The organism is Micromonospora sp. NPDC005220, assembly GCF_040607895.1.
Classification (GTDB): Bacteria; Actinomycetota; Actinomycetes; order Mycobacteriales; family Micromonosporaceae; genus Micromonospora.
In genome coordinates, this window is the sequence record NZ_JBEXHP010000009.1 from 1 (window position 1) to 57156 (window position 57156).

At 71.0% G+C, this 57156-nt stretch carries 51 protein-coding genes and 1 pseudogene (1 of these 52 only partly in view); 29 read left to right on the forward strand and 23 right to left on the reverse strand.

The features are described 5' to 3' along the window. Positions 1 to 130: 130 nt before the first annotated feature. The 6 genes from ABZU52_RS06125 to ABZU52_RS06150 form a co-directional block, all read right to left on the reverse strand. The gene (locus tag ABZU52_RS06125; protein ID WP_354969982.1) at positions 131 to 1417 is read right to left on the reverse strand and encodes an ABC transporter substrate-binding protein; all 1287 of its coding nucleotides are present in this window, start codon (positions 1415 to 1417) and stop codon (positions 131 to 133) included. 85 nt (positions 1418 to 1502) lie between these two features. Then, on the reverse strand, positions 1503 to 2615 hold the full coding sequence (locus ABZU52_RS06130; protein WP_354969983.1) for a branched-chain amino acid ABC transporter permease: 1113 nt from the start codon (positions 2613 to 2615) through the stop codon (positions 1503 to 1505). Beyond that, positions 2612 to 3490, reverse strand: a complete 879-nt coding sequence (locus ABZU52_RS06135) for a branched-chain amino acid ABC transporter permease (protein ID WP_354969984.1) — start codon at positions 3488 to 3490, stop codon at positions 2612 to 2614. The genes ABZU52_RS06130 and ABZU52_RS06135 overlap by 4 nt, the downstream gene beginning before the upstream one ends. A gap of 30 nt (positions 3491 to 3520) precedes the next feature. Next, positions 3521 to 4243, reverse strand: coding sequence for an ABC transporter ATP-binding protein (locus tag ABZU52_RS06140; RefSeq protein ID WP_354969985.1), 723 nt, complete (start codon positions 4241 to 4243; stop codon positions 3521 to 3523). Between the two features lie 116 nt (positions 4244 to 4359). Next, positions 4360 to 5145, reverse strand: a complete 786-nt coding sequence (locus ABZU52_RS06145) for an ATP-binding cassette domain-containing protein (protein WP_354969986.1) — start codon at positions 5143 to 5145, stop codon at positions 4360 to 4362. A gap of 137 nt (positions 5146 to 5282) precedes the next feature. Next, positions 5283 to 6179: an alpha/beta hydrolase gene (locus ABZU52_RS06150; RefSeq protein WP_354969987.1), complete on the reverse strand. Its 897-nt coding sequence runs from the start codon at positions 6177 to 6179 to the stop codon at positions 5283 to 5285. A 185-nt stretch (positions 6180 to 6364) separates the two neighbouring features. On the opposite strand from ABZU52_RS06150, the gene ABZU52_RS06155 reads away from it, so the two are divergent. Beyond that, positions 6365 to 8626: a catalase gene (locus tag ABZU52_RS06155; protein ID WP_354969988.1), complete on the forward strand. Its 2262-nt coding sequence runs from the start codon at positions 6365 to 6367 to the stop codon at positions 8624 to 8626. A 62-nt stretch (positions 8627 to 8688) separates the two neighbouring features. Here the strand turns inward: ABZU52_RS06155 and ABZU52_RS06160 are convergent, their stop codons facing one another. Then, positions 8689 to 9561, reverse strand: a complete 873-nt coding sequence (locus tag ABZU52_RS06160) for an LLM class F420-dependent oxidoreductase (RefSeq protein ID WP_354969989.1) — start codon at positions 9559 to 9561, stop codon at positions 8689 to 8691. A 344-nt stretch (positions 9562 to 9905) separates the two neighbouring features. Between ABZU52_RS06160 and ABZU52_RS06165 the strand changes: the two genes are divergently transcribed. Continuing rightward, complete coding sequence (locus ABZU52_RS06165; protein ID WP_354969990.1) at positions 9906 to 10412, forward strand: winged helix-turn-helix domain-containing protein; 507 nt, start codon at positions 9906 to 9908, stop codon at positions 10410 to 10412. A 73-nt stretch (positions 10413 to 10485) separates the two neighbouring features. Here the strand turns inward: ABZU52_RS06165 and ABZU52_RS06170 are convergent, their stop codons facing one another. Beyond that, the gene (locus tag ABZU52_RS06170) at positions 10486 to 14895 is read right to left on the reverse strand and encodes a S8 family serine peptidase (RefSeq protein WP_354969991.1); all 4410 of its coding nucleotides are present in this window, start codon (positions 14893 to 14895) and stop codon (positions 10486 to 10488) included. A 193-nt stretch (positions 14896 to 15088) separates the two neighbouring features. Here ABZU52_RS06170 and ABZU52_RS06175 point away from each other — a divergent pair, with 193 nt between their 5' ends. Beyond that, positions 15089 to 15661 (forward strand): winged helix-turn-helix domain-containing protein, encoded by a 573-nt coding sequence (locus tag ABZU52_RS06175; protein WP_354969992.1) that lies wholly within the window; start codon positions 15089 to 15091, stop codon positions 15659 to 15661. A 31-nt stretch (positions 15662 to 15692) separates the two neighbouring features. Here ABZU52_RS06175 and ABZU52_RS06180 read toward each other — a convergent pair whose 3' ends face one another. After that, positions 15693 to 16589, reverse strand: coding sequence for a diiron oxygenase (locus tag ABZU52_RS06180; RefSeq protein WP_354969993.1), 897 nt, complete (start codon positions 16587 to 16589; stop codon positions 15693 to 15695). 48 nt (positions 16590 to 16637) lie between these two features. Here ABZU52_RS06180 and ABZU52_RS06185 point away from each other — a divergent pair, with 48 nt between their 5' ends. From ABZU52_RS06185 to ABZU52_RS06210, 6 genes are all read left to right on the forward strand, one after another. After that, entirely contained in the window at positions 16638 to 17357 is a 720-nt protein-coding gene (locus tag ABZU52_RS06185) for a TetR/AcrR family transcriptional regulator (protein WP_354969994.1), read from the forward strand. Next, positions 17354 to 17653, forward strand: a complete 300-nt coding sequence (locus ABZU52_RS06190; protein WP_354969995.1) for a DUF4873 domain-containing protein — start codon at positions 17354 to 17356, stop codon at positions 17651 to 17653. The genes ABZU52_RS06185 and ABZU52_RS06190 overlap by 4 nt, the downstream gene beginning before the upstream one ends. Next, a complete protein-coding gene (locus ABZU52_RS06195; RefSeq protein ID WP_354969996.1) occupies positions 17654 to 19147 on the forward strand; it encodes an NAD(P)/FAD-dependent oxidoreductase in 1494 nt (497 codons plus the stop codon). Continuing rightward, the gene (locus ABZU52_RS06200) at positions 19137 to 20009 is read left to right on the forward strand and encodes an SDR family oxidoreductase (protein WP_354969997.1); all 873 of its coding nucleotides are present in this window, start codon (positions 19137 to 19139) and stop codon (positions 20007 to 20009) included. Before ABZU52_RS06195 ends, ABZU52_RS06200 begins: the two co-directional genes overlap by 11 nt. After that, complete coding sequence (locus ABZU52_RS06205; RefSeq protein WP_354969998.1) at positions 20006 to 20857, forward strand: alpha/beta fold hydrolase; 852 nt, start codon at positions 20006 to 20008, stop codon at positions 20855 to 20857. The genes ABZU52_RS06200 and ABZU52_RS06205 overlap by 4 nt, the downstream gene beginning before the upstream one ends. Before the next feature lie 195 nt (positions 20858 to 21052). Then, positions 21053 to 22612, forward strand: a complete 1560-nt coding sequence (locus tag ABZU52_RS06210; RefSeq protein ID WP_354970106.1) for an OFA family MFS transporter — start codon at positions 21053 to 21055, stop codon at positions 22610 to 22612. Positions 22613 to 22684: 72 nt separating this feature from the next. Here the strand turns inward: ABZU52_RS06210 and nrfD are convergent, their stop codons facing one another. The 3 genes from nrfD to fdh are packed head-to-tail and all read right to left on the reverse strand — an operon-like array spanning position 22685 to position 28077. Continuing rightward, complete coding sequence (gene nrfD / locus ABZU52_RS06215; protein WP_354969999.1) at positions 22685 to 23758, reverse strand: NrfD/PsrC family molybdoenzyme membrane anchor subunit; 1074 nt, start codon at positions 23756 to 23758, stop codon at positions 22685 to 22687. Further along, entirely contained in the window at positions 23755 to 24798 is a 1044-nt protein-coding gene (locus tag ABZU52_RS06220; RefSeq protein WP_354970000.1) for a 4Fe-4S dicluster domain-containing protein, read from the reverse strand. The genes nrfD and ABZU52_RS06220 overlap by 4 nt, the downstream gene beginning before the upstream one ends. Before the next feature lie 3 nt (positions 24799 to 24801). Continuing rightward, positions 24802 to 28077, reverse strand: a complete 3276-nt coding sequence (gene fdh, locus ABZU52_RS06225) for a formate dehydrogenase (protein WP_354970001.1) — start codon at positions 28075 to 28077, stop codon at positions 24802 to 24804. Positions 28078 to 28108: 31 nt separating this feature from the next. On the opposite strand from fdh, the gene ABZU52_RS06230 reads away from it, so the two are divergent. Beyond that, positions 28109 to 28321, forward strand: a complete 213-nt coding sequence (locus ABZU52_RS06230) for a hypothetical protein (protein ID WP_354970002.1) — start codon at positions 28109 to 28111, stop codon at positions 28319 to 28321. A gap of 98 nt (positions 28322 to 28419) precedes the next feature. Here the strand turns inward: ABZU52_RS06230 and ABZU52_RS06235 are convergent, their stop codons facing one another. Further along, positions 28420 to 29493 carry an XdhC/CoxI family protein gene (locus tag ABZU52_RS06235; protein WP_354970003.1) on the reverse strand — a complete coding sequence of 358 codons (1074 nt, stop codon included), beginning with the start codon at positions 29491 to 29493 and terminating at the stop codon, positions 28420 to 28422. A 118-nt stretch (positions 29494 to 29611) separates the two neighbouring features. Between ABZU52_RS06235 and ABZU52_RS06240 the strand changes: the two genes are divergently transcribed. Genes ABZU52_RS06240 through ABZU52_RS06260 form a run of 5 tightly spaced genes read left to right on the forward strand, consistent with a single transcriptional unit; the run spans position 29612 to position 34878 of the window. Beyond that, the gene (locus ABZU52_RS06240) at positions 29612 to 30484 is read left to right on the forward strand and encodes a xanthine dehydrogenase family protein subunit M (protein WP_354970004.1); all 873 of its coding nucleotides are present in this window, start codon (positions 29612 to 29614) and stop codon (positions 30482 to 30484) included. 2 nt (positions 30485 to 30486) lie between these two features. After that, the gene (locus tag ABZU52_RS06245; protein WP_354970005.1) at positions 30487 to 31035 is read left to right on the forward strand and encodes a (2Fe-2S)-binding protein; all 549 of its coding nucleotides are present in this window, start codon (positions 30487 to 30489) and stop codon (positions 31033 to 31035) included. Next, positions 31032 to 33422, forward strand: coding sequence for an aerobic carbon-monoxide dehydrogenase large subunit (locus ABZU52_RS06250; protein ID WP_354970006.1), 2391 nt, complete (start codon positions 31032 to 31034; stop codon positions 33420 to 33422). The genes ABZU52_RS06245 and ABZU52_RS06250 overlap by 4 nt, the downstream gene beginning before the upstream one ends. A 10-nt stretch (positions 33423 to 33432) precedes the next feature. Further along, positions 33433 to 34299, forward strand: a complete 867-nt coding sequence (locus tag ABZU52_RS06255) for an XdhC family protein (RefSeq protein ID WP_354970007.1) — start codon at positions 33433 to 33435, stop codon at positions 34297 to 34299. A 3-nt stretch (positions 34300 to 34302) separates the two neighbouring features. Next, entirely contained in the window at positions 34303 to 34878 is a 576-nt protein-coding gene (locus tag ABZU52_RS06260) for a nucleotidyltransferase family protein (protein WP_354970008.1), read from the forward strand. A 119-nt stretch (positions 34879 to 34997) separates the two neighbouring features. Here ABZU52_RS06260 and ABZU52_RS06265 read toward each other — a convergent pair whose 3' ends face one another. Continuing rightward, the gene (locus ABZU52_RS06265; protein WP_354970009.1) at positions 34998 to 36110 is read right to left on the reverse strand and encodes an RNA-guided endonuclease TnpB family protein; all 1113 of its coding nucleotides are present in this window, start codon (positions 36108 to 36110) and stop codon (positions 34998 to 35000) included. 119 nt (positions 36111 to 36229) lie between these two features. On the opposite strand from ABZU52_RS06265, the gene ABZU52_RS06270 reads away from it, so the two are divergent. From ABZU52_RS06270 to ABZU52_RS06280, 3 genes are read left to right on the forward strand one after another with little or no spacing between them, the layout of a single operon-like run. Then, positions 36230 to 37081, forward strand: coding sequence for a MoxR family ATPase (locus ABZU52_RS06270; protein ID WP_354970010.1), 852 nt, complete (start codon positions 36230 to 36232; stop codon positions 37079 to 37081). Then, the gene (locus ABZU52_RS06275; RefSeq protein WP_354970011.1) at positions 37078 to 37836 is read left to right on the forward strand and encodes an SRPBCC family protein; all 759 of its coding nucleotides are present in this window, start codon (positions 37078 to 37080) and stop codon (positions 37834 to 37836) included. The genes ABZU52_RS06270 and ABZU52_RS06275 overlap by 4 nt, the downstream gene beginning before the upstream one ends. After that, on the forward strand, positions 37833 to 39068 hold the full coding sequence (locus ABZU52_RS06280) for a VWA domain-containing protein (RefSeq protein ID WP_354970012.1): 1236 nt from the start codon (positions 37833 to 37835) through the stop codon (positions 39066 to 39068). Before ABZU52_RS06275 ends, ABZU52_RS06280 begins: the two co-directional genes overlap by 4 nt. Here the strand turns inward: ABZU52_RS06280 and ABZU52_RS06285 are convergent. From ABZU52_RS06285 to map, 5 genes and pseudogenes are all read right to left on the reverse strand, one after another. Beyond that, a complete protein-coding gene (locus tag ABZU52_RS06285) occupies positions 38993 to 39949 on the reverse strand; it encodes a LysR family transcriptional regulator (protein WP_354970013.1) in 957 nt (318 codons plus the stop codon). The genes ABZU52_RS06280 and ABZU52_RS06285 overlap by 76 nt on opposite strands. Positions 39950 to 40106: 157 nt before the next feature. Then, a complete protein-coding gene (locus ABZU52_RS06290; RefSeq protein WP_354970014.1) occupies positions 40107 to 40907 on the reverse strand; it encodes an FkbM family methyltransferase in 801 nt (266 codons plus the stop codon). A 35-nt stretch (positions 40908 to 40942) separates the two neighbouring features. Continuing rightward, a complete protein-coding gene (locus ABZU52_RS06295; RefSeq protein ID WP_354970015.1) occupies positions 40943 to 42571 on the reverse strand; it encodes a sulfatase-like hydrolase/transferase in 1629 nt (542 codons plus the stop codon). A gap of 294 nt (positions 42572 to 42865) precedes the next feature. Beyond that, positions 42866 to 43540: pseudogene (locus ABZU52_RS06300) on the reverse strand (CDP-alcohol phosphatidyltransferase family protein); the annotation flags it as partial. A gap of 126 nt (positions 43541 to 43666) precedes the next feature. After that, positions 43667 to 44440 (reverse strand): type I methionyl aminopeptidase, encoded by a 774-nt coding sequence (gene map / locus ABZU52_RS06305; RefSeq protein WP_354970016.1) that lies wholly within the window; start codon positions 44438 to 44440, stop codon positions 43667 to 43669. 65 nt (positions 44441 to 44505) lie between these two features. Between map and ABZU52_RS06310 the strand changes: the two genes are divergently transcribed. Continuing rightward, positions 44506 to 44799: a helix-turn-helix transcriptional regulator gene (locus ABZU52_RS06310; RefSeq protein ID WP_354970017.1), complete on the forward strand. Its 294-nt coding sequence runs from the start codon at positions 44506 to 44508 to the stop codon at positions 44797 to 44799. 66 nt (positions 44800 to 44865) lie between these two features. On the opposite strand, the gene ABZU52_RS06315 is transcribed toward ABZU52_RS06310, so the two are convergent. After that, positions 44866 to 45612: a glyoxalase gene (locus ABZU52_RS06315; protein WP_354970018.1), complete on the reverse strand. Its 747-nt coding sequence runs from the start codon at positions 45610 to 45612 to the stop codon at positions 44866 to 44868. Between the two features lie 166 nt (positions 45613 to 45778). On the opposite strand from ABZU52_RS06315, the gene ABZU52_RS06320 reads away from it, so the two are divergent. The 4 genes from ABZU52_RS06320 to ABZU52_RS06335 are packed head-to-tail and all read left to right on the forward strand — an operon-like array spanning position 45779 to position 49018. Then, a complete protein-coding gene (locus tag ABZU52_RS06320; RefSeq protein ID WP_354970019.1) occupies positions 45779 to 46705 on the forward strand; it encodes a hypothetical protein in 927 nt (308 codons plus the stop codon). Then, positions 46702 to 47154, forward strand: a complete 453-nt coding sequence (locus ABZU52_RS06325) for an ABA4-like family protein (RefSeq protein ID WP_354970020.1) — start codon at positions 46702 to 46704, stop codon at positions 47152 to 47154. Before ABZU52_RS06320 ends, ABZU52_RS06325 begins: the two co-directional genes overlap by 4 nt. Before the next feature lie 5 nt (positions 47155 to 47159). Beyond that, positions 47160 to 48395 (forward strand): histidine kinase, encoded by a 1236-nt coding sequence (locus tag ABZU52_RS06330; RefSeq protein ID WP_354970021.1) that lies wholly within the window; start codon positions 47160 to 47162, stop codon positions 48393 to 48395. Then, positions 48392 to 49018, forward strand: a complete 627-nt coding sequence (locus tag ABZU52_RS06335) for a response regulator transcription factor (protein WP_354970022.1) — start codon at positions 48392 to 48394, stop codon at positions 49016 to 49018. The genes ABZU52_RS06330 and ABZU52_RS06335 overlap by 4 nt, the downstream gene beginning before the upstream one ends. A gap of 29 nt (positions 49019 to 49047) precedes the next feature. Here ABZU52_RS06335 and ABZU52_RS06340 read toward each other — a convergent pair whose 3' ends face one another. Beyond that, on the reverse strand, positions 49048 to 50838 hold the full coding sequence (locus ABZU52_RS06340) for a gamma-glutamyltransferase family protein (RefSeq protein ID WP_354970023.1): 1791 nt from the start codon (positions 50836 to 50838) through the stop codon (positions 49048 to 49050). Positions 50839 to 50900: 62 nt separating this feature from the next. On the opposite strand from ABZU52_RS06340, the gene ABZU52_RS06345 reads away from it, so the two are divergent. The 6 genes from ABZU52_RS06345 (at position 50901) to ABZU52_RS06370 (ending at position 56375) form a co-directional block, all read left to right on the forward strand. Continuing rightward, on the forward strand, positions 50901 to 51044 hold the full coding sequence (locus ABZU52_RS06345; protein ID WP_354970024.1) for a hypothetical protein: 144 nt from the start codon (positions 50901 to 50903) through the stop codon (positions 51042 to 51044). A 640-nt stretch (positions 51045 to 51684) separates the two neighbouring features. Beyond that, positions 51685 to 52083 carry a YbaB/EbfC family DNA-binding protein gene (locus tag ABZU52_RS06350; RefSeq protein ID WP_354970025.1) on the forward strand — a complete coding sequence of 133 codons (399 nt, stop codon included), beginning with the start codon at positions 51685 to 51687 and terminating at the stop codon, positions 52081 to 52083. After that, positions 52070 to 52414 carry a type VII secretion target gene (locus tag ABZU52_RS06355; protein ID WP_354970026.1) on the forward strand — a complete coding sequence of 115 codons (345 nt, stop codon included), beginning with the start codon at positions 52070 to 52072 and terminating at the stop codon, positions 52412 to 52414. The genes ABZU52_RS06350 and ABZU52_RS06355 overlap by 14 nt, the downstream gene beginning before the upstream one ends. Beyond that, a complete protein-coding gene (locus tag ABZU52_RS06360; protein ID WP_354970027.1) occupies positions 52411 to 53694 on the forward strand; it encodes a WXG100 family type VII secretion target in 1284 nt (427 codons plus the stop codon). The genes ABZU52_RS06355 and ABZU52_RS06360 overlap by 4 nt, the downstream gene beginning before the upstream one ends. Positions 53695 to 53698: 4 nt before the next feature. Then, the gene (locus ABZU52_RS06365) at positions 53699 to 53929 is read left to right on the forward strand and encodes a hypothetical protein (RefSeq protein ID WP_354970028.1); all 231 of its coding nucleotides are present in this window, start codon (positions 53699 to 53701) and stop codon (positions 53927 to 53929) included. Between the two features lie 316 nt (positions 53930 to 54245). Next, positions 54246 to 56375, forward strand: coding sequence for a UvrD-helicase domain-containing protein (locus tag ABZU52_RS06370; protein WP_354970029.1), 2130 nt, complete (start codon positions 54246 to 54248; stop codon positions 56373 to 56375). Positions 56376 to 56388: 13 nt separating this feature from the next. Here ABZU52_RS06370 and ABZU52_RS06375 read toward each other — a convergent pair whose 3' ends face one another. After that, complete coding sequence (locus tag ABZU52_RS06375; RefSeq protein ID WP_354970030.1) at positions 56389 to 56844, reverse strand: hypothetical protein; 456 nt, start codon at positions 56842 to 56844, stop codon at positions 56389 to 56391. A gap of 8 nt (positions 56845 to 56852) precedes the next feature. Next, positions 56853 to 57156, reverse strand: partial view of a ParA family protein gene (locus ABZU52_RS06380; RefSeq protein WP_354970031.1) — the 3' portion only. Its footprint extends 617 nt past the window's final position; 304 of the gene's 921 nt are visible here — the last part of the coding sequence; its start codon lies beyond the right edge, outside the window; it ends in the stop codon at positions 56853 to 56855.

Sequence of the window (57156 nt, forward strand, 5' to 3'; positions counted from 1 at the left end):
GGCGCACCGATCTTGTACTGAAAACCCCCCCCCCACCCCCCCACCCGCCCCGCCCCCCCCCCCCCCCCCGCGCCCCCCCCGGGATTGGACCCGCCCCCCCCCGCCGGGCCGGACGTCACGGGTACGGGGCTCAGGAGACGGTCGGCACCCCGTTCGCCGGCGGCGCGGCCGGGGCGGCGGCGTACTCGTTGACCGACCCGTCCGCCTCGTCCGTCTCGTACGCCGGCCCGAAGTAGCTCTGCACTCCCCCGGTCACCCGGCTCAACCGCTGGCCGCCGTACCCGGAGTGGTCAGTGTCGGAGAAGCGCAGCGGCACCAGCCCGGGGCCCTGAAAGCCGCCCTTCTGCACGGCGTCGATGACCTTCTCCCGGGTGAGGTCCTTGCCGGCGGCGAGCAGCACCTGCACGAAGAGGTAGCCGACCGACATGCCGTAGACGATGTTGCCGTCGAACGGCGCGTTCCCGTTGTGCTCCTTGTTGACCTTCGTGAAGAGCTGGATCCACGGGTTCGCTGTGTCGTTCTGCATCGGCAGGTAGTTGGTGCCGATCATGCCCTCCAGCAACGGCGCGGCGGCGCCGAGCTGCTTGGCCAGGGTCGGGTGGTCGGCGCCGACGTTGGAGACCAGCCACTGCGGCTTGAAGCCCAGCCGGGCCGCCGTGCCGATGGAGAGCGCGGTGAAGCCGGGCACTGTGGCGAGCACGACGACCTGGCAACCGGCCGCCTTGAACGCGCCGATCTGCGGCGCCACGTTGGTGTTGCTGGTGACGTACGTCTGCTTGACCGCGACCGCTCCGGCGCCGAGCACCTTCTCCACGCCGGCCAGGCTGTCCCGGCCGAAGTCGTCGTCCTGACCGAGGAAGCAGACCTTCTGCCCGGCCAGGTTTGCCTTCGCGTAGTTGGCGAGGATCTTGCCCTCGACCGTGTAGTCCGGGTTGAACCCGAACGTGCCCGGATACTTGTCCGGTTGATCCCAGCTGCGGCTGCCGGAGGCGACGAAGAGATCGGGCACCCGGTTGCTCTTGAGGAAGTCGAGCACCCCGGTGTGCGTCGGCGTACCCAGACCGTTGAGGACGGCGAAGACCTTGTCCTGCAGGACGAGCTGACGGACCACCTGCTGGGTGTTCGCCGGGTTGTAACCGTCGTCCATGATCTTGTAGGTGATCTTCCGGCCGTGCACTCCGCCGTTGGCGTTGACGTAGTCGAAGTACGCCTTCGTCGCCGGGGCGATCTTGGAGTACCCGGCCGAGGCCGGCCCGGTCAGCGGCATGTGGGTGCCGACGGTGATCTCGGTGTCGGTGACGCCCGGCACCGACGCCCCGCCGGAGCCGGGGCCGTCGTCGCCGCTACAGCCGGCGGCGGGGATCAGCAGGGCGATGGTGCTGACGATCGCGATGCCGCGATGCGCTCTACGGTGCATGGGAAACACCGACCTTTCTCGGTCCGGTTGCTGGGGGGAACGGTGTGGTGGTGGGGCGCCCGGCCGTGGCCGGACCGAGGACAGCTCAGGAACGCCGGGTCGGCCGCCTGGCCAGCACCGCCCGGCCGAGGCGCGACAGCAGACCCTGCACACCGCCAGGGGCGGCGATCATGACGACGATCAGGGTGAGTCCGAAGATCGCCAGGGGGAGGTTGCCCTCCAGCCGCTGCGCCACCGCCGGCGAGAGCGTGAGCAGCTCGGTCAGCGAGTGGGTGAGATCGGGCAGGGCGACCAGCAGGACGGCCCCCCACAGCGCGCCGGTCAGTCGACCCAGGCCACCGATCACCACGGCCATCAGCAGAAACAGCGACAGGGTCAGCGAGAACGCTCCGGGAGACACGCTCTGCGCGAGTACCGCCAGCAACGCGCCGCCGAGCCCGGCGGTGGCGGCACTGACCACGAACGCGAGGACCTGGGTGCGGGCCACGTGGATGCCGGCCAGCCGGGCCGCCACCTCGTCGTCGCGGACCGCCCGGAAGGTACGCCCGTAGCGGCTGCGGATCAGGTTCGCCAACAGCAGCAACGCGAGCAGGGTGGCCGCGCCGGTGATCCAGAGCTGCCACCGCTCGTACGGGAAGTACGGGCCGAGCGACAGCGGCGGCGGCTCCACCGGCACCGACAGCCCCTGCTCACCGTTGAACACGCCGTCGAAGGTGACGGCCAGCGCCGGCACCACCACGGCCACCGCGAGGGTGACCCCGGCCAGGTAGGGGCCGCGCAGCCGGGCCGCCGCCACACCGACCACCGCGCCCACCGCGACCGTGCTGACGATCGCCGCCGCCAGCGAGAGCGGCAACAGCCAGCCGCCGGTCATCCCCCGGTCGGCGAACGCGGTCTGGCACAGCGCCACGGTGTACGCCCCGGTCGCCATCAACGCGCCGTGCCCGAGCGACAGTTGACCGTTGAGCCCGGTGAGCACGGTCAGCCCGGCGGTCGCGCAGAGGTAGGCGGCCACCGTGGCGAGCTGGAAGTTGCGGAACGGCTCGACGGCGTAGCTGACCGCCACCAGCAGCACCCCGGCGGCCAGCACCACCGCGAGGTGGCGCAGCAGAGTGGAGCCGCGGCGCCGGTCGACCGGTCGGCCGCCCGGGTCGTCGCGCTGGCGTGTCGGCGGCACTGCCGCCCTGGTGGCGCTCACACCCGCCTCGCCGCGACCGGGGCGAACAGCCCACCGGGCCGGACCAGCAGCACCGCCAGCAGCAGGACCAGCACCGCGAGCGGGGTGAGGTCACTGCCGGCGTAGCCGCTCACATAGGAGAGCAGCAACCCCACCACCAGACCACCGACCACCGCCCCCGGTGGACTGTCCAGCCCGCCGACCACCGCCGCGGTGAACGCCGAGACGAACACCAGGTCCATCGCGTGCGGGTGCAGGCCCAACTCGGTCGGCAGGACCAGCATGGCGGCCAGCGCGCCCACCCCGGAGGCGAGCGCCCAGCCGAGGGTCAGCATGCCACCGACGTTGACCCCGAGCAGCCGGGAGACCTCCGGGGCGAAGGCCGCCGCGCGCATCCGCAACCCCACCGGGGTACGCGCGAACATCCACGCCAGGCCGCTGACCACCACCCCGATCGTGGCGAAGACGAACAGGTCGTACGGGGACAGCACGGCGACCCCGGCCACGGTGAGGGCGGACCGGCTGAACGGCGCCTCGGCGGGGCGGAACTCGCTGCCGTACACCATGCCCAGCACGGCCTGGATCAGCAGCACCAGCCCGAGCGCGACGATCACCGGGTTGAGCGGCGAGGCGTGATCGACGTGCCGCATCACCACGCGGTCCACCAGCGCGCCGAGCAGCAGGCCGGCGACGATCGCGACCACGAAGCCCAACCAGTAGGAGCCGCTCGCGGTGCTGACGGTGTAGGCGACGTACGCGGCGGCGACGGCCATCGCCCCCTGGGCGAAGTTGACGACCCGCGCCGCCCGCCAGATGAGCACCAGGGCAAGCGCGAACGCGGCGTACACCGCGCCCCGGGACAGGCCGTCGACGGTGAGGAAGACGAAGCGGTCCAACAGTCCTCCCTTCGGGGGACGAGGTGGTGGTCAGAAACCGAGGTACGCGTGGCGCAGGTCGACGTCGTCACGCAGCTGCACCGCCGGGGCGGCGATCACCACCCGACCGAGGGACATCACCACGCCCTGGTCGGCGACGGCGAGCGCGCTGCGCACGTTCTGCTCGACCAGCAGGACGGTCAGGCCGGTGCGGTCGCGCAGTTGCCGGAGCAGAGCCATGGTCCGGGCGACCACCCGTGGCGCCAGGCCCAGCGACGGCTCGTCCAGCAGCAGCAGACGCGGTCGGCCGACCAGGGCCCGACCGAGCGCGAGCATCTGCCGCTCACCGCCGGAGAGCTGGTGACCGAGGTGCCGGCGGCGGCGGGCCAGCGGCTCGAAGAGCTGGTAGACCTCGTCGAGGGCCCGCCCCGCGTCGGCCCGGTCGCGTCGCCACAGCCCGCCCAGCCGCAGGTTCTCGTCGACGGTCAGCTCGCTGATCACCCCCCGACCCTCCGGGACGTGCGCCATGCCGCGTCGGACGAGCTGCTCCACCGGCGTACCGCGGAGGTCCTCCCCGGCCAGGAGCACCTGGCCGGCGGCCGGGCGGATCATGCCGGAGAGCGCGCGCAGCAGGGTGGTCTTGCCGGCGCCGTTGGCGCCGACCACCGCGGCGATCGTGCCGGCCGCAACGGTGAGGTCGATGGCCCGCAGCACGGGCGCGGCGCCATAGCCGGCGACCAACCCCCGCACCACGAGCAGATCGGACGCGCTCACGGCGCCACCTTTCGTTCGCGACTGCGGGGCTCGCAAACCCGGCTCACTCCTCGCGCTCACGGGGCCACCTTTCGTTCGCGACTGCGGGGCTCGCAAACCCGGCTCACTCCTCGCGCTCACGGGGAGACCTCCTCGACGGTGGCACCGAGGTAGGCGTCGGTGACCGCCGGGTCGTCGCGGATCTCGTCCGGGGTGCCGGCGGCGATGACCCGGCCGAAGTCGAGCACCACGATCTCGTCGCAGACGGCCATCACCAGGTCCATGTGGTGCTCGACCAGGAGCACCGCACAGGGGTCGGTGTCCCGCCGGGGCAGGTGCCGGACCAGCTCCGCCAGCTCGGCGATGTCGTCGCCGCCGAGGCCACCGGCCGGCTCGTCGAGCAGGAGCAGCCGGGGCCGGGCGGCGAGCGCGCGGGCCAGGGCGACCCGCTGGCGTACGGCGAAGGGAAGTGTGGTCGGCGCGGCCTCGGCGTGCTCGACGATGCCCAGCTCGTCGAGGATGGCCAGGGCGTCCCCGCGCAGCCGGCGCTCGTCGCGGTCGCTGGCCGGCAGCCCGAGCAGCGCCGGGACGAAACCGGCACGGGCGGTGTGCGAAGCGCCGGTCATCACGTTCTCCAGCACGCTGAGCCCGGCGAAGAGCCCGGTGCCCTGCAGGGTCCGGGCGATGCCGAGCCGGGTCAGCCGGTGCGGCCGTGGCCGCAGCGGCCGGCCGTCGAGGGTGAGTGAACCCGTCTCCGGTGCGACGAAGCCGCAGATCACGTTGAACAGCGTGGTCTTGCCGGCGCCGTTGGGCCCGATGACGCCCACCACCTGATGGGGTGGCACCCGCAGGGACACGTCGTCGAGGGCGGTGAGGCCGCCGAAACGGACGCCGATGTGGTGCAGTTCGAGGCCGCGCTCCATCACCCATCCCTCTGTCGTGGCGGGTGTTTATTTACACTCGCAGTGTACGTTTCTCGGGTTTGGCGTCAAGACCTTCAATGCCCCGGCACGCAGGCGGACGGGGCGGCCGCCAGTGGCGACCGCCCCGGTGATGGCCGTCAGACGCTGGGGCAGGTGTTGCGGTACTCCTCGATCTGCGAGCCGCTCGGGCCGGGGCAGAGGAACTGCTCGTAGCGGGTGTCGTCGTCGACGAACCGCTTCAGCCAGGCCACCATCTGCCGTGCGGTCGGCGTGTTCGTCGTCTGCGGGAAGAAGTGGCTGGCCCCGTTCAGCTCCAGGTACGCCTTCTCGGCGGAGGCCGGGATGCTGTTGTAGAAGGGCACGGAGTGCGACGCGACCGGCGCGACGGTGTCGCTCTCGCCGCCGATGATCAGCGTCGGCACCCGCAGCTCGGACCAGCTCTTGTCCAGGTTCCACGGCGCCAGCGGCACCGCGGCCTGCAACGACGGCCGGGACGAGGCCGCCTCCAGGCTGCCCCCGCCACCCATCGAGTGACCGGCCACCGCGAGTCGACTGCTGTCGATCCGGGTGCGCACCGAGCTGCGCTCGGTGAGGTAGTCCAGCGCGGCGAGCAGCTGCCGGCCGCGGCTGTCCGGCTGATCCAGCCGGCTGTTGGTCTCGATGCCGATCACCACGAAGCCGTGCGAGGCGATACGCGGTCCGAGCCAGCTGATGCTGGACCAGGCGGCGGTGTAACCGGGCGAGATGGCGATGGCGCCGAAGGTGCCCTCGCTGGTGCTGGTCGGGTAGTAGATGACGCCGCCGCCGAAGCCGGTGACGCTCAGCGAGGACACGCTCTGCGAGGCGGTCGCGAACGGTCCGCGGCTGGCCTCCAGGATCGCGGTGGTCGGGTTCGGGCCCCGCTCGTACGGGCCGGCGGCCTGGACGGCGCCGGACGATCCGGCCAGGACGCCGCCGGCGGCCAGCACGGCGGCCAGCACGATCCGGGTGGCACGGGCTGCGACGGGACGGGTGGTGGTGGTTGGTGAGGACACGTCGGGCACTCCCTAAAGTCGAGGGATATCGACGTGTGTCAGTTTTGGCTGCGGCGCCGGTCCCGGCATCGGCGAAATCACCAGTCCCCGGCGCAGGATGCCTCGATCAGTTGTGTTTCGACCCTCTGACCAGGGGTAGCAGGGCAGACGCCGGCCCGCACACGCGCCATGGAGAGGTTCATTCAGTGGATTCCAGCAAGCCCGCCGAGGCGGTCAAGAACGCCGTGAAGACCGCCTCAGGAAAGATCGCCGACGCCCTCACCCCGGATGTCCCCGGTGCGCCGGGGAGCGCGCCACCGACCGTCGAGGAGCCGACGATCCCGCACGACCCGCTGCCGCCGAAGCCGGAACAGGGGGCACCGCAGACGCGCACCCCGACCGGGGCGGAGACCGGCGCGCCGACGACCGCGAACGGTCAGCAGGGGGCCTACCTCACGACCGCGAACGGTGCGCGGCTGCGCGACACCGACCACTCGCTCAAGGCCGGCCCGCGCGGCCCGGTACTCCTCCAGGACCACCACCTACGCGAGAAGATCACGCACTTCGACCACGAACGCATCCCGGAGCGCGTGGTGCACGCCCGCGGCGCTGGCGCGCATGGTCTGTTCACCGCGTACGGCACCGCCGAGGCGGTCACCAGGGCCGGGTTCCTCAAGAAGGGGCGCGAGACCGAGGTCTTCGTCCGATTCTCCACCGTGCTCGGTTCGCGGGGTTCGGCCGACACGGTCCGGGACACCCGTGGCTTCGCCACGAAGTTCTACACCGACGAGGGCACCTTCGACCTGGTCGGCAACAACATGCCGGTCTTCTTCATCCAGGACGCGATCAAGTTCCCGGACATCATCCACGCCGGCAAGCCGCACCCCGACCGGGAGATCCCGCAGGCGCAGAGCGCCCACGACACCTTCTGGGACTTCGTGTCGCTGCACACCGAGGCGCAGCACCACACCATCTGGAACATGTCCGACCGGGGCATTCCGCGTTCGTACCGGACGATGGAGGGCTTCGGCGTGCACACCTTCCGCCTGGTCAACGAGGCCGGTGAGACGGTGCTGGCCAAGTTCCACTGGAAGCCGAAGCTGGGCGTGCACTCGCTGACCTGGGAGGAGGCGCAGCTGCTCGGCGGCATGGACCCGGACTTCCACCGCCGCGACCTCTACGACGCCATCGAAGCCGGCGCGTACCCCGAGTGGGAGCTGGGCATTCAGGTCTTCCCGGACACTGACGAGGAGACCTTCGCCGGCATCGACCTGCTGGACCCGACGAAGATCGTGCCGGAGGAGCTGGCCGAGGTGCAGCCGATCGGGCGGCTGGTGCTCAACCGGACGCCGACGAACTTCTTCGCCGAGACCGAACAGGTCGCCTTCCACCTCGGTCATCTGCCCCCGGGCATCGACGTCACGAACGACCCGCTGTTGCAGGGCCGGCTCTTCTCGTACGTCGACACGCAGCTCACCCGCCTGGGCGGGCCCAACTTCACGCAGATCCCGATCAACCGCCCGCACGCCGCGGTGAACGACATGCTGCGCGACGGTTTCCACCAGCAGGCCGTGCACGCGGGCGTCGCGCCGTACCGACCGAACTCGCTCGACGGCGGCAACCCGTTCCCGGCCGGGGACGCCGAGCACGCCTTCGTCGACGTGCCGGTCACTGTCGCGCAGGCACCGAAGGTACGCGCGAACCCGGCCTCGTTCGACGACCACTACAGCCAGGTCCGCCTGTTCTGGCTGAGCATGTCGCCGGTCGAGAAGGAGCACATCATCCGGGCGTACACCTTCGAGCTGAGCAAGTGCTACCACCAGGCGATCAAGGAGCGTCAGCTGCGGAGCCTGGCCAACATCGACCCGGTGCTGTGCGAGCAGGTCGCCACCGGCCTGGGCCTGCCCGCGCCGCAACCGACAGTGCCGCTCGCCGACGCCACGCCCAGCCCGGCGCTGTCACAGGTCGGTCGGGAGTGGCCGAGCGACGGCCGCATCGTCGGGATCGTCGTCGACCCCGCCGGTGACCTGGACGACGTCGACGAGGTCCGCCGGGCCGTGTTCGACGCCGGCATGGTGCCGCTGCTGATCGCCCCGCACGGCGGCATGGTGGGCGACCTGCCGGTGCAGCGCACCTTCGCCACCGGCCGGTCGGTCGAGTTCGACGCGGTCCTGCTGGCCGGAGCGCCGGCGCCCGCGCCGGACGCCCTGCCCGCCCGCGACGCCAAGGCGGGCCGGCCGGACCCGGCCACCGTGGACCCCCGCGTGCTGCTGCTGGTCGAGGAGTGCTGGCGGCACGCCAAGGCGATCGGCGCCTGGGGCGCCGGCGTCACAGTGCTGGAGCAGGCCGGCGTCGCCGGCACCCCGGGCGTCGTGGCGGCGGGCTCCGGCGCCGAGGCGCTGACGGCGGTGCGGCAGCTGATGGCCGCGCACCGGGTCTGGGAACGGTTCCCCGCCTCGGTCGCCTGACCCAACCACCGACGAGGGCCGTCCTCCGCCGCACCGGGAGGGCGGCCCTCGTCGCGGCGGAATCAGCCGATGTCAGCCAACCGGGGCAGCACCTCGTCGCCGAGCCGCTGGGCGAACTCGACCGGGTGCCGGTCCGGCGTCACCTGCACCTCGCTCACGCCGAGCGCGGCGTACTCGGACACCTCGGCGAGGAACGCGTCGACGTCGTCCAGCGGCGACCGGGCGGCGACCACCGTCTTCTCGATGGTGTCGTAGTCGCGGCCCTCGGCGGCGCAGTGCCCGCGCAGCACCTCCAGCTTGCGCGCGATGTCGTCGATCCCAGCGCGGCCGAACAGGTTGCAGGCGTCGGCGTACCGGGCCACCAGCAGCAGGGTCTTCTTCTCGCCGCCGCCACCGATCATGATGGGCGGGTGCGGGCGGCTCAACGGCTGCGGCGAGTTGAGGGTCTCGGCGAGCTGGTAGTGCTGCCCGTTGAACGGGCCGTCGTTGGCACTCCACATCTGAAGGCAGATGCGCAGCGTCTCCTCCAGCCGCTCGAACCGCTCGGCCACCGGTACGACCGGCACACCCAGGCCGAGCTGCTCCCGCTCGTACCAGGAGGCGCCGATGCCGAGGCGGGCCCGGCCGCCGGACAGCACGTCGAGGGTCGTCACGGTCTTGGCGAGCAGCCCCGGATAGCGGTACATCACACCGGTGACCAGCACGCCCAGCGTCATCCGTGACGTCACAGCAGCGACGTAGCCCAGCGTCGTGTACGCCTCCAGCATCGGCTCCTCGGCCGCGAACACCGCGTCCATCTGGAAGAAGTGGTCCATCACCGTGAACGAGGCGACGCCGGCCTGCTCGGCGCTGGTCGCCGTCTGTGCCAGGGTCGGTGCGATCGCGGCCGGGTCGGCCGGGGTCGAGTAGTTCCAGTAGTGCAGCCCGAGCTTCATGTTCGGCACCTCCACGACGAGCCTAGTGCCGCGTGTGCCGGGGCGACTCGGAACTGCACGCCACCGCCGACACGGCCCGTCTGCTCGGCACACCGGCGATGGTGCAGCTCACTCGAATTGTCTTGGTTCTGTCACAAACACCCCCGCCGCTTCCGGAAAAGCGCATGGTCGGCGGTGGGGTCGGGTGGGCTTGAACGGCGCAACGGAATTCATCTGCTTGCCTGCAACCATGTTTAACCCAGCCGAGATCAGCCACCACTAGGGTCAGGACGCCGATCGATGTCTCGGTCGGCGGTGCGAAAAATCCATCCGGAGTGATTTGGGGAACCGGAAGGTGTTGGCAAATGCAGGAAATTCCAGTCGCCAGCCTGGTCATCGGCATCGCGTCCTCACCGGCGGAGCGGCGACATCTGGCCCGGCTGCTCGGCGGCAGCGACGCCTTCCTGATCGTCTCGACCGTCGACCAGGCACGAGAGTTCCTCGGGGTGATCGAGGCGCCTCCCGTCCCGGCTCCCCCGACCAGGGCGGCGCTCGTCGAGGTGGCGCCGAGTCCACAGCCACCGCCACCGGACCTGGCCGTCGACTCCGACCGCCGGGTGCTGCGGTGGCGCGACCAGGAGATCGACCTGACCCGGTTGGAGCACGACGTCCTGCTCTGCCTGGTGCACGCGCCCGGGCAGGTCTGGACCTACGAGCGCCTGCACCTTGAGGTCTGGGGCAACCGGCACCTCGGCCGGGGCTCCGACATGCACTCGGTGGTCCGCCGGGTGCGCGGCAAGCTCGCCAGGCTCAACGCCGCGGCGACGATCCACTCGGTGCGCGGCGTCGGCTTCCGGCTCGCCCCCGTCTGACCACCCCGGACGCGGTCCGGCCCGCCTGGTCGAGGACCAGGCGGGCCGGATTACGTCGTCTAGCGCTCAGGCGTCAGCACTTGATGGGCGCCAACCCGAAGTTCTCCACTGTGGGAGTGGAGGTGTCGATCCTGGTCTTACGGGTCTGCGGCTTCCAGCCATCCTTGGCCACGATGATCGTGAGCGGGTTGTTGCGGCGGTCCACCCAGTAGGCGTACTTGCCCTCGGCATCGGTGGCGAAGGTGTACGACGCCGCCCACGAGTCGACCTGCACGACAGCACCGGCGAGCGGCGCTGTCGCACCCTGGCAGCTGGTTCCGGTGACCGTACCCAGGAGCTTGCCCCAGCTCTTCGGGGGGTTCGCGGTCATGGTCACCGCGACCGGCGGCACCGAGTACGGGGTGTTCTCGGAGATCGCCACCGCGCCGGAGTAGGTGCCCGGCTGGTCCACGTTCGCCGTCAGACCGACGGTGACAGTGACCTTCGCACCCGGTGCGAGGGTGACCGCCGACTTGTCGATGGTCATCCAGCTCACGTCGGCCGCCGACTCGGAGCATCCCTCGAAGCCCGGGAGCACCTCGCTGTCCGGAGCCGCGTTGAAGCTGCCGGACGAGCCGCCGATCTTGTAGAAGCCGCACGCCGCGCCGCCGCGGTACCGCGCGGTGTTGGCGTTCGGCAGGTTGGACCACGAACCGGTGGCCGGGTCGAAGGCGAAGCCGGCGTTGCTGATCGCCCCACCCTGCGAACCACCGACGACGAGGAGCTTGCCGCTGGCCACCGCGTACGAGCTGGCCCAGTTGTCGGCCGGCGCGTCGGCGACGGCCGTCCACGTGTTGGCACCCGGGTCGAAGGCGTAGCTGGACTTCTGCGCGGCGGAACCGTCGTTGCCGCCGGTGCAGTAGAGGACGCCGTCGATCCCGCCGCAGGAGGCGAAGGCCACCGACTTCGGGTAGTTGGCCATCGTCTCCCACTTGTCAGCGGTGGGGTCGTACCGGACGACGCTGTTCGACATCGGCAGGCAGGCCGCGGTCGTGCAGCCACCGACCGCGTACAGCTTGCCGTCGACGACGGCCTGACCGGCTGCGGCCCGCGGTGCCGGGTTGTCGGCCAGCTCCGTCCAGGTGTTGGCCCCCTGGTCGTACGACCAGGTGGCGGAGTCCGGGCCCGCGTCGGCCCAACCACCGGTGACAATGATCTTGCCATTCACCACGCCCGCGGTCAGGGCGTTGCGCGCGCCGGGAAGGTCGGCGATCGCCGTCCAGGTCTGCGCGGCCGGGTCGTAGGCGTAGTTCTTGGTGGTGGAGGCCTCACCGTCGCCGCCACCGAGCGAATACACCTTGCCGTCCAGGTTCACCACCCGGTTGTCCATGATCGTGGCCGGGTAGTTGGCGATGCCGGTCCACGGCGCCGCCTGCGGGCCAGCCGCCGCGGCAGCGGCCGTGGCCTCCTTGCCGGACGCCTTGGCAGCGAACGACGTCGGTACGGTGAGCCGCTGCTCCGGCGCGCCGCTGGACCCGAGCACCTGCTGGCGGGTGACAGTGGAGCCGTCCGCCCGCAGGAGCTCGAACCCGTTGTCCCGCTCACCGAACTTGACCTCGACCGGCGCGCCGCCGGTGTTGGTCACCGTGAACGTCTTGCTGGCCTTGCCGTTGGGCATCTGCAGCGTCGCGCTCAACTGCGTCGGCGTCACCGACAGCCGACCGGCCGCGAGCTGGAAGTTCGCGGTGGTCGCCCAGTCGGCCTCGACGTCGACAGGCTTGGTCTGGCTGACGTAGTTGCCGGCGGTGGCCGTGAACGGGTGCTCGCCGGTCAGCGACGAGTAGATCCAGTAGAAGCCGTCGGCCAGCCCGGGGTCGTCCGGGGTCGCCACGGTGACGGCCTTCTCGGCGGGCCGGTCGTTGCTGGTGACGGTCGCGCCGTTGACGTAGCTGTCGTCGTTCTTGTCGCGGACGTTGCCGACGACCAGACCGCCGTCGACAGGTACGCAGGTGACCTGGCTGCCGATCAGGACGTTGTCGACCTCCCACCACCACTCGTACGAGGCGTCGTAGTAGTGGAACCGCACCTGCACCTGCGCCTTGCCGGCCGCCTGCGGGATCGGGATCTCGGTCACCCTCGGTCCCCGGACGTCCGTCTCCTGTCGGAGCACGTTGGTCCAGGTGGCACCGCCGTCGATGCTCAGGTCGACGTCGGCGGTGTCGTCGTTGAGCTGGTTGAAGTCCTGGTTGAACCGGATCACCGGGGCGGTGACGCTGGTCAGGTTGACCACCGGGCTGACCAGGGACGTGTCCTGCCTGGTGCCCGCGCCGTAGGCGTCGCTGTCGATCATCGCGAAGTTGCCGGTGCCGCCGGTCAGGTTGCCCCGGTCGCCGTCGTCGGTGAACTTCCAGACCTGACCGCTGCCCGCGTTGTCCACGACCGTCCAGCCGGCCGGCGTGGTCGTGGCGTCGAAGGTCTCGTACTCACCGTCGGAACCGGTCGTGTACCCGGGCGCGGTGGTGCAGACGGTGGTGTCCACCGGCACGGCCACGTTGGCGGTGGTGTTGCCCGAACCGACCACGACCTGCTTGGTGACGGTCTGGTAGCCCGGGTACTGCGACTCGTACTTCAGGGTGTACGTCTGCCCGGCCGGCAGCTTGATGCTGTAGCGGCCGTTCGACGGGGTGGTGTAGTCGTAGACACCTGACACGCCCGTCACTGTCACCTTCGCGTACAACGGCCAGCCGTGGCCGGAGCCGTCGGTGACCGATCCGGTGACGTTGACACTGGGCACCGCGGTGAGGGCGACGTTGAGCGTCGTGGTGGCACCCTTGGCGACCGTCGCAGTCCTGGTGGTGCTGCCGTAGCCGAACGCCGCGACGGCGACCTGGTAGTCGCCGGTGGGGAGTTGGGTCGAGAACTTGCCGTCGGCACCGGTGGTCAGCTCACGCTCGGACGGGCCGGTGAGCGTCACTGTCGCGCCGGCGATCGGGGCGCCGGAGGTCGCGTCGGTGACCGTGCCGGCCAGCGTGCCGACGTCGCCGGTCGGGGCTGCGTTGAGCAACGCGAGGGCGTCCAGCCGCCCTTCGCCGTAGACGTTGTTGTCCGCCGCGGTGCCACCGCACTGGCTGTCGGCCTTGTCGATCGCGGTGCCGTTGAGCAGCGCCCGCGTCGCGTTGACGTCGCCGACCAGCGACGGCGCCGCCGAGTACAGCAGCGCGATCGCGCCCGCGAGGTGCGGTGCGGCCATCGAGGTGCCACTGGCGGTGCCGTACGCGTTGCCCGGGATGCTCGACCGGACGTTCACGCCCGGTGCGGAGATGTTGGGCTTGATCTCGCCGTTCTGCCCGACGCCCCGGGCCGAGAAGCTGGCGATCGTGTTGTTGACGTCGTACGCGCCGGCCGAGTAGTTGCTGACGAGGCTGCCCGGCGAGCCGCTGGTCTGGCACGCCGGCCCACTGTTGCCGTTGGAGAAGACACCGAAGATGCCGGATGCGGTCCAGGCCCGCGTCACGTCCTCCATGAAGGGCTCGTTCGACGGCAACCGGGTGCCCCACGAGTTGTTGATGATGTTCGGCCGCTTGCTGGCGTCCGGGTTCTGGCCGTTCAGGTCGGTCGGCTCCAGCATCCACTGACCGGATTCGATGAGTGCGGCATCGGTCGGGCAGCAGCCGTTCGCCGAGATCCACTTGACCCCGGGGGCGACACCGATCTGGTTCGCTCCACCGTCGGAACCGGCCATGGTGCCCATGGTGTGCGTGCCGTGTCCATCGTCGTCACAGGGGGCGGCAGCACACGTACCGGCGGCGTCGAACCAGTTGTAGTTGTGGTCGAACGTGCCGTCGCCGTTGTTACCGCGGTAGGAGTTCACCAGGGCCGGGTGGTTGTACTGCACACCACTGTCGATGCTCGCGATCGTGATGCCCTCGCCCTTGACGCCGTACTGGGACCAGACGTCGTCGGCGTTGATGTTCGCGACGCCCCACTCCAGGGCGTTCACGGTCTTCTCGTCGGTGCCCTTGGTCAGCTCGGGCAGCTGGTACGCGACCGGGGCGTAGAGGCCCTCGACCTCGGAGTGCCCGGCGAACTTCTGGGCCATCGCCAGCGAGCCGCTGTTCACCTTGATGGCGTTGGTGGCCCAGAAGGTCTGGTACTTCGTGCCCGAGCTGTCGAGGTCGGCTCGGATCCTGCCCTGACTCTCGGCGGCGGTCTTGCGCAACGCGTCCGCCACCGCCGTGCCACGCTTCGACCAGTCCTTGATGGCGCTGGCCTTGCTCAGGTCCGCCCGGTCCTTGAACCGGATCCAGAAGTCCCCTTCACTCTTGGCCTGGAGCTGCTTGGCGAGTTCCGGTCGGATCTTGTCGCCGGTCGCCCCCGTCGCGCCACTCGGCGCGGCCTGCGCGCCGGAGCCGATGGTGGCCAAGCATGTCGCGGCGAGAACCGCCGCCGCGCCGGCGCTCACCACTGATCTGGCCGCGCGCCGCCATTGTGGACGTCTGAACATCGGTGCTGCCTCCCTCAGAACGACCCAGGGTGTGATGGGCCATGGTGGACCTCCCCATGCACCGCGCGGGTCACGCCGGTTGCCCGAGTGGACACTATGATCGAGAAGAACGGACGATCAAGAACTTGCCGTGAGCAACTTGTCGCTAAGAGTTGCCCTACTGGCGGCGCGCTTGCCAATCATTGTCAGGACCATGACGAGATTTGGGCAGGGATGCCCATCGATCCCGGGCGGTGTGGTGGCCGAGGACGACGAGGCAACGGTGAACAGGGGTGATCCGGCCGACGAGCCGTTCCCACTGCTGATCGCGGTGACCCCGTCGCCGGCCGAGCGGATCCGGCTCGCGGAGCTTCTCGACGGCATCGCGCCGCTGCTGCTGGTCGCCGACCTCGACGAGCTGCGCCGGCTGATCGCCGCGCCGCAGCCGGTCGCCGCCGCGCCCGAACCGGCGCCGGTCGCCGCCCTGGTGATCGACTCGGCCCGCTCCACGGCCCGCTGCGGCGACCGTGAAATCGACCTCACCCGGCTGGAACACGACCTGCTGACCTGCCTGATCACCGAACCGGCCCGGGTCTGGAGCTACGCCGACCTGCACCGGTCGGTCTGGGGCGACGCCGGGCGCGAACGCAAGGCGGACGTGCAGTCGCTGGTGAAGCGGCTACGTCGCAAGCTGCACGACCTGGGCACCGGAGCCACCATCGATGTGGTGCGCGGTGTCGGGCTGCGGCTGACCGATCACCAGCAGGCGCGGGTCGAACGAGCCTGACAGCGACGTGGCCTGAGCGGAGTGACAAGGGTCAGATCAGCCCGGCCCGGGCCCACAGCAGACGCCCCGGCCCAGCCACCAGGCCAACGCCCGCCAGGTTGGCGTGCACCCGCGCCGCCGACCAGCGCAGCGTGGCACGCCAGTGCGGGTTGGCGTGGGCAGCGGCACGACCGACCGCCGGTGGAATGCCCACCGCCGCGTACACGTCGGGATGGATCAGGCGGTTGGCGATCGTGTAGGCGGCGCGACCGACCAACAGTCGGGCGTACGCCATGCCCACCGGGCCGGTGGCCGCGACCGCTGCGGCCAGCTCCTCGCGGGCGAACCGGACGTGTCGCGCCTCCTCCACGACGTGGATGCGGGAGACCATCCGGATGAGCGGTTGGAGCGACTCGTCCGCCATGATCTCGCGCTGGAACGCGTCGAGGATCTCCTCCGCGATGAGGATCGCGGCGTACATCCGGGGGCCGCTGGCGGTGGCCTTGAGAAAGCGCCCGAGGTGGTGGTCCACAGTGCTCGCGCGGTAGACCGGGCAACCCATCGCGTCGATCAACCGGCCGAACATGATGGAGTGCCGGCACTCGTCGGCGACCTCGGTCAACGCGTACTGGGCCTGCCGGCTGGTCGGGTCGGCGCGGTAGTACTGGCGGATCAGCAGCTGCATGAGGATCGTCTCGAACCACAGTCCGGCGCTGGCAGCGCTGGCCACCTCGTGCTTGGTGAGCTCGACGCGCTGCTCCTCGCTGAGCTGCTCCCACAGTGACGTGCCGTAGAGGCTGCTGCGGTGCGGTGGAAGCCAGTAGCCGCCAGGGGTGTGCGGGGCGTCCCAGTCGATCTCGACGGTGGGGTCGTAGCTGGTGCGTAGTGAGGACGTGAGTAGTCGCTCGGCGACCGCCGCGCGCTCGGCTTCCGTCGGTGCGGCCTCCATGACTCCTCCATATTGACGTGACGGCAAGTAACTGTTACGAGTAGTAGCATGCAATCGCCGCTCACTGATGTCAATGCACCCGACCCGCCTCCGGACGACGATCCGAAGGCGAAGGGCAACGGTCGCCGAGACCGCTGGGCAGACCATCGTGAGCATCGGCGGCAGGAGTTGGTCGGTGCCGCCGTGCAGGCGTTGCTCCGGCACGGCCCGGACGTCGACATGGCACAGGTCGCCGCCACAGCGGGCGTCAGCAAACCGGTCCTGTACCGCTACTTCGCCGACAAGTCGCAGCTCTGGATCGCGGTGAGCGAGGTGGTGGCGGCCCGGGTGGTCGACGCCATCGCACCGGCGATCGAGCAGGTCCGCGAGGAACGCGACCTGGTCGAGGCGACGATCGACGCGTACCTCGGGGTGATCGAGTCACAGCCCACGCTCTATCGGTTCCTGATGCGACAGTCCGGGCAACCCGGCATCCACCAGGTGGTCGCCGGCACCAGCCGGCAGGTCGCCGCAGGGCTGGCCCGGGTGATCGGTGACCGGCTACGAGCGCTGGGCCTGGACGCCGGCCCGGCCGAGCCGTGGGCGTACGGCCTGGTGGGTTTCGTGCAGGCGGTCGGCGACTGGTGGACCACGCACGGTCAGCCGATCAGCCGGGCCGCCCTCACCGACTACCTGACCACCCTGCTGTGGAGCGGCATCGAGGGGGTACGCGCCAGCGCCGACCTGCCACCCGAGCTCACCCGCGCCCACGAGCGGATCGTGCCGTGAGCTACCACGGGCCGGCGGGCGTCGAGGGCACAGCGGTCCGGGTGCACCTCAGCGGGCGGTGGGAGCCGGTCGACGGCCGCTTCCACTGGGGCGGGCGGATCGAGCCCGAGCCCCGGGTGGCCCACCTGCTGCGCTCCGGCCGGCGCGACGTCGAGGTGCGCATCGCCGACCGGGTCCGGCCCGCCCGGCTGGCCGAGGTCGATCCATGGGGTGGCGTACGCATCACCGGCGTGGGCGATCCGCCCTGGCCGCCGGAGGCCGACCCGGCTGCCGCGCCCGAGCTCACGGAGGAGTGAATGGAAACAGACGTCGCCATCATCGGCGCCGGCTTCGGTGGCCTGGGCGCCGCCATCCGCCTTCAGCGGGCCGGCTTCACCGACTTTCTCGTCTTCGACCGGGGTGACGACGTCGGCGGCACCTGGCGTGACAACAGTTACCCCGGCTGCGCCTGCGACGTCCCGTCGCACCTCTACTCGTTCTCCTTCGCCCCCAACCCCCGCTGGTCGAACACCTTCTCCGGTCAGCCGGAGATCTGGGACTACCTGCGCGGCTGCGTCGACCGCTTCGGCATCCGCCCGAAGGTCCGGCTGCGCCACGAGGTGCACGAGGCGAGGTGGGACGACCAGCGCCGACGGTGGCTGCTGCGCACCTCCGGCGGCGACCACACCGCCCGGGTCCTGATCTGTGCCGCCGGCCCGCTCAGCGATCCCGCCATCCCCGACCTGCCCGGCATCGACGAGTTCGCCGGCACCGTGTTCCACTCGGCGCGGTGGCGGCACGACCACGACCTCACCGGCCGCCGCGTCGCGGTGATCGGCACCGGCGCCTCAGCCGTCCAGTTCGTGCCACAGATCCAGCCGACGGTCGGGAAGCTGATGCTCTTCCAGCGGACCCCCGCGTGGATCATGCCGAGGGCGTCGCGCCGGGTCAGCGGGGTCGAGCAGGCCGTGTTCCGCACCGTGCCCGGCGCGCAACGGGCCGCTCGGGCAGGGATCTATCTGGTACGCGAGAGCATGGGCCTGGGCTTCCTGCACCCGGCGGTCAACCGTCTCGCCTCGCGGCTGTCGCTGCGTACGCTGCGGCGTCAGGTCCCCGATCAGCACCTGCGGGACAAGCTCACCCCCCGGTACGCGATGGGTTGCAAGCGGGTGCTGATCTCCAACGACTACTGGCCGTCGCTCACCCGACCGAACGTCGACGTGGTGACCGCCGGCATCGCTCGGATCGTGCCGGATGGCCTGGTCACCACCGACGGCGTCCACCACCCGGCGGACACCGTCATCTTCGGCACCGGCTTCCACGTCACCGACTCCCCCGTCGTCCGGCGCATCCACGGCCGTGACGGGCGCAGCCTGAGCGAGGCCTGGACGCCCAGCATGCGCGCGTACCGGGGCACCACCATCGCCGGCTTCCCCAACCTGTTCTTCCTGCTCGGCCCGAACACCGGGCTCGGGCACACCTCAGTGGTGCTGATGATCGAGGCCCAGTTGCACCTGGTGCTCGCGGCTCTGCGGCACATGCGGGCCAAGGGCATCGAGGCCATCGAGCCCACCGCTGACGCACAACGGCGCTGGACCGAACGGATCGATCAGAAGATGACCGGCACCGTCTGGCAGACCGGCTGTTCGAGCTGGTACCTCGACGCGACCGGCCGCAACACCACCATCTGGCCGGGCTTCGCCACCAGCTTCCGGATGCGGCTACGCCGGTTCCGCCCGGCCGACCACCTGATCGCCTCGACCGGCAGCACCCCCAACGAACCGGAACGGGAGCACGCCGATGCGGTATGACCTGGCTGGCAAGATCGTCCTCATCACCGGCGCGGCGCGGGGAATCGGGGCGCAGATGGCCCGCGAGGCCGTCGCCCGCGGGGCCCGGGTCGCCCTCGTCGGCCTGGAAGGCGAGCTGCTCCAGCAGCTCAGCGCCGACCTGGACGCGCACTGGTACGAGTGTGACGTCACCGACCAGGCGGCGTTGGATGCCGCAGTCGCCTCCACTGTGGACCGCTTCGGTGGCATCGACGTTGTCGTGGCCAACGCGGGCATCGCGAACCTCGGGACCGTCGCCGTCGGGCCGGTCGACGCGCTGGTCCGTACCGTCGAGGTGAACCTCTGCGGCGCGATCCGCACGGTCAGCGCGGCGCTGCCCCACGTCACCGCCGCCCGTGGCCACGTCCTGATCGTCTCGTCAGCGGCTGCTTTCACCGCGATGCCCGGCATGGCGGCCTACTGCGCGTCCAAGGCGGGTGTGGAGCAGTTCGCCAACGTGCTGCGCCTGGAGACCCGCGCACGCGGCGTCACCGTCGGCACGGCGCATCCGATCTGGATCGACACCGACCTGGTCCGCGACATCCGTGACGACCTGGCGTCGTTCCGCACCACGCTGCGCCGGTTGCCGTGGCCGCTGTCCACCGTCGTCCCGGTCGAACAGTGCGTCGAGGCCCTGCTGCGCGGTATCGAGCGCCGCAAACGCAAGGTGTACGTGCCACGGTCGCTCGCCATGGTGCAGGCGCTGCGGCCGGTGGTGCTGAGCGGTTTCTCGGACGCGTTGATCACCAGGTTCGGCGGCCGGACCATGGTCGGCCAGATGGAGGACGAGGTACGCCAACTCGGGCGGTCCTTCGGCAGGACGTCAGTGGGAGGTCGGTCATGACCATTCATTTCCGACGTGCGGGCAGCGGCGAGCCCCTCGTGCTCATCCACGGCATCGGTCACCGCCACCAGGCGTGGGAGCCGGTGTTCGACCGGCTCACCGCCCACCACGAGGTGATCGCGCTCGACCTGCCCGGATTCGGGAACTCTCCGGTGCCCAGCACCGGCATGCCCGCCGACATGGCCGCCACCGTGGCCGGAGTCCTGCCGGCCCTGACCGAGTGGGGGCTGGAGCGTCCGCACGTCGCCGGCTACAGCCTCGGTGGGGCGATCGCCCTGGAGCTCGCCGCCACCGGGGCGGTCGCCTCGGCCACCGCTCTCTCCCCCGCCGGCTTCTTCACCCCGGCGGAGCGCCGACGGGCGCTGGCCATCCTCCGGACGCTGCGGGCAAACTCGTACCTGCCCACCCCGATCATGCGGGTCGCGCTGCGCTCGGCGTACCTGCGGGCCCTGTGCTTCGCGCCGCTGATGGCCCGCCCGAGGCTGCTGGATGTCGAGCGCGCGCTGGGCGACGCGCTCGCCCTGCGACGCGGGCCCGGCTTCAACGCCGTGGCCCGAGCCGCCCGCGACTATCGCTTCGACTGCCAACGGCTGCACGACGCGACGGTGCCGGTGACCATCGGCTGGGGAGACTGCGACCGGATCTTCGGCGTCCACCAGGCCGAACGCGTCCGGGTGGGCCTGCCGGCGGCACGGGTGGTGACGCTGCCCCGCTGCGGGCACGTGCCGATGAGCGACGACCCGGACCTGGTCGCCGCGCTCATCCTGGAGACCACCGGCGCCGTGCCCCGCGCACCCGAGCGACCGGATCCGTCGGCGTCGCGGGTCAGGAAATCACCGCACAGCTGACGTCTCCATCGCCGCGTTTTCCGGTAACGACATGGTGCGAACCGGCTGCCACGTAACGTGAGGTAGAGCCGGTAAACGGCTGACGCCAGACGTGCGCCGGGCCGCCACTGCGGCGGCGCCGCTCGGCCAACTGCCGGGTCGGACAGCTCGGCACCGTCGCGGCCCACTCAGCCGCAGGAGGTGTGGACGATGCCCATGCTGTCAGTCTTCGATCCTCGGCACACGGTCGCTCCCCCGGGATACAGTCGTTGGCTCATCCCGACCGCGGCACTGGCCGTGCACGTGTGCATCGGTCAGGTCTACGCGACGAGTGTCTACAAGAACTCCCTCATCGCGCACTTCGACACCAGCCAGACGGCGATCGGGGCGATCTTCAGTATCGCCATCGTCATGCTGGGCTCGTCCGCGGCGGTGGGTGGCCGTTGGGTGGAGCGGAACGGACCGCGCCGGGCGATGTTCACCTCCGCCTGCTTCTGGGCCGTCGGGTTCCTGGTCGGCGCGCTCGGCATCGCGACCCACCAACTCTGGCTCCTCTACCTCGGGTACGGCGTCATCGGCGGCATCGGGCTCGGCATCGGCTACATCTCACCCGTCTCCACACTGATCAAGTGGTTCCCGGACCGCCCGGGTCTCGCCACCGGGCTGGCCATCATGGGGTTCGGCGGCGGCGCCCTGGTCGCCGGCCCGCTCGCGCGCCAGCTGCTCTCCCTCTACGACTCCGGCTACGACCCCGCCAACCCGGCCGCCGTCGCGTCGGGACATGCCCTGGTGGCGCTCTTCGTCACGTTCGGCATCGGCTATTTCGTGATCATGATGTTCGGCCCGTTCAACGTCCGGGTTCCGGCGCCGGACTGGCGGCCCGCCGGGTTCGACCCGGCGAGCGTAGCCGCCAAACCTCTGGTGACGACGGCGAGCGTGTCCGCGTCGAACGCGGTGCGTACCCGGTCGTTCTGGTTGCTGTGGATCGTGCTGTTCTGCAACGTCACCGCGGGCATCGGCATCCTGGAGCAGGCGAGCCCCATGATCCAGGACTTCTTCCGGGACAACGGGACCGCCACCACGGTCTCGGTGACGGCGGCGGCCGGTTTCGTGGGGGTGCTGTCGCTGTTCAACATGGCTGGGCGGTTCGTCTGGTCGACGACGTCCGACGTCATCGGCCGCAAGCCCATCTACATGATCTACCTCGGCGTCGGCATGGTGCTGTACCTGCTGCTCGCCATTGCCGGCCACGCCGCGACCGCGGTCTTCGTGCTGATCGCCGCCGCGATCATCTCCTTCTACGGCGGTGGCTTCGCCACCATGCCCGCCTACCTGCGTGACCTGTTCGGCACCTTCCAGGTCGGGGCCATCCACGGCCGGATCCTGACCGCCTGGTCAGCCGCAGGCGTCGCCGGCCCGCTGATCGTCAACGGGATCCTCGACGCGCAGGGCAAGCCCGGCACCCTCACCGCGGCGGCGTACCGGCCCGCGCTGTTCACCATGGTCGGCATTCTCGCCATCGGGTTCATCGCGAACCTGCTGGTCCGTTCCGTGCCCGAGCGGTTCCACGAGCCGAACCGAGGGCCGACCTCGCCGGTGGCGAAGGCGACCATCACCGAGCCGGTCGCTCTCGGGCGGGACAGCCAGCCGCCCGCGCCGCCGCACGTCGGTAGCCAGACCGGCCGGCTCTGGTTGTCGTGGCTGCTGGTCGCGCTACTACTCGGGTACGGCATCGTCGAGACCGCCATCACCGCCGCGAAGCTGTTCACCGGCTGACGCGCGGCGGCCCGACTTGCATTGCAACGGAGGGTGCCCCTTGAAGGGGCGCCTTCCGTCTCGCCGATCTGCTCAGGGCTGGGTGACCGACCGGTTCTTGTCGAGCCGCTCCCGTTGTGGCACGACCGTGTACTTCGGATCGCGTGCCGACACCCGTCCCGCCTCGAAGACGCCGAACCGGGTGGCGACCGACGACGCCACGAGGGCGGCGCCGGAGATCGCCGACAGGACCCGGCTGCGTCGACTGACCAGCGCGGCGACGGTGCCCACGACCAGCAGGGCGCGTCCCGCCTTGACCAACCGGCCGCCGCGTCCGTGCATGTAGGGCTCGCTGGTGAGGCCCTGCTGCTCCAGCCGGTACCCTCCGCGTAACTCGACGGCTGCGGCGGCCAGGACGAGTCGTCGCAGTGGGGCGGTCTCCGCGACCGGTGCCGCGATCAGTCCGACCCCGGACGCGGCGGCGAGCGCGCTGCCGGCGAAGACGAACGGCAGCGAGCGGTATCCGTCGTGCCAGGACGGCACGGCCGTGTCGGCGAGCAACACCCCGGTGTACGTGGCCAGCGCCGGCGCGGTCGCCGCGGCGGCCAGCCCGGCGACGGTGCCGATGGGCGGTGCGATCCGACGGGCGAGGCCGAGCACACCGTGCTGCGGGAGCAGCGGCGCCAGCTCGGCGATCGCGGCCACGCCCGCCAGCGGCCCGAACGTGGCGAGGATCCAGGTGCCCACCGACATCGGCGAGGTCACCTTGGCCACCCGGAGCATGTGATGGAACCGGGCCGGCCGGCCAAGGTCGTGGACCAGCAGGTACGTGCTGGCGGCGACGCCACCGAGGGCCGTCCACCGGCCCACCTTGCGTAGCCCCGGTCGTCCGGTCAGCTGGGCGCCCGCGCCGATCAGGGCACTCCCGGCGGCAAGGCCGCCGGTGAACAGGTAGCCGGCGATGTCGTCCTTCCACACCGGCGGCTTCAGAACCGGCCGGCCGTAGTAGGAGGCGAAGTCGGCCGGCGGCACCGTGAGCTGCTCACCGCCATCGCCGCCTCGTCTGCGGGGCTGCCGGTGGCGCTTCCCGTCGGGCTGACCGGGGCCGGCCTGGAACTCGCGGAGCCTGGCGTCGACCGGCTCGTTCGATGGCGTCTCGTCGGTCATTGCCGCCTACCCAGGAACGCGACCGCCGTGGCGACCGCCATCGTCATCGCCGCCAGGCCGGCACGCTTCCACATGGCCGGCAGGTCGCGGGTGGTCACGATCGGGTCGGGCGGCAGCCCGTACACCTCCGGCTCATCCAGCAGCAGGAAGAAGGCACCATCACCACCGACGCCGTCGTTCGGGTCGTGCCCGTACAACCGTGCCTCCGGCACTCCACCCTCATGCAGCTTCGCCACCCGCGCGGCGGCCCGATCCCGCAACTCATCCAGAGCCCCGTACTGGATCGACTCCGTCGGACACGCCTGCGCACACGCCGGCGTCATCCCGACCCCGAGCCGGTCGTAGCACAGCGTGCACTTCCACGCGCGACCATCACCCTTGCGCTGGTCGATGACGCCGTACGGGCAGGCGGAGATGCAGTAGCCGCACCCGTTGCAGATGTCCTCCTGCACCACCACGGTGCCGAACTCCGTCCGGAACAGCGAACCGGTCGGGCAGACATCCAGACAGGCCGCGTGGGTGCAGTGCTTGCACACATCCGACATCATCAACCAGCGGAAATCGGTCCGTCCCTCCGCACCCGAACCCCTCCCCGGCGGCTGCGCACCCGGCATCCCCAGAAACTCCGGCCCGCCCGACATGCGGGCCGCCGCCGCCGGTGAGCCGGGCGGAAGGCCCGGATCCGTTCCGGTGTCGGTGCTGGTACGCGCGCCGACGGCCGCCGTGAGCGGGCTGACCGGCGGCCCGTCCGGTTGCTGCTCGAATGCTGGAGTCGCCCAGCCGGCCGTGCGGGGCTGCTCCACGAACGCGACGTGCCGCCACGAGTTCGCGGTCAGGGCGCCCGTGTTGTCGTACGACATGCCCAGCAGGTCGAGCCCACTCTCGGGGACGCCGTTCCACTCCTTGCAGGCCACCTCGCACGCTTTGCAGCCGATGCAGACGCTGGTGTCGGTGAAGAACCCCATCCGCGGCGGCGGGTTCTCGTAGCCGGCGTCGGGCGCCGGGTCCAGCGGCCCGTACAGGGCGTTGGCGTGGGGCATCGGTCAGGCCTCCTGGTCGCTGCTGCTGTCGGCGATGTCGGTCGTGACCAGCGGTGGGTAGTGGTGGGCGAGATTCCCCGACCGCCGCCCGTAGTCGACGACGAGGTCCAACAGATCCTGTCCTCTGGGGCGTCGTCCGGGCCGGACGTCGCACGTGCCGACCTTGCTCTCCTGAATCAGGACGTTGGGGTCGAGGGTGATGCCGAACAGGTCGTTCGCCGAGTCGCCGGTCACCAGGCCCTGGTAGCCGAAGTGGTACGGCAGCCAGACCTGGTGGATGACCCGGCCATCCACGCGCAGCGGTGTCACGCGGTCGGTCACCAGCACCTTCGCCTCGACGGCCGCGCGGCTGGTGACCAGGTGGGCCCAGCCCAGGTGACTCAAGCCTCGCAGGGCCGCCAACTCCGGCGACACCTCGACGAACATCTCCGGTTGCAGCTCCGCGAGGTGCGACACCGTCCGGCTCATCCCGCCAGCGGTGTGGTGCTCGGTGAGCCGGCTGACCGTGAAGACGTACGGGAAGACCTCGCTGTGCTCCTCCGGCGGGCTCGGGTTGAGCGTGTTGATCGGATGGGTGTAGACCTTGCGGGTCGGGTTGGCCTGCTGCCGATAGAGCGGATTGCGCACCGGCGACTCGATCGGCTCGTAGTGGGTGGGCATCGGGCCGTCGAGCACGCCGGTGGGCACGTACAGCCAGCCTTTGCCGTCGCCCTGCATGATGAACGGGTCGTCGCCGGCGATGCCCGCCACACCCGACGCGTCGCGCTCCGGCCGGTACGACGGTGGCTTGGTCTTCTCGAAGTCCGGCACGTCGTAGCCGGTCCACTCGGCCTTGTCCGCGTCCCACCAGACGTAGCGTTTGCGCTCACTCCACGGGTTGCCGTCCGGGTCGGCGGAGGCCCGGTTGTAGAGAATGCGCCGGTTCGCCGGCCAGGCCCATCCCCACTCGGGCGCCACCAGGGACTGCTCCGAGCCGGGTTTGCGGCGGGCCGCCTGGTTGACGCCGTCGGCGTACACCCCGGTGTAGATCCAGCAACCGGCGACGGTGGAGCCGTCGTCCTTCATCTCGGTGAACGACGCCAGCGGCCGGCCGGTGACCACGTCGTACCCGTTGATTTCCCGCAGCACCGCCTCGGCGCTCGGCTCCGCGTCCGGACCGTGCGTGGGGTAGTCCCAGGCGAGGTCGAGCAGCGCCCGGTCGCGCGGCAGCGGCGAGTCGGCCAGCCGTTCCCGGATGATGCGCCCGAGGTGGTAGAAGAACCACAGCTCGGAGCGGGCGTCGCCGGGCGGCTCGACGGCCTTCTCCCGCCACTGCAACAGGCGCTGCGTCTGGGTGAACGTGCCCTCCTTCTCCACATGCGAGGCGGCGGGCAGGAAGAACACCTCGGTGCGGCACTCCTCCGGCACGATCTCGCCGGTCTCGATCTCCGGCGCGTTCTGCCAGAACGTGGCGCTCTCGATCTCGAACAGGTCCCGGACCACGAGCCAGTCGAGGTTGGCCATGCCGAGCCGCTGCGCCCGGCCGTGCGCCGAACCGACCGCCGGGTTCTGCCCGAGCAGGAAGTACCCCTTGATCTTCCCGTCGATCATGTCGAGCACCTGCTGGTACGTGCCGTGGTCACCGGTCATCCGGGGCAGGTAGCCGTAGCAGTAGTCGTTGTCGGCGGTGGCGGCGTCACCCCAGTACGCCTTGAGCAGGTTGACGCCGTAGGTGCGGGCGTTGCCCCAGAAGCCCTTCTGCCCGGGGTGCGCAATGCTGTCCACCCACTTGTCCAGGGTCGGGTGCTCCGCGTGGTGGGGCATCGGCAGATAGCCGGGCAGCAGGTTGAACAGCGTCGGGATGTCGGTGGACCCCTGGATGCTGGCGTGGCCGCGCAGGGCCATCACCCCACCACCCGGGCGGCCCACGTTGCCCAGCAGGAGCTGGATGATCGCGCCGGTGCGGATGTACTGCACGCCCACGCTGTGCTGGGTCCAGCCCACCGAGTAGACGAGCATGCCGGTGCGGTCCCGGCCGGAGTTCTCCGTCCACGCCTGGGCCAGTTCGAGGAACTTCTCCTGCGGGACGCCGCAGACCCGCTCCACCATCTCCGGGGTGTAGCGGGAGAAGTGCCGCTTGAGGATCTGATAGACGCAGCGCGGATGCTGCAACGTCTCGTCACGTTCGGTCTCGCCGCCGACCGGCGCGCCGTGTGACTCGTGCTCCAGCCCGGCCGCCGTGTCCCGCTGCGTCTCGCTGTCGCGGGTCGTCTGATCCTGCGGATGGCCCTCGTAGCGCCAACTGGCCTGGTCGTAGGTGGCGTTGTCCTCGTTGAAGCCGGAGAAGAGGCCGTGCAGGTCCTCGGTGTCGGCGTACTCCTCGGTCACGATCGTCGCGGCGTTGGTGTAGGCGACGACGTACTCCCGGAAGTCCAGCTCGTTGTCGAGGATGTAGCGCACCACCCCGCCGAGCAGCGCGATGTCGGTGCCCGCCCGGATGGGCAGGTACGAGTCAGCCAGCGCGCTGGTACGGGTGAAGCGCGGGTCGACGTGGAAGACCTTCGCGCCCCGGCGCTTGGCCTCCATCACCCACTGGAAGCCCACCGGGTGTGCCTCGGCCATGTTCGAACCCTGGATGACGATGACGTCGGAGTTCGACAGGTCCTGCTGGTACTGGGTGGCGCCGCCACGACCGAAGCTGGTCCCCAGACCGGGGACGGTGGAGGAGTGTCAAATACGGGCCTGGTTCTCGATCTGGAGCGCCCCCATCGCGGTGAACAACTTCTTGATGAGGTAGTTCTCCTCGTTGTCCAACGTCGCCCCACCCAGACTGGAGATACCCAGCGTCCGGTTGAGCGGCCGACCCTCGTCGTCGACGTCCTCCCAGGTTTCGTCCCGGGCGGCCAGGACCCGATCGGCGATCATGTTCATCGCCGTGTCGAGGTCGAGGTCCTCCCACTCGGTGCCGTACGGCCGGCGGTAGCGAACCGTGGTCTGCCGCAGCGGACTGGTCACCAGGCTCTTGCTCGCCGAGCCCTTCGGGCAGAGCCGACCCCGCGAGATCGGGCTGTCCGGATCACCCTCGATCTGACTGACCCGCCCATCCTTCACGAACACCCGCTGACCACAACCCACCGCGCAGTACGGGCAAACCGACCGGGCCACACTGTCGGCCGTGTCGGTACGGGAGGTGAGCGCACGAGACCCGTCGGACATCGCCGCCGCACCCCGGCCCAACGGGTCCGTGCCGGTCAACTGGCGGTACACCGGCCAACCCTCGAACCAGCTGCGCACCCCCATCGCCGCACCTTCCCGACCAATACCGCCAAATATGAACACTCTGACGGTAGATGAGGTGCCGGTCCGGTCGCAGCGAGATCACCAACAGTCCTGCCTCCCCGGCCGTTTCGTTCCGACCGACGCCGAGCGGCACCTCCACCTCTCCACCCGCACACTGCGCCCGCAGACCGTCATGGACTACGGCATCGAGATGCCCCAGAACTCGATCCGGTCCGCCGGTGGGCGCGGACGGCGCTCGACATGATCGTTGGCAGCTGAGCTGTTCGACACGCCGAGCGGTGCCCTGCTGGGCTGCCACCGATCGACGTGGCGGAGCGCACTGGTCCTGCGCATGATCTGACGTCAGGTGTGGTGGATCGGGGTGGCCAGGTCGCTGAGCGGGCGGCCCGAGCCGCCCCAGGTCTGGGCGGTGATCTCGGCGGCGATCGCCACGGCCGTCTCCTCGGGCGTCCGCGCGCCCAGGTCCAGCCCGATCGGCGAGCAGAGCCGGGCCAGCGCGGCCTCGCTCACGCCCGCCTCGCGCAGCCGGCGCATCCGGTCGTCGTGGGCACGCCGGCTGCCCATCGCGCCGATGTAACGGGCGGGCGTGTCGAGGGCGACCTGGAGCAGCGGCACGTCGAACTTGGGGTCGTGGGTCAGCACGCAGAGCACTGTGCGGTCGTCGACGGTCGTCGACTCCAGATACGCGTGCGGCCACTGCACCACGAGGTCGTCCGCGTCCGGGAAGCGCGCGCGGGTGGCGAACACCGGGCGGGCGTCGCAGACCGTGACGTGGTAGCCGAGGAACCTGCCGATCCGGGCCATCGCGGCGGCGAAGTCGATCGCACCAAAGATGATCATTCGGGGTGGCGGCACGTACGACTGGACGAACACGGCAACGTCGTCGCCGCGCTGTTCCCCCCGCCGGCCCAGGTGGATCGTGCCGGTGGCACCGAGGGCGAGCATGCCCCGCGCCTGCCGGGTCGCCGCGTCGTCCAGTTCGGGTGCGCCGAGGCTGCCCGCGACCCGGTCGGGCCAGATCACCAGTTGGGCGTTCTCGACCGATGCGGTGGCGACCGCCCGGCCGTCCTGGATGGCGGCGAGCACCTCGTCGGTCTCGGTCATCGCGACACCGGGCTGCACCAGGACCTGGATCGTGCCGCCGCAGGTCAAGCCGACGCCGAACGCGTCGTCGTCGCTGACGCCGAAGCTCTGGGTGTGCGCCGTTGCGGTCTCCAGCGCCGTCCGGCACAGCTCGTAGACGGTGCCCTCGACGCAACCGCCGGAGATGCTGCCCAGCACCTCGCCGTACGCCGAGACGGCCATCGCCGCACCGGGTTGCCGGGGCGCGGACTGCCAGGTACGCACGACGGTCGCGACGGCGAAGGCGACGCCAGCCGCCCGCCAGGTCGCCAGCCCGTCGACGATGTCCCGCATGGCCGCACGATCCGCGAGCCCCGGCGGCACCGTCAACGGCGACCTAAGCAGTTGCTTAGGTCGCCGTTGACTTTGGTCACCGTCGGGCAGAGATTTTGCCGGACTGCGGAGGTGCGACATGCAGGTGCCGGCACCGTTCGAGTACGAGCGAGCCACCAGTGTGGACCATGCGATCAGCCTGCTGGAGCGGCGCGGCGGGACGGCCCGCCTGATCGCCGGCGGGCACAGCCTGCTGCCGATGATGAAGCTCCGGCTGGCCAACTTCGACTATCTGATCGACATCAACGACCTGCACGCCGAGCTGGGCTACGTCGAGACGGGCCCGGACGAGGTCCGCGTCGGTGCGCTGACCCGCCATCGGGAGTTGCTCGAATCGCCCGTGCTGGCGGCGGCGTTCCCCATCTTCGCCGACGCCGAACGGGTGATCGCCGATCCGGTGGTGCGCAACCGGGGCACGCTGGGCGGCTCGCTCTGCCAGGCCGACCCGTCCGAGGATCTGTCGGCGGTGTGCACGACGCTGGACGCGCGGTGCGTGATCCGTGGTCCGGGCGGCGCCGAGCGGGTCGTGTCGATGGAGGAGTTCCACGTCGGGCCGTACGAGACGGCCGTCGCGGACGACGAGATCCTGGTCGAGATCCGGCTACCGGTACGGCCCGGCTGCGGCAGCGCGTACGCCAAGGTCGAGCGCCGGGCCGGCGACTGGGCCGTGGTGTCGGCCGGCGCGGCGGTGTGGCTCGACGGCGGCGCGATCGTCGACGCCCGGGTCGGGCTCGCGGCGGTCGGCCCCAACACCACGGGCATCCCGGAGATCTCTGCGGCGCTGCGCGGGCAGGACCCCTCGGAGGACCTCTACGAGCAGGCCGGGGCGATCGCGGCGCGCAGCTGCGATCCGGTGACCGACCAGCGCGGCAGCGCGGACTACAAGCGGCATCTGGCCGCCGAGCTGACCAGGCGGACCCTGCGCCGGGCCGTCGAACGGGCGAGGAGCTGAGCATGCAGGTCACCATGACCGTCAACGACGTCGAGGTCACCCGGGAGATCGAGGGCCGGTTGCTGCTGGTGCACTTCCTGCGGGACGTGCTCGGTCTGACCGGCACGCACTGGGGTTGCGACACCAGCAACTGCGGCACCTGTGTGGTCTGGTTGGACGGCGAGCCGGTGAAGTCGTGCACCGTGCTCGCGGCGATGGCCGGCGGCCACCAGGTGCGTACCGTCGAGGGTCTCGCCAAGGGCGCCGAGTTGGACCCGATCCAACAGGGCTTCATGCAGTGCCACGGTCTGCAGTGCGGTTTCTGCACGCCGGGGATGATGATGACCGCGCGGGCGTTGCTCGACCGCAACCCTGACCCGAGTGAGACGGAGATCCGGGAGGCGATCTCGGGTCAGATCTGCCGGTGCACGGGTTACGCCACCATCGTCCGCTCGGTCCGCTGGGCCGCCGTGGCCGAGGCGCAGGCCGCGGCCCAGGTCGCCGAGACCACCGAATCGTCCGAGGCCGGCGAGATCGCCGACGCCGGCCAGCCCGCGGGGGCCGTCGCATGACCACCGTGCACGAGCGCGTGGACACGTTCCACGACAACGACCAGAAACCCGTCGGGTACGGCCGGATGCTGCGCAAGGAGGACCCCCGGTTCCTGCGGGGTCGCGGCCGGTACGTCGACGACGTCCAGCTTCCCGGCATGCTGCACCTCGCGATCCTCCGCTCGCCGGTGGCACACGCCCGAATCGTCAGCATCGACACCAGCGCCGCCGAGGCGTCGCCCGGGGTGAAGGCGGTGGTGACCGGGGCGGCGCTCGCGCAGCAGAACCTGGCCTGGATGCCGACCCTCTCCAACGACGTGCAGGCCGTCCTCGCCACCGACAAGGTGCGTTTCCAGGGCCAGGAGGTCGCGTTCGTCGTCGCCGAGGACCGGTACGCGGCGCGCGACGCGTTGGAGCTGATCGACGTCGAGTACGACGTGCTCGACCCGGTGATCGACGCGCGTCGCGCGTTGGCGCCGGACGCCCCGCTGATCCGCGACGACCTGGACGGCAAGACGAACAACCACTGCTTCGACTGGGAAACCGGCGACGAGGCGGCCACCGAGGCGGTCTTCGCCCGCGCCGACGTCGTGGTCAGCCAGGATCTCGTCTACCCCCGGGTGCACCCGGCGCCGATGGAGACGTGCGGGGCGGTCGCCGACTACGACGCGGTCGAGGGCAAGCTGCGGCTCTGGTCGACCACCCAGGCGCCGCACGCGCACCGCACCCTCTACGCGATCGTGGCGGGCCTGCCCGAGCACAAGATCCAGGTGATCTCGCCGGACATCGGCGGCGGGTTCGGCAACAAGGTGCCGATCTACCCCGGGTATGTCTGCGCGATCGTCGCGTCGATCGTCACCGGCAAGCCGGTGAAGTGGATGGAGGACCGCTCGGAGAACCTGATCAGCACCGGCTTCGCCCGCGACTACATCATGCGCGGGGAGATCGCGGCGACCCGCGACGGCCGGATCCTCGGCATCCGCACCAACGTGCTGGCCGACCATGGCGCGTTCAACGGCACCGCCGCCCCGGTGAAGTACCCGGCCGGTTTCTTCGGGGTGTTCACCGGCAGCTACGACATCGAGGCCGCGTACTGCAAGATGACGGCGGTCTACACCAACAAGGCGCCCGGCGGCGTCGCGTACGCGTGCTCGTTCCGGATCACCGAGGCGGTCTACCTGGTCGAGCGGATCGTCGACTGCCTCGCCGACGAACTCGGCATGGACCCGGCTGAGCTGCGGCTGAAGAACTTCATCCAGCCGGAGCAGTTCCCGTACACCACGAAGACCGGCTGGGTGTACGACTCGGGCAACTACGAGCCGACGATGCGGCTGGCGATGGAGATGGCCGGCTACGACGAGTTGCGCCGCGAGCAGGCCGAGAAGCGGGCCCGCGGCGAGCTGATGGGCATCGGCATCGCGTTCTTCACCGAGGCCGTCGGCGCCGGGCCGCGCAAGAACATGGACATTCTCGGGCTGGGCATGGCCGACGGCTGCGAGCTGCGCGTCCACCCGACCGGAAAGGCGGTGGTACGCCTCAGCGTGCAGTCGCAGGGGCAGGGGCACGAGACGACGTTCGCGCAGATCGTCGCGGAGGAGATCGGAATCCCGCCGGCGGACATCGAGGTGCTGCACGGCGACACTGACAACACCCCGTTCGGCCTCGGCACGTACGGCAGCCGTTCCACGCCCGTGTCGGGTGCGGCGGCTGCCCTGGTGGCCCGCAAGGTCCGCGACAAGGCCCGGATCATCGCCTCCGGAATGCTGGAGGTGTCGGTGGCCGACCTGGAGTGGGAGAAGGGGGCGTTCCACGTCGCGGGCGACCCGGGCCGGTCCGTCACCATCCAGGACATCGCCCTGCGCGCGCATGGCGCGGGTGACCTGCCCGAGGGCATCGAGGGTGGGTTGGAGGCGCAGATCTGCTACAACCCGTCGAACCTGACATACCCGCACGGCGCGTACATCTGCGTGGTGGACATCGACCCGGGCACCGCTCAGGTGACGGTCCGACGTTTCATCGCGGTCGACGACTGCGGCACCCGGATCAACCCGATGATCATCGAGGGGCAGGTGCACGGCGGGCTGACCGACGGGGTCGGCATGGCCCTGATGGAGATGATCGCGTTCGACGAGGACGGCAACTGCCTCGGCGCGTCCCTGATGGACTACCTGATCCCGACATCGCTGGAGGTGCCGGACTGGGAGACCGGGTTCACCGTGACGCCGTCGCCGCACCACCCGATCGGCGCGAAGGGCGTAGGCGAGTCCGCGACGGTGGGATCGCCACCAGCGATCGTCAACGCGGTGGTGGACGCCCTGAAGCCCTTCGGCGTCCGCCATGCCGACATGCCGCTGACGCCGTCGCGGGTGTGGGACGCGATGCGCGGTCAGGCACGGCCGCCGATCTGAGGGAGCCGAGATGACGACCATCGCGGAGCGCGCCCGGGAGCTGACCGACACCCGGGAGCCGTTCGTCCACGCCACAGTGGTCCGCGCCCAGGATCCGACGTCGGCCCGGCCGGGCGACGCGGCGGTGATCCGGTCGGACGGCTCGATCGAGGGCTTCGTGGGCGGGGTGTGCGCCGAGAGTTCGGTACGGGCGGCCGCACTCGACACCCTGCGCGACGGGACCGCCCTGCTGCTGCGGGTGCTACCGGAGGGAGCGGCCCCGTTCCCGGACACGCCGGGGGCGCGGGTGGTGATCAACCCGTGCCACTCCGGCGGGGCGATCGAGGTCTTCCTCCGACCGATGCTGCCGGCGCCGACACTGCGCGTGGTCGGCAGCACGCCGATCAGCGCGGCGGTCGCCAACCTCGCCGCGTTCCTCGACTTCGACGTCGTCACGGCCGACGACTGCACCGGCTGCACCGCGGTCGTCGTGGCCGGCCTGGGCAAGGGCGAGCAGGAGGCGATCCGCGCCGCGCTGGACGCCGGCGTCGGTTTCATCGCGCTCGTCGCCAGCGGCAGACGTGGCGCGGCCCTGCTCGACGAGCTGGGGTTGACCGACGCGGAGCGCGCCCGCGTCCACTCCCCGGCCGGTCTGGACATCGGCGCTCGTACACCGGCGGAGATCGCCCTGTCGATCATGGGTGAGGTGGTCCGGGCGGTCCGGGTGGACGGATTGGCCCCGCCCTCCGGCGCGCGGGCCACCCGGCCGCAGCAGGCCGTCGACCCCGTCTGCGGGATGACCGTGCTGGTCGGGTCGGAGACGCCACACGCGCGGGTCGACGGGCAGGACTTCTGGTTCTGCTGCGCCGGCTGCCTCGCGAGTTACACGGCGGCGTAGCCGGTGTTCCTGACCGGCCTGGTGCTCGCCGCGGGTGCGTCGGCGCGGCTCGGCGAGGCGAAGCAACTGCTGCCGTACCGGGGGCGGACGCTGCTCGACGCCACCCTCGACCTGGCCCGCTCGTGCGGCTTCGACCAACTGCTCGTCACAGTGGGCGGCGCGGCGAGCGGCATCCGCGACCGGGTCGACCTGACCGGGTGCCAGGTCGTGGAGAACCTGGCGTTCAGCACCGGATGCGGGTCGTCGGTCAGCACGGCCGCGCGGGCGGTGGACCCACGCGCCGACGCGCTCGTGCTGCTCCTCGGCGACCAGCCCGGCGTCCGCGCGGCGGACGTCCGCCGGGTCGCCGCGGCGGCCACCCCGCTGGCCGTCTGCCGGTACGCGAACGGGCTGGGCCACCCGTTCCGCTTCGACCGGGCGATCCTTTCCGAGCTGTACGACCTGCACGGCGACAAGGCCGTCTGGAAGCTGCTGCACTCCGGCCGGCACCCGGTGACCGAGGTGCCTGTCGACGGGCCGGTGCCGATCGACGTGGACACCCGGGCGGACTACCAACGGCTGCTGGCGGGCGAGGCTTGACATCCTCCAACGCCCGGACGGGCGGGGATTCCCTCAATCGCCTGAGGGGTTTCCTGCTTCACCAGGCCGCGCCTTCACCGCTTGCGCGGATCGGGTCTGATCGTCCCTCCACAGGCGTTTTACCTCTCCGCCAGCCCGGCGGCGAGGATGTTGCGGGCTGCGTTGACGTCCCGGTCGTGCACAGCGTCGCAGCCGGGGCACGTCCAGACGCGGACGCCGAGGGTCATCGCGGTATTGATCCGACCGCACGCCGAGCAGGTCTTCGTGCTCGGATGCCAGCGGTCGACGACGATCACCCTCCGCCCGTACCAGGCGGCCTTGTACTCGATCATGCTGCGCAGGCTCGACCAGGCCGCGTCGGAGATGGCGCGGGCGAGACTGTGGTTGCGCAGCATGTTACGCACACTGAGGTCCTCGATCACGACCGTTTGGTTCTCGCGGACGAGTCGAGTCGACAGCTTGTGCAGGTGATCCCGCCGCCGGTCGGCGATGCGGGCATGGATACGGGCCACCGAAAGGCGGGCTTTGGCCCGGTTCTTGGTGTCCTTGCCCTTGCGGTACAGGTTCCGCTGCGCCTTGGCCAACTTGCGCCGGTCGGCGCGCTCGTGGCGCGGGTTGGTGATCTTCTCCCCGCTGGAGAGGGTGAGCAGACTGGTGATACCCGCGTCAACCCCGACCGCCGCGTCAAGCGGCGGGAGGGGAGTCACGGTGGAATCCTCGACCAGCAGGGACACGAACCACCGACCGGCCGGGTCACGGGACACAGTGACGGTGGACGGCTCGACACCATCGGGCAGGGGCCGCGACCACACGACGATCAGCGGGGCGTGCATCTTGGCCAGGCTGAGTTGCCCGTCGCGCCAGCGAAACGCCGAGCGGGTGTATTCCGCCGACGCCCGGGACTTGCGCTTGGACTTGAATCGCGGATAGCGCGAGCGCTTGTCCCAGAACGCAGCAAATCCGGCTTGCAGGTGCCGCAGGGCTTGCTGCAAGGGCACAGAGCTGACCTCGGTGAGGTAGGCCAGTTCCTCGGTGCGCTTCCACTCGGTCAGCCACGCCGAGGACTGCACGTAGGTGCTGCGCCGCCGGTCGACGGCCCACGCGCGGGTGCGCGCCTCCAAGGCGAGGTTGTAGACCTTGCGCACGCAGCCGAAGGTGCGGTTGAGCTGATCGGCCTGCTCGGGGGTGGGATAGAAGCGGTACTTGTACGCCCGCTTCACCACCTCACTCACGCGTCACATTCTAGTAGCTCACCGTGTACGGCGAGTATTGAGGGGAGGGCGCGGCGTTTCCTTCTGGCCCTAAACGGCCGAGTTTCCACGCCGCGACACTGATGAAGGATGCCTTGGCCGTGCGGCACCGCCTCGACGCCGTCGACTACCTGGTCGACGACGGCCTGGCGATGGCCCTGTTCCTGGCGCTGCGCCTCGGCCGGCCGCTGCTGCTGGAGGGCGAGCCGGGCGTCGGCAAGACCGCCGCCGCGAAGGCGTTGGCCCGCGCGCTGGAGACCCCGCTGATCCGGTTGCAGTGCTATGAGGGGCTGACTGCGGGCGAGGCGCTCTACGAGTGGAACTACCAGCGACAACTGCTGGCGATCCGGCTCGCCGAGGCACAACACGCGCGGCTCACCGACGCGGACCTGTTCGGCGTCGAGTTCCTCCAGGAACGGCCGATCCTGCGGGCCGTACGCCACCGGGGGCCGGTCCCGCCGGTGCTGCTGATCGACGAGATCGACCGGGCCGACGACGAGTTCGAGGCGCTGCTGTTCGAGTTCCTCGGCGAGGCCGGCATCACGATCCCCGAACTCGGCACGTTCACCGCCCAAACGCCGCCGGTCGTGGTGCTCACCTCCAACCGCAGCCGGGAGTTGCACGACGCGTTGCGTCGCCGCTGCCTGTACCACTGGATCGACTTTCCCGAACCGGCCCGCGCCGTCGAGATCGTCCGCCGCGCCGTGTCGGGCGCCACCGAGCCGCTGATCCAGACGGCCGTCCAGTTCGTCGGCGGCGTACGCGGCCGGGAGTTGGAGAAGCCCCCGGGGATGGCGGAGACCATCGACTGGGTGGCCGCGCTGTCCGTGCTGGGCGTCGCCGATCTCGCCGCCGACGACGTCGCGTGGACCATCGGCACCATCGCCAAGACCCCCGACGACCGCGCCGTGGTCGCCGCCGCGCTCGGCACCTACCAGGAGAGCCAGCTATGAAGATCACGAACGAGTTCGCTGTCGCTGTCCCGATCGACGAGGCGTGGGCAGTGCTCACCGACCTGGAGGGAATCGCGCCGTGCCTGCCAGGCGCCCAGTTGACCGGCGTCGACGGTGACGTCTACCGGGGCAGGGTGAAGGTCAAGGTCGGGCCGGTGCTCTCGGAGTTCGCGGGCACCGCCCGGTTCGTCGAGAAGGACGACGCCGCCTACCGCGGGGTGATCGACGCGAAGGGCCGCGACGCCCGGTCGACGGGGAACGCGTCCGCGCTGGTCACCGCCCACCTACGGCCGGACGGCGCCCAGACGCTGGTCAGCGTGGACACCGACCTGAAGATCTCCGGCAAGCTGGCCCAGTTCGGCAGCGGCATGATCAAGGAGGTGTCGGGCAAGTTGGTGGCCCAGTTCGTCGCCAACCTGGAGGCCAAGCTCGCCGCCGACCAGCCGCCCGCGCCAGCGCCGGTGCCGGATTCGGAGCCCCTCGCGCCGTCGCCGATCTCGCCGTCGGTGCCGTCGGCGGCGGCGGTGCCGGCGGTGGCGTCGGTGCCGTCGGTGCCGGCGGGGGCGGCGGGGGCGGCGGGGGCGGCGGGTGCGGCGGCGGAGGACGGCTCCACCCGTGTGGCGGCGGCAGCCGAGCCGGAGGCGCTCGACCTGCTCAGCATCGCCGGCGGTTCGATCACCAAGCGGCTCGTACCCGTCGTTGTCGGGCTCGTCGCCGTGGGCGCGGTGATCGCCTGGCTGGCCTCCCGCCGGTGAGCCCGAGCGTGCTGCGCGGGGTCGACCGGGCCGCGTTCGCGGTGGCTTTCGCCGGCCGGCTGCGACGGGCCGGCGTCCCGGCCGGCCTCACCGACGTGGACGACTTCGTCCGGGCGCTCGCCGCCAGCCCACCCCACTCGATGTCGTCGCTCTACTGGACGGCCCGGATCTGCCTGGTCCGGCAGCACACCGACCTCGCCGCGTTCGACCGGGTCTTCGCGGCAATCTTCGCGGACCCGCCACCGCTGCCCCGGCCGTCGCGGTCCGCGTCCCCACCTGACGCCCACGACGACGTGTACGCGCGGGTGCCGGCCGACACCGACGACTCGGATTCCGGTGGCCTGCCGTGGGCGACGCTGCCGCCGGCCGTCGCGGAGACACCGGCACACGACACTGCACTGCGGCTGCCCGAGCGGCGCCCCAGCGCCCTCACCGGGCTCGCCGACCGCCCGTTCGACGAACTCGACAGCGCGCAGGTGGCACAACTCGGCGACGCCCTGCGCGCTGCCGTCGCCGGCTGGCCGACCCGGCGTACCCGGCGGTTCGCCACCGGCGCGGCCGGTGCCCGGGTCGCGCTGCGGCCCACCATCGCCCGGGCCCGTCGCACCGGATGGGAACCCGTCGACGTCGTCCGCGAGCGACCGGTACGACGACCACGCCGGGTCGTGCTGCTCTGCGACGTCAGCGAGTCGATGCGGGCGCAGGCCACCGCTTACCTGCACCTGATGCGAGCGTTCGCGGTGGTTGCCGACGGGGAGGTCTTCGCGTTCGCGACGACGCTGACCCGGCTCACCGTGGTGCTGCGACACAGGTCGGCGGCGGAGGCGGTCGCGCGGGCCAGCGCCGCCGTGACCGACCGGTACGGGGGCACCCGGATCGCCACGAACCTGCGCTCCCTGCTCACCTCCCACCACGCGGACGCGGTGCGCGGGGCGGTGGTGGTGATCGGATCGGACGGCTGGGACAGCGACCCGCCGCACGAATTGGCGGCCGTGATGGCCCGGCTGAGCCGCCGCGCGTACCGGATCATCTGGTTGAATCCCCGCGCCGGCGCACCCGGCTTCACGCCCCGGGTCGGCGGCATGGCCGCCGCTCTCCCCTACTGCGACCGGATGCTGCCGGCCGGCACCTTCCAGGACCTGCTGGTCGTCGCCCGTCAGCTCCAGAGCGTCACGTGCACCGACGGCCGAAAGTGGCCGACGCTGACTCCCGCGCCGCGCATCATCGCCTGAATCGCCCTCGGCGTCGACGAGAAGCGCGACAGCTCGTCGGCGGTTGACATCGCGTCGGGGGTGGCGAGCACCTGCGAATGCCACACCGCCTCCATCGTGGCGTGCGGCCCCGCCACGTGCACGAGGTGCCCCCGTCGGACGTCAGGCGCGACGGTGAACGCGAGGGCCGGCGAGACACCCTTGCCCCGCTTGGCCTCCCCCAGCGCCGCCGCGTGGCTCTGGAAGATCTGCTGCCGCTCGTCCGGCACGGCGAGGCGACGCAGCATCGCCGGCACCCCACCCAGATCCGTGGTCGCGGACGGCCCGAGCAGCCAGGTCTGCTCCCGCAACTGCCCGGGGGACGCCGGCACACCGGCCAGCGGGTGGTCCGGGCCGACGACGAGGACGAGGCGGTAGTTCATCACCGGCCGGCTGACGGTGGCGCCTTCCAGCACCGGCGGTTGCGGACCGATCGCGATGTCCACCGCGCGGGCCAGCAGCAGCGACCCGAAGGCACCCGGGCTGCGCACACTCAACTCGACGTCGAGGTCGGCGGCCCGCTTGGCGAAGAGTTCGATCAGGCCCGGCGCGGCGAACTCGGCGAACAGGCTCGACGCGGCGACCCGCAGCAGCCGCCGGCCGCGCGTCGCGGCGCTCACCTCCTGGATCGTGCGGTCCTGGAGCCCCAGCAGCTCCGCGGCGCGACTGGCCAGCCGCAGCCCGCCAGGGGTGAAGGCGAGACCACCCGCCGTTCGGGTGAAGAGCTTGTCGTCGAACTCCCTGCGCAGCTGAGCGATGTGGAGCGACACCGCCGACTCGGAGACCTGGAGCTCCGCGGCGGCCTGCTTGACGGACCCCAGCCGGGCCACGGCGACGTACGCGCGCAGCTGTGTCGGGGTCATCGGCGTCACCCTCTTCCCCGCGATCGCGTGGCTCGGCTCGGCGTCGAGACGAACGTCGATCATCCCGCGCTGGTCCGTCCCACCGCCAGCGGCCGATCATCTGATCGTCGGGCCCGGTGCCGTTCACCGTGGACCGTAGCGGTGACGACTGCTCCGGTCAGCTGTCGGTGGTGGCCGCCCGGATTCCGGACACGCAGTACACGTCCCCGGAGTTCGCGGCGTGCGGCAGTTCGTGCAGGTGCGTCGCCAGGTCGGTCGCGGATATCCACCGTCGGAACGTCATCGACTTGTCGTCGCCCAGCGCGATGTCGAAGCCGTCGAAGCCGAGCGCGGTCAGGCGGTCGAGACACCGGTGGGCCACCCCGCGCGCGATCGTGGTGAACTCGAACGAGAGGGCAGGCAGCGGCCGGCTCAGGCCGGCCAGCACCTCGTCCTCGAAACCCTCCACGTCGATCTTGGTGAAGGTCGGCACGCCGTACGTCTCGATCAGCGCGTCGACGGTGACGACCGGGACCTCGATGTCAGCATCCCACACCTGGCCCTGCCAGCCGTCCGCGTCCTGCGCCGCCCGGACGAAGTCCGGTGAGGCGGTCGACACGGTGGGGTTGGTGGAGTTGACGTGCAGCCGGATGTGCCCGGGTAGCGCGCCGCACGCGGCCTCGACCACTGTCACCTGGTCGTCGTCGGCGTAGATCGCCCGCAGGGCGCGCAGACACAGCGGCTGCGGTTCCACCGCGACGACCCGGGCGCCGAGGCGACGGAAGCTGCCGATGTGGTCGCCCACGTGGGAGCCGATGTCGAAGACGAGGTCCCCGCTGCTGACGAATCGGGCGTAGAAGGCGTCCATCCTCGCGTCCCGTTCGGGATCGCCGTAGTAGACGTCCAGCGACCGGTGCAGCAGGGACAGGTCCGGGTCGGTGCGGAGCGCAGCGACCCTGGTGTCGGTGACAGCCGTCATCTGTCTGGGTCCAGTCCGTGAGAGAGGTGGCCGGGTTACGGTCCGAAGGCGGTCAGGAACCGGTCCCGGAAGGCGTCCATCCGCCAGACCGGCGCCTGCGGGCCGGGCTTCAGCCCGTCCTGCCAGCCCCACCCGGAGATCCGGTCCAACACGGCCCGGTCCCGGGTGATGATCGAGATCGGGACGTCGTGGCTGGCGTTCTCGCCGGTGACGACCGCGGCGGGTTGGTGGTCACCGAGGACGATGAACACGAGGTCGTCGTCCCCGTAGGTCCGCACGTAGGAGATGAGCGCACCGAGGGTGTACTCGATGGACTTCCGGTAGTCCGCCCGGATCTGGGTGGTGCTCCGGCGCCGGTCGTCGGTCTTGCCACCGCCGGCCCCGCGGTAGGCCGCGCCGTCGCCGACGTCGGCCCAGTCGAGCAGCGGCGGGACTGGCGTCCAGGGCGCGTGACTCGACACCATCGCCAGTTCGGTCATCACGTTGCCGTCGCGCTTCGCCTGCTCCAGGCGCTGCCAGCTGGCCAGGGTGTACTGGTCCGGCGGGGTGCCGAAGCTGAACTTCGGTCCCCGGTACGCGAGCGTCCGGGCGTCGTAGAACCGGTCGTAGCCGAAGAAGGAGCCCTCCGGCCACGCCCTGGTGACGGCGGGCATCACGCCCACGGTCTGCCAGTTCGCCCGTCGGAAGGCGCCGTTGAGGGTCATCCGGTCGCTGGCCAGCAGGGTGCGGTGCCGCTGGTCGTTGTCGATCCAGAGGCCGGAGAGCAGCGTGTCGTGCGCGAGCCAACTGCCGCCACCGAAGGTCGGCGAGGTGAGGAAGCCGCTCTGCGCGGCGAAACCCGCCGCGCCCAGCTCGGTGGCGCCGCGGTCGAGGACCGCACCGACCTGCGGCGCGAACTCCGGGTCCTCGACGGCGTCCCGGCCGTAGCTCTCCACGAAGGCGACCACCACGTTCTTGCCGCGCAGCGCGGTCAGTAGCTGGTCGCCCGGGGTGTCGGCGAACCTGTCGGCCTCGATCAGGGCGCCGAACGTCTCGCGGTCGTCGAGGCGCAGGCGCACCTGGAAGCCGTGGCCGTTGGCCAGGGTGGTCGCGGAGGTGTCGGCGACCGGTACGCCCTGGGCCACCCGCACGTTGAACGCGGCGCAGGCCACCCAGACGACCACCAGCGCGGCCACGATCCGGGTGGTGCCGGTGCGGTGCCGGACCACCAGCCGCCGCAGTCGCCGCATCGACAACGTGACCAGCGTGGGCAGGCCCACGACCACCACCGCCAGGGCGACGACGGCACCGATGGCGGCGGGCCGACCGTACGACTCGCTGAGGAAGGCGAACCCCTCGTCGAGGAGCGCCCAGTCGAGCACCGGGTCGAACGCCCGGCTCAGCGAGGCGGAGAACCCCAGGTCGAGCAGCTTCAGCAGGCCGAGCAGACCGAGGGCCACGCCGGCCAGCGTCGCGACCAGTCGGCTGCCCCGAGACGGCAGGGCGAGCAGGAGGGCCACGACCAGCAGCGCCTCCAGGGGGATCCGCGCGAACCCCGCCGGGCTGAGCCGGCCGTAGTCGTACGGCACGGTGAGGACGAACAGAACGAGCAGCGCGGCCAGGATGGTCGTCAGCCGGGCCCCGATGGAGCGTTTCGGCTGGTCCTCGCCGTCGGTGCCCCTCATCGGCCTCCGTCCCTGGCTCGGCAGCTGACGTACGCGCGTCAAGAGCGACAACCCGGGCATCCTTCCATGATCACTGATGGGTGCGGCATCCGGGGCGGCTCAGACGCGGGCGGTGCCGTGTCGGGCCACGGCGACCGTCCGGCGTTCCGACCAGGGCAGCCCATCGGCCTTAACCGGGGTCAGCTCGGCCAGTCCCACCCCGACGGTAGGGGCGCTGTGGCTCGCCGAGCCGGCCGGCGGGACCAGCGCACCCGCAGCGCCGTTGATGACGGTGTGGCGGAGGTGCCGGGTCGTCCAGAGCCAGGCGACGTCACGCCCGAACGACTCGAGCAGCAGCGCCACTGACGCCACCAGCACGACGGTCGTCAGCGGCGCGGGCAGCACGTCGGCCATCGCCACCGTCAACACCACGCCCTGGATCGCGGCGACGACCTTGCTCCAGTAACGCGGCGGCGGGGAGCCCCGCATCCACCCCAACGCCCAGGTCGCGGCGCCGAAGAGGTAGCGCATCGCGCCGATCACGAGCACCCAGCCACCCACCGCGGGGGCCACGTGTAGGCAGAGCACCAGGACCAGGACGGAGTCGATCTCCATGTCGAAACGCGCGCCGAGTTCGCTGGTCGTCCCGGTGCGGCGGGCCGTGTACCCGTCCACGGCGTCGAGGGCCAACGCCACGCTGGTGAGGACGACCATCAGGGTGACCGGCGCCGACCGGCCGATCGAGTCGGCGGCCAGGGCCGTCACGCCGCCGACGAGGATCGCCCGGCTCAGGGTCACCCGGTCGGCCGGGGTCAGCGCATCCGCGCCCGAGCGGGACATCCCCCGGCTGAGCAGGGCGCACAGGACCACCCCGTACGCCAGCCCTGCCATCCAACCCGCCGCGTCCAGACCGACTGTCTCCGCCAGCACCGCCAGCAGGACGATCTGCACGAGCAGTCCGATGACCGGACCAGTTCGAACCGTTGACATCGTGCCTCCGCGACTCTGGTGGGTGACCCTGACCGTCATCACGGAAAATATGACCGATCGGTTCATTCTGAACCCGGACCAGGATGGTGTCACGGAGGAGGTGCCGACCTGGTCGCGCCGTACGGGTCAGCGCGTCGGCAGGGTGAGCACCTCCGCGCCATCGTCGGTGATGGCGATGGTGTGCTCGCTGTGCGCCGTGCGGCAGCCCGTCGCGCTTCGCAGTGTCCAGCCATCGGCGTCGGTGACGAGCGCGGCGGTGTCCGCCATGACCCACGGCTCCAGCGCCAGCAGCAGGCCCGGCCGCAGCCGGTATCCGCGACCGGGGCGCCCGGTGTTGGAGACGTGCGGGTCCTGGTGCATCGTCGATCCGACGCCGTGGCCGCCGAACTCGGTGTTGATCGAGTATCCCGCCGCGCTGAGGACCGAGCCGATCGCGTGGGAGATGTCACCGATGCGAACGCCGGGGCCGGCGGCGGCGATCCCCGCCTGCAACGCCCGCTCGGTCGCGTCGATCAGCGCGAGGCTCTCCGGGGGCCGCACGTCGCCCACGATGAAGCTGATGGCCGAGTCCGCGACAACTCCACCCTGGGAGACGGCGAGGTCGAGCGAGAGCAGATCGCCGTCGGCGAGCGGGTAGTCGTGCGGCAAGCCGTGCAGCACGGCGTCGTTCACCGACGTGCAGATGTAGTGGCCGAACGGTCCGCGCCCGAAGGACGGCTCATAGTCGACGTAGCAGGACTGCGCCCCGGCCTCGGTGATCATGGCCTGCGCCCACCGGTCGATGTCCAGCAGGTTGGTGCCGACCACGCAGCGGCTCTTCAGCGTCTGCAGGATGCCGGCGACCAGCGCGCCGGTGTCCTTCGCTCGCAGCACGTCGGTGGGGCTCAGGATCTCGATCATGCAGCGCCTTCCTCGGGTCGCCAATAAGTATCCCGGCCATATTATCCCGGTACTAGAATCGGGGCATGGTCAGGTTGCCGCTCACTCCCGCAGAACTCGAACGCGGACAGCGCCTCGGCGCCCTGCTGCGTCGGGCCCGTGGCGAGCGCTCGATGCTCCTCACCGCGCTGGACGCGGGCGTCTCGCCGGAAACCCTGCGAAAGATCGAGTCCGGCCGGATAGCTACCCCCGCCTTTCCGACCATCGCGGCGATCGCCGACGTCCTCGGCCTCTCCCTCGACGCCGTCTGGTCGGAGATCAACACGTCGGACGGCAGCGCTGAACTTCCCCGCCCCGGGCACGAACGGCTGGCCTCCTAGTACCGACCCGCTGGCCCGGCGTGACGCGCCAGCCGGTGACCACGGTGCGCGAGGGGAGGTCCGCGGTCAACGCTGGTCCGGCCACCAGGGTTCGAGGATGGCCGGGTCGGCGATGTACTGCGCCGCCCGCGTGCGCTGCTCCGGGGTCAGCGGTAGCGCCCGGAGGCGGGCGCCCCACTCGGGCACCCGATCGGCCTTGTCCAACGCGGTCGCCAACTCGATCAGGCCAGCCAGCGCCATCGCCTGCTCGACCACCGGGGCGTCCTCGGCGCGGCGGCGCATCCCCGAGTCGAGCGCCCGGTAGGCCGCCCGGTCGTCCAGCTTGAACTCGCGCAGGATCCGCGCGTTGTCGAGCACCCGGGCCAGCCCGTCGAGCTCCTTCGACCCGCCGTACTCCACATTCGGTTCGTCCCGCTGGATGAAGACGATGGTGTTGCCGGACGGATCGATGATGCTGAACCGCGACGCCCCAGCCCGGTAGCGGGTCATCCGGGGCAGACCCTTGACCAGCACCTTGCCGTAGCTGCGGCGCATCGCCTCGGTGAACACCGCGTGGTACGACGCCACCGCGTCCACCATCACCAGGCAGCCGCCGGAATGCTCCTTTGCCGGGTCGAGATCCTTCGGTGCCGGGCCGTAGTGCAGGTCGAACCCACTCCACCGAAACGCCAGGTACACGTACGGTCTGGTCTGCTCGTAGGTCACCTCGAACCCGAGCGCCCGCCAGAACGCCAGGGTCTCCTGCGGCGCCGGGCAGGGCAGCAACGGCACGGTGGTCTCGTTCGGCTGGACACGGTCCGCATTGATCGTCATGAGCTCTCCCCGTCCGGTCGGCAGGCCGGCCATTGTGCCAGCACCCGCGACAGGCTTCGACGGATTTCATCTCCTACCCAGGGAGGAGGCGCGCTCCGACCACTGGCCGCAACCGGGGCTCACGGTCGGGCGCGACCGGCGGGCGCGGCCACGAACATCTACAGGCATGACAACCCTGCTGCGCCGGGTGACGCACTGGAATCGCCCCCTGATGGTCTTCGTCTCCGCGATGGCGGTGCTCGCCGCCGTCGCCGCGGTCGGCATCCTCGTCGACCCGCGCGTCCTCACCGGGGCGCCGATCTGGCTCAAGCCGTTCAAGTTCGCGGTGTCCTTCGTGCTGTATGGCACGACGCTCGCCTGGATGCTCTCCCTGCTGCCACGACGCAGCCGGGCCACCGAGTGGGCCGTCACGATCATCGTCGCGATGTCGGTGATCGAGATGATGGTGATCGTCGGTCAGGTGGTACGCGGGCAGACCAGCCACTTCAACGCCAGCACTTCCCTGAACGCCGCGTTGTTCGCGGCGATGGGCGCTGCGATCATGGTGCTGTTCTTCGCGCACCTCGTCATCGGGATCGTGGTCCTGATCCAGCGGATCCCCGACCGGGTCGCCGCGACCGCCGTCGGCTGGGGGCTCGGCCTTTCCCTGCTGGGCATGCTCGCGGCGGTGCCGATGGCGCTGCCGATGCAGGACCCGGGGATCGAGGGGATCGGCGGGGCGCACAGCGTCGGCGTGCTCGACGGCGGGCCGGGGTTGCCGATCGTCGGCTGGAGCACCACCGGCGGTGACCTGCGGATCGGGCACTTCGTGGGGTTGCACGCCCTGCAGGCGTTGCCGATCCTCGCGATCCTGCTGAGCCGGTTCGGCACCCGGTTGGACGAGCGCACCCGCGCCCGGCTGCTGGTCGTCGCGGGTGCCGCGTACGGCGTACTCACCGTGCTGTTGACCTGGCAGGCGCTGCGCGGACAGCCGCTGCTGCGCCCGGACGCCACCACGCTCGTCGCGGTCGCGGCCCTGGTGGTCGCGACGGCGACCGCCACCGGCCTGGTGCTGGCCCGCCGACGCCGCCCGGAACTGGCGCTGGCCGCATGACCGCGACGCTGTTCTCACTGACGTTCGCGGTGGCCGCGCCGTTCTGGGCGCTGATGATCCTGCTGCCCCGCTGGTCGTGGACCGCCCGGATCATCGGCTCGCCGCTGATCGTGCTGCCGGTCGTGGTGATCTACGCGCTGCTGGTGCTCCCGGCGTTCGGCGACGTGCTGCCGGCCGTGACGTCGCCGACCCTGGCCGGGGTGCGCGACCTGCTCGGCACCTCCGTCGGGGCGGCGGCGGGCTGGGCACACATGATCGCGTTCGATCTGTTCGTCGGGCGGTGGGCGTGGTTGGACAGCCGGGAACGGGGGGTGCCGGCTCTGGTCATGGCTCCGGTGCTGGTGCTGACCATCCTGCTCGGGCCGCTCGGCCTGGCCGCGTACCTCGCGGTCCGGACCCGATGGCGGCGGTCGGCGACCGCCGCCACCGGCCCGCAGCACCTAGGCTGACGACCGTGAGCTGGCTGGGGCGACTGTTCGACATGCGGGACACGCTCGTGCGGATGGTGCTGCTCGACCTCGCCGGGGTGGGTTATCTGCTCTTCGTCCCGCACTCCGCCCGCACACCCACGGCGACACAGTGGGTCCTCGCGGTGCTCGCGTTCGCCGTGGCGCTGGCGGCGCACCGTCGGCCGGTGGTCAACCTGGTGGCGCAGGCCGCCCTGCTGGCGGTCGCGATCGGCCTTGTCGACGACTTCACCATCAACCAGGTTGGCGCCAGTTGGGCGCTGCTCGAAGTGACCATGCGCGCGCGCCGGCCCCGGACCATCTGGCTGGCCACCGCACTGCTGGTCGTGGTCGACCTGACCGACTCGATCGGCGACCCGCCGCGCCGGTTCGCCTCCGGGGTCGTCGGGCTGGCCCTGGAGGTCGGCGTGCCGGTGCTGCTCGGCCTCGTCATCCGCGCCAACCGGGAGCTGAGTCGACAGGCCGTGGAGCGGGCCCTGGCCGAGCAACGCCAGCACGAGTCGGAGAGCCGCGCGGCCCGCGCCGACGAACGCAGCGCCATCGCCAGAGAGCTGCACGACGTCGTCGCGCACCACGTGGCGTCGATGGTGCTGCGCGTCGGCGTGGCCCGGCACGTCCTCACCGACCTGGACCCCCGGGTGGGCGAGGTCTTCGACGACGTGCACGGCACCGGCACCGCGGCCCTCGCGGAGCTGCGCCGGCTGGTCGCGGTGCTGCGCGACCCCGACGGGGTACGCGGTGACGCGGCGCTGACCGCGATCGAACCCTCCGCGCTGCCGGCGGCGATCGGCGCGTCCATCGACCGGTCCCGGCAGGCGGGTGTCACCGTGGAGGCCGATCTCGACCCGGCGATCGGGTCCCTCGACGCGGTGCGCGGCATGGCGGTGCTGCGACTGACCCAGGAGGCGCTGACCAACGTGGCCAAACACGCGGGGACGTCGGCGCTCGCGCGCATCGTGATCGCCGTCCGGGACGGCGCGGTGCACTGGGAGGTCACCGACAACGGCCGTGCTGGGGTGCCGGCGGGGGTGCCGGCCGGTGGCGGGCACGGCATCACCGGGATGCGCGAGCGCGTCGAGGTCCTCGGCGGCAGGCTGGAGGCGGGCCCGACCGACACCGGGTGGCGGGTGCGTACCGTGCTTCCGGCCACCGAGTCGTCCGCCCGGTCGCTGCCCCGCGAGCGCCAGGCCCCGGCCGGGTCGCCCGCTGCGGAGCCGGCGTGATCCGGGTGCTGCTGGTCGACGACCAGCACCTCATCCGAGCCGGCCTGCGCATGCTGTGTGACGCCCAACCCGACATCGAGGTCGTCGGGGAGGCCGACAACGGCCGCGAGGCGATCGCGCTGGCCGGGCGGCTCCTCCCCGACGTCGTCGTCATGGACCTGCGGATGCCCGGCGTCGACGGGATCACCGCCACCAGCCGGATCCTCGCCGAACGTCCCACCACGCGCATCCTGGTGCTGACCACGTTCGGCGACGACGACCACCTCTACCCCGCCCTGACCGCCGGAGCGTGCGGGTTCCTGCTCAAGGACGCGCCCCCCGCCGAGCTGCTGGACGGCATCCGCCGGGCTGCCGTCGGGGACAGCCCGTTCAGCCCGGAGGTGCTGCGCCGCCTCGTGCAGCGCGCGGTACACGCCCGCCCCGGGTCGCCACCGGCCCTTCCGGGCCTCACCGCGCGGGAACGGGACGTGCTCAACCTGGTCGCCGACGGCCTGTCCAACACCGAGATCGCCGACCAGCTCCACATCGGCGTCACCACGGTCAAGACCCACATCACCAGCCTGATGACCAAGACGGGAAGCCCCAACCGGGTACGCCTGGCCCTGTTCGCCCGCGGCGTCTGACGCTCAGGCCCGGATCCGCGTGGCCACGACTAACGGCCGCACGCGTAGCCCTGCATCCCCCGGGGGTTCGCACCGGCCGCCAGCACGCCCGTCGCCGGGTCGCGGGTCACCGCGCAGAGCCGACCGAGGCTCCAGCCGTCGGTGACCCGCACCTCGTGCCCGTACGTCCGCAGCGCCGCCAGCACACCCTCGTCGATCCGGTCCTCCACCACCAGGACACCCGGCTCCATGTCGCGCGGATAGAACGACCCCGGCAGGCTGACCGTGTGCCACGCCGACGCGTCGATGGCCTCCTGCAACGACTGTCCACCGACGAGGTGCCGCAGCAGGAACGGCAACTGCCACTGGTCCTGCTGGTCGCCACCGGGGGTCCCGCAGGCCAGCACCGGCTCGCCGTCGCGGTGCACCATCGTCGGGCTCAACGTGGTCCGCGGCCGGCGGCCCGGCGCCAGCGACGAGGCCAGCCCCTCCTCCAGCCAGAACATCTGCAACCTGCTGCCCAGCGGGAACCCGAGTTCCGGAATCGTCGGGGAGCTCTGCAACCACCCACCGCTGGGCGTCGCGGAGATCATGTTGCCCCACCTGTCGACCACATCCACGTGACACGTGTCGCCCCGGGTCACCCCGTCCGACTGCACCGTCGGCTCTCCCGTGGTGGCGTCCGACGGCCCGGCACGCCGTACGGCACCGGGTCGGACGTGGGCGGGCAGGCGCGGCTGCGCCCCGTCCGGACGCCCCGGGCGCAACTCCGCCGACGCGCGCTCGCCGATCAGCGCGGCCCGCTCCAGCGCGTACTGCGGGGAGAGCAGCGCCTTGGCGGGCACGTCGAGGCCGTCGCCGTACCAGGCCTCCCGGTCGGCGAAGGCGAGCTTGAGCGCCTCGACCTGGGCGTGCACGCCCGCCGCGGTCCCCGGCTCGTACGCGCCCGGGTCGTCGAGCGCGTCCAGGGTGGCCAGTGACTCCAGCAGCACCGGCCCCTGACCCCAGAACCCGGTCTTCGCCACCGAGTAGCCGTGCCAGTCGAGGGTGGCCGGCGCCTCCCAACTCGCCGAGTACGCGGCCAGGTCGTCGCCGGTGACCAGCCCGGCGTGCGGGTGCCCGCTGGAGTCCTGGAACGGCCGCCGGCTGAACGCGTCGATCGCCTCGGCGACGAAACCCGTGCTCCAGGCCCGGCGCGCGGCCTCGATCTGGGCCTCCCGGTCGACGCCGGCCGCCTGTCCCGCCTCGACGAATCGGCGCAGCGTGTCCGCGTACGCCGGGTTGGTGAACAGCTCCCCCGCGGCCGGCGGTCGGCCGCCGCGCAGCCAGAGCGCGGCAGACGTGGGCCAGTGTTCCTCGAACAGCGACCGGACGGCCGCCACGGTGTCACCGACCCGGCCCACCAGCGGGTGCCCGGCGCCGGCGTAGCCGATCGCCGGCTCCAGCACCTCGGCGAGGGTGAGCGTGCCGTGCTCACGCAGCAGCAGGAGCCAGGCGTCCACGGCGCCGGGTACGGCCGCAGCGAGCGGTCCGGCGCCCGGGATGAGGTCCATCCCGAGGGACCGGAAGTGCGCGATGGTGGCACCGGCCGGGGCCGGCCCCTGCCCGCACAGCACCTTGGGCCGGGGGTCCCGTGCGGTGGCGACGATGGCCGGCACCTCGCCACCCGGCCCGTTCAGGTGCGGCTCGACGACGTGCAGGACGAACCCGGCGGTGACCGCGGCGTCGAAGGCGTTGCCACCGCGTTCCAGGATGCCCATCGCCGCCTGGCTGGCGAGCCAGTGGGTGGAGGACACCATGCCGAAGGTGCCCTGCAACGTCGGTCGGGTGGTGAACGTCATGACAACACCTCACGGGGATCTGTGGCGCGAACATCGGGACCGGTGCCGTCCGGCCGGACCAGGTGGCAGGCTGCCATACCGTCGCCGAGCAGCACCGGCTGACGGTGGCGCTGGTGCACCGGATCGGCCACCGGCGCGTCTTCCTCGCCGGGATCACCCTGTCCACCGTGGCGTCCCTCGCACCGGCGCGGACGTCTTCTTCCTGATCGCCCTGGCCTTGGCCGTCGTCGTGGCCGTTGCGGGCTGCCGCGCCAACCGGCTGACCGCCCTCCCCGCCACCTGACCGCCCGCGCCGACGGCTGGGAACCTCCCGCACTGCGGCTGCGCAAGCGTGGGGCTTCGGGGCTCCGGGGCTCCGGGGCTCCGGGGCTCCGGGGCTCCGGGGCCTCGTAGCTCAGGGGCGGCAGGCTTGGCGGGTTGCCTTTGGAGCTGATGTCGCAAACGAGTCAGGCCGCCCGCCCGGTGTCGGTGAGCCGCAAAGATCCAGGCCGCCCACACCGCCTGACCGGCGATGCCACCCCGCCTCAGGCCGCCGCGAACAACCGACGAGCAGCCCTCGCCGGCCAGCAACACCGCCCGCCGGCCGAACCACGTCATGCCGAAATGATACGGACCAATGCCTCCCCCGGCCCTCACTGCGCCGAGCCGCGCGCCCCGGCGATCTTGCGGTTTCAGTCGTTGAAAAGCGGCGCTCTGCGTCATTTGTCGCGACAGCAACTGCAAGATCGCGTGGCGAGGCAGCCCCACCACCGCTTCGGCAGGGGCATGCACGTAGCGCCACTGGTTGGTAGCGTGCCGGTGATGTCGCCGGTTGCCGCTGGCAGTGGTCCCCTGGGGAGGGTCGACATGTGGGCGGACGACGCTGCGCTCGACGCGGCGGAGCGCCGGCTCGACGAGTGGGAATCGTCTCTCGCCGAGCGGGCGGCACGCGCGAAGACACTGTCGGCGACGATGCGGAATCTGACCGGCACCGCCCGCAACGCCGATCGGACTGTCGACGTCACCGTCGACTCGGCCGGCCTGCTGATCGACCTACGGCTCGACGAGCGCATCCGGCAACAACCCGCTGCGCACACCGCCCGGCAGATCCTGGAGACCACCGCTGCCGCGCGTACCGACCTGCTCCGACAGGTCAGCGACGCAACCATGAAGTCATTGGGCGACGACCCGAGCGCCCAGGCCATCATCGACTCGTACCGCAGCCGGCTCCTCCCCGACCAGGGACCAGACGATGCCCGCCGGTGACGGCATCCAGGTCGACCCGGACGACCTGACCGCCCACGCCGCACGCCTCGACCGCAGCGCCACCAGCGTCGACACCGCCCAGCAGGCAGGCCAGCACGTCCGGTTGGGCACCGACGCCTACGGGCAGCTCTGCGCGATGATGCCGGTGCTGCTCGACGGCCTGCAACGGACCCTGGTCGACGGCATAGGCGCCGCCGCGGCATCCGTACGGGACACCGCCGGCAGGCTGCGGGTCGGCGCGGACCGCTACCGAGAGTCCGACGCCCACGCCAAACACCTGCTCGACGGCCTGCGGCAGCGCCAGCTCGATGAGGCACGGCAGCGCTGGTGACGTCGAACCCGCTCGTCGCCTCCGCTGCGGACACCGCGCCCAGCGCCTGGGCGGGTGTGTGGATCTGCGAGGACATCGAACTGATCGCGCAAGGCGTCCGCAACGGCAGTTGGATCGACGGCAGCCTCGGCGTCGTGAGCGCCGGCCTGGACGCTCTCGCCTTCGTCTCCGACCCGGTCGGCGCCCTGCTCCAGTACGGAATCGCCTGGCTCATCGAACACGTCAAGCCGCTCAGCGAAGCGCTGGACTGGCTCGCCGGCGACCCGGCGCAGATCACCGCACACGCCCAGACCTGGCGCAACGTCGCCGCCTCGCTTCGCGACGACACCGCCGAATTGGCTCGCGCCGTCCGCAACGACGTCGCCGGCTGGGGTGGCAGCGCCGGGCCCGCCTACCGGGCCTGGGCCCACGAACAACAGCAGGCCATCACCGGCCTCGCCCTGGGCGCCGACACCCTGGCCGCGATCACCGAAGGCGCCGCCGGGCTGGTGGCCGCCGTCCGAATCCTGGTCCGCGACGCCATCGCCACCTGCGTGTCCCGCATCATCGTGTACGCGGGCGAACTCCTCATCACCGGCGGACTGGCTGCGCCGCTGGTCGTGGAGCAGGTGACGACCCTGGTGGCTTCGTGGGGTGCGCGGATCGCGCGGTTGCTGCGCGGGCTGCTGGCAAGTTTGCGGCGGCTGATCCCTGAGATCCGCCGACTCGGCGACCTGATCGAGAAACTCAAGCAGGCCCTGGGCAGACTTCGCGACACTCCGCGCGGGCGCCCAGGGAGCGCAGAAGATAAAGCGCGAGGCATTCATGGCGGCCACACCGCACGACCTCGTAATCTTGCAGACTATGGAGGGCAGGACCGTTGGGCGGAGGAGGCGTACGAGGCGATCCGCCAGCAGGCCGACGCCGACGTCATAGCTCGCCATGTCGGGGACGCGCCCCGCCTGGACGGTTCCCAGGGGTTCTCTCGGGAGGAGATCGAGCAGATCCGCCGGCACGTCTTCTTCGACGCCCACCCGATGGACGACTACGCGGGCGGAGTCGTCCATCAACGATATGATCCGAGCCCGCCCATGGCCGAGGCATGGTTGCGTTTGCGACGCGGTAGTCCGTTGCCGGAGGATTACGCACTACTGGAGCACGAGTTGGCAGAATTGCAGTACTACCAGGCGCACCCGCAGGCGGCATACCGGGAAGCACATCTTGCCGCCAACCAGGTGTCCGATTGGGAGGCGTCCATACCCGGGCCGACCTACGAGGACTACTCGAACATTGGAGGCTAGGGACATGGGAATGATGGTGACCGCGCGGCGTATCGAGGCCGCTGCGGACGAGGTCCGATACGAGTTCGGTTTGAATGACAAGTTCGACCGAATCCTGACGATCGATCCACGCACCCTCGACGCCCGCGTCGAAGATGGTGATTTCAATTCCGCCGCTGGTGCCATCACGGCAAAGATCGTAAAAGCGTGGCAGTCCAACGGCGAGTTCCCGACGAAAATGCTGTTCGCAAGCTGAACCCGGTCCGACTACCCGAGCTACCGTCGGCGGTCGACGTCGTCAGCGACCTTCATGAACTAATGACCACCGGACACGGTCCGCACGCTGCCGTCCGGGTTGCTCCGACCCGGCTTCTGCAGGGCCTCGCTGACCCACCTCCGGCGAGGTCGGAGGCATTCAGGTTGACGACGACCTGGTAGGACGGCCAACTCCGCAGGCGAGCCAGAGCTTGCTGGCCGTCGGGGGTGCCGGAACTCGATGGCAGCCCCGGTGGATCCGCCTGCGCCGTTCACAGGGATAGGGTGTGGCGGTTCCGCCGGAGTCAGGAGCATACGTGGGCAGCAAGTCGCCGGAGATCGCCAGCGAGCAGACTTTCTTCGACGCGGCGGCCCGACATCGGGCCCGCCGGCGGGACGGGCTGGCCGAGGTGACCGCGGCGGCGGCGCATCCCGGCGCCGCCCTGCACCTGAAGCGGTACGCCGAGAAGGCCGCCGAAGCCCTCGGCGACAACAACGAGGCGGTGGCGTTCGGCCGGATCGACGACGAGTCGGACGATGTGCTCTACATCGGCCGGCACGTCGTGCTCGACGAGCGCAGCGAGGTGCTGATCGCGAACTGGCAGGCGCCGGCGGCCGCACCCTACTTCGAGGCGAGCCACGTCGACTCTCGGGGCCTGGTACGCAAGCGCAGCTACCAGTGCGACGGCAACACGGTCCAGGACTTCACCGACGTGTTGTTCGCCCAGCTCGCGGCCGCGATCGACGGGCCTGACCAGCGCCTGCTCGACGAACTGGCCAGGGCGCGTACCGGCGAGATGCGCGACATCGTGGCAACGATCCAGGCGGCCCAGTTCGAGCTGATCCGGGCGCCGATGGAGCAGGTGCTGGTGATCGAGGGCGGGCCGGGCACCGGCAAGACGGCAGTCGCCCTGCACCGCGTCTCCTGGCTGCTCTTCAACAACCCCGACCTCGCACCCGAGGACGTGTTGGTGGTCGGACCGAACCCGACCTTCATGCGCTACATCGGCCGGGTGCTGCCCGATCTGGGCGACGCTGAGGTGTTGATGCGTGACGTCGCCCGGCTGGCGCCCGACGTACGCCGTGGCCGGACCGAGCCGGCCGAGGTGATCCGGCTCAAGGGCGAGGCACGGTTGGCCGGCCTGCTCTCCCGCGCACTGCGCAACCGGGTGGGTGTGCCCGAGCCTGCCGAACGGCTCCTGCTGGGCGGGCGGTTCGTCACCGTGCCCGGGACGGAACTGGCCGAGGCGATGGCGGCGGCGAGCGCGGCGGAATTGCCGTACTCCCAGCAGCGCCGCCTGTTCTGGGACCGGGTGAACCACCTGGTCAGTCAGCGCGCCGGCGTCGACGCGGCCGGGGCGCCGGCGGTGACGAATCTCGTCGAGCGGCTGTGGCCGCAGCAGTCGGCGGCGGCGTTCCTGCGCGACCTGTTTGGCTCGCGGGCGCGGCTGAGCGCCGCGGCCGGCACGGAGTTCACCGCTGAGGAGGTCCGCCAGTTGCACCGCCAGGGCGCGGACCGGCTCTCCGAGGAGGTCTGGTCCGCGGCGGACCTGCCGCTCCTCGACGAACTGGAGCGGCTCATCGACGGTCCGGGACGCCAGTACGCGCACGTGGTGATCGACGAGGCACAGGACCTGTCGCCGATGCAGCTGCGGGCCGTCGGCCGTCGCTGCGCGGGCGGCTCGCTCACCCTGGTGGGGGATCTCGCTCAGTCAACCGGCTCGTGGGCCCGTGATGACTGGGCCGAGGTGACCGATCACCTGCCTGCGGTCCATCCCGTGGTGATCGCCCCGCTGCGGTACGGCTACCGGGTACCCGCACAGGCGTACCGGTTCGCCGCCCGGCTGCTGCCGGTGGCCGCTGCCGGCGTGACGCCTCCGGAGGTGGTGCGGACGGGTCCGGCCGAGCCCGGAATCCACCGGGTTTCGCTGACCGAGCGGGCCGGGCGGGTGGTCGCCCTGGCCGCCGCTCACGCCGAGAAGGACGCCTTCGTCGGGATCGTCTGCCCGGCACGGTGTCGCCGCGAGGTGGAGGCGGCGCTGGCTGACAACGGCGTCGGCTGGAGCAGCGCGCAGCGCGGTGAGCTCGGCGGCTCGGTCAACCTGGTGAGTCCGCAGGAGGCGAAAGGGCTGGAGTTCGACGCGGTGGTCGTGGTCGAGCCGGAACAGATCGTGGCCGAGGACGATCGCGGGCACCGGCTGCTCTACGTGGCTTTGACCCGTACCACGGCATATCTGGACATCGTCTGTGTCGCCGACCCGCTGCCGCTGACCGTGCCACCGCAGCGGAGGCCACCGGCCGCGGACGAGGGTGCTGCACTGTTCACCGACCGAGCGGTCCGCCGGCTCGCCGACCACCTCGCCGGCCAGCTGCGCGGCGCGGCGCCGCGCGCGTCGTGGGATGCGGTCCTTGACGAGGTACGCCGAGTGCTGGACGCGACGGACTGACCCGGCTCTGCGATCAGCCGCGGGCCGGCGCCGGCCTGCTGATCGCCGAGGAGTCGAGCCGGCGCCCGACCGTCCACTGTACGATGTCGCGCCGCACGTCGGCCTTGGTCGCCCGGCTCGGCACGGCGATGCCGAGGTTATTGGCGAGCGCCTTGAGCTGCGGCACGGTCAGCCGCAGGTCGTCGAGGTAGCGTCCGGCGGCGGCCCGGTCGTCGATCGCGGCCAGGTCAGCGCGGACCTTCTCCGGTTCCACAGTAGGCGCCGGCGCGGCCTTCGCCGTACCCCTGCTCCTGGGCGCCACCGACGGCCGCGCCGGCCGGTCGGACGTCGCGGCGGTCGCGCCGGTCGCCGCGAGCTGCAGCCGGGCGGACCCGTCGGCCAGCGCGGCCAGTTGGTCCGCCGGAAGCGTACGGAGGAACTCCGCCACCCGCACAAGTACGGCGTGGCTGAGGTCGGCTGGGCTGGTCACGGGTGCTCCTAGTTCCGGATCCGGGCGAGAAACTCGCTGGCGAGCTGCTGCAGTTCGTACTGAACGGTGGGGTTCGCGTTCGGCAGGAGGACGGCGGGTATTCCGTGCTCGCCTGCGGGCGCGAAGAGTGTCTTGTTGTCCCGGATCATCTGCCGGAACACCGGCAGCTCGACGCTGCTGGGCTGTTCGATGAAGTTGCGCTGGGCGACGATCGGCCCGGTGCCGGCGTACTGGATCATCGTAAGAACCACACCGAGAATGGTGGGATTGATCTGCGGAACGGCGCCCGCGACCCGGTTGTAGTCCCGCACC

Bases quoted from the DNA above. Each gene is read 5' to 3' on its own strand.
- ABZU52_RS06125 (WP_354969982.1), bottom strand. From the start codon at position 1,417: ATGCACCGTAGAGCGCATCGCGGCATCGCGATCGTCAGCACCATCGCC.
- ABZU52_RS06145 (WP_354969986.1), bottom strand. From the start codon at position 5,145: ATGGAGCGCGGCCTCGAACTGCACCACATCGGCGTCCGTTTCGGCGGC.
- ABZU52_RS06160 (WP_354969989.1), bottom strand. From the start codon at position 9,561: ATGAAGCTCGGGCTGCACTACTGGAACTACTCGACCCCGGCCGACCCG.
- ABZU52_RS06165 (WP_354969990.1), top strand. From the start codon at position 9,906: ATGCAGGAAATTCCAGTCGCCAGCCTGGTCATCGGCATCGCGTCCTCA.
- ABZU52_RS06170 (WP_354969991.1), bottom strand. From the start codon at position 14,895: ATGTTCAGACGTCCACAATGGCGGCGCGCGGCCAGATCAGTGGTGAGC.
- ABZU52_RS06175 (WP_354969992.1), top strand. From the start codon at position 15,089: ATGACGAGATTTGGGCAGGGATGCCCATCGATCCCGGGCGGTGTGGTG.
- ABZU52_RS06180 (WP_354969993.1), bottom strand. From the start codon at position 16,589: ATGGAGGCCGCACCGACGGAAGCCGAGCGCGCGGCGGTCGCCGAGCGA.
- ABZU52_RS06185 (WP_354969994.1), top strand. From the start codon at position 16,638: ATGCAATCGCCGCTCACTGATGTCAATGCACCCGACCCGCCTCCGGAC.
- ABZU52_RS06195 (WP_354969996.1), top strand. From the start codon at position 17,654: ATGGAAACAGACGTCGCCATCATCGGCGCCGGCTTCGGTGGCCTGGGC.
- ABZU52_RS06200 (WP_354969997.1), top strand. From the start codon at position 19,137: ATGCGGTATGACCTGGCTGGCAAGATCGTCCTCATCACCGGCGCGGCG.
- ABZU52_RS06205 (WP_354969998.1), top strand. From the start codon at position 20,006: ATGACCATTCATTTCCGACGTGCGGGCAGCGGCGAGCCCCTCGTGCTC.
- ABZU52_RS06210 (WP_354970106.1), top strand. From the start codon at position 21,053: ATGCTGTCAGTCTTCGATCCTCGGCACACGGTCGCTCCCCCGGGATAC.
- nrfD (WP_354969999.1), bottom strand. From the start codon at position 23,758: ATGACCGACGAGACGCCATCGAACGAGCCGGTCGACGCCAGGCTCCGC.
- ABZU52_RS06220 (WP_354970000.1), bottom strand. From the start codon at position 24,798: ATGCCCCACGCCAACGCCCTGTACGGGCCGCTGGACCCGGCGCCCGAC.
- ABZU52_RS06230 (WP_354970002.1), top strand. From the start codon at position 28,109: ATGAACACTCTGACGGTAGATGAGGTGCCGGTCCGGTCGCAGCGAGAT.
- ABZU52_RS06235 (WP_354970003.1), bottom strand. From the start codon at position 29,493: ATGCGGGACATCGTCGACGGGCTGGCGACCTGGCGGGCGGCTGGCGTC.
- ABZU52_RS06240 (WP_354970004.1), top strand. From the start codon at position 29,612: ATGCAGGTGCCGGCACCGTTCGAGTACGAGCGAGCCACCAGTGTGGAC.
- ABZU52_RS06245 (WP_354970005.1), top strand. From the start codon at position 30,487: ATGCAGGTCACCATGACCGTCAACGACGTCGAGGTCACCCGGGAGATC.
- ABZU52_RS06250 (WP_354970006.1), top strand. From the start codon at position 31,032: ATGACCACCGTGCACGAGCGCGTGGACACGTTCCACGACAACGACCAG.
- ABZU52_RS06255 (WP_354970007.1), top strand. From the start codon at position 33,433: ATGACGACCATCGCGGAGCGCGCCCGGGAGCTGACCGACACCCGGGAG.
- ABZU52_RS06275 (WP_354970011.1), top strand. From the start codon at position 37,078: ATGAAGATCACGAACGAGTTCGCTGTCGCTGTCCCGATCGACGAGGCG.
- ABZU52_RS06285 (WP_354970013.1), bottom strand. From the start codon at position 39,949: ATGACCCCGACACAGCTGCGCGCGTACGTCGCCGTGGCCCGGCTGGGG.
- ABZU52_RS06290 (WP_354970014.1), bottom strand. From the start codon at position 40,907: ATGACGGCTGTCACCGACACCAGGGTCGCTGCGCTCCGCACCGACCCG.
- ABZU52_RS06295 (WP_354970015.1), bottom strand. From the start codon at position 42,571: ATGAGGGGCACCGACGGCGAGGACCAGCCGAAACGCTCCATCGGGGCC.
- map (WP_354970016.1), bottom strand. From the start codon at position 44,440: ATGATCGAGATCCTGAGCCCCACCGACGTGCTGCGAGCGAAGGACACC.
- ABZU52_RS06310 (WP_354970017.1), top strand. From the start codon at position 44,506: ATGGTCAGGTTGCCGCTCACTCCCGCAGAACTCGAACGCGGACAGCGC.
- ABZU52_RS06315 (WP_354970018.1), bottom strand. From the start codon at position 45,612: ATGACGATCAATGCGGACCGTGTCCAGCCGAACGAGACCACCGTGCCG.
- ABZU52_RS06320 (WP_354970019.1), top strand. From the start codon at position 45,779: ATGACAACCCTGCTGCGCCGGGTGACGCACTGGAATCGCCCCCTGATG.
- ABZU52_RS06325 (WP_354970020.1), top strand. From the start codon at position 46,702: ATGACCGCGACGCTGTTCTCACTGACGTTCGCGGTGGCCGCGCCGTTC.
- ABZU52_RS06340 (WP_354970023.1), bottom strand. From the start codon at position 50,838: ATGACGTTCACCACCCGACCGACGTTGCAGGGCACCTTCGGCATGGTG.
- ABZU52_RS06350 (WP_354970025.1), top strand. From the start codon at position 51,685: ATGTGGGCGGACGACGCTGCGCTCGACGCGGCGGAGCGCCGGCTCGAC.
- ABZU52_RS06355 (WP_354970026.1), top strand. From the start codon at position 52,070: ATGCCCGCCGGTGACGGCATCCAGGTCGACCCGGACGACCTGACCGCC.
- ABZU52_RS06365 (WP_354970028.1), top strand. From the start codon at position 53,699: ATGGGAATGATGGTGACCGCGCGGCGTATCGAGGCCGCTGCGGACGAG.